Here is a 55889-nt window from a genome sequence, read left to right on the forward strand (position 1 = left end):
CGCCAGGTACTAGCGGAGCCCGGACCAAATCTCGCGGCCGCCTCGTTCGCCAGCCTCTCGGATGGCACACCTTTGATCACGGGCAAACGCATGGGCAAAGGCTGGCTCCTGCTCGTGCACACGACGGCGAATACGAGTTGGACCTCACTGCCGTTATCGGGGCTGTTCGTCGACATACTTCGGCGGACGCTGGTCTTGGCACCGGGAGCCGGCGGCATGCCGACAGGCAGCCTTCATCCAAGCGCCGTCCTCGATGGATTTGGTAATCTTCGCCCGTCGCCAGCCGGCCTTGCGCCCATATCTTCCGCCGATTTTCCAAAGGCAATCGCAGGCCCGCAGCATCCACCCGGCCTCTATGCTCCGACCTCGGTCGATGCAAGCGAGGATCAGATCGCCCGCTCGGCCCTGAACGTGCAAACAGGCGCCGTCGACTATATTGCGCTGCAACCGGAGTTGCTCGGTGGTCCATTGGAGACGTTTTCCCTGCCGTCTGAATTTGGTCTTGGCCCCTGGCTTCTCTTGCTTGCCTTCCTGCTCGGGCTGGCCGACATGGTGATCGGCTTAGCGCTACGGGGGCTGGGGCTAAGGCTTGGACGGGCGACGGCGCTGGGCATCGCGGCGTGTGTGCTACTGCTTGGCTCCCAAAGCACAAGCTTTGCGCAGTCGGATAACCAGCCACCTTCCAAGGCCATGAAGGCCACGCTCGAGACACAATTGGCCTATGTGCTGACCGGCAATCAATCAGTTGACGATATGAGCCGGGCCGGACTGGAGGGCCTGGGCCAAGTTCTGGGCATGCGGACCTCAATCGAGCCCGCCGACCCGGCGGCGATTGACCTCGCTACGGACGATCTCGCAGTCTATCCGTTCATCTACTGGCCCATGCCGCCTAGTTTTCCGGACCTGAACGATGCCGAGCGCCAGCGTATCGAGGCGTACTTGCGTCAAGGCGGCATGATCCTGTTCGACACGCAGGACGCAGGTGACCTGCTGCCTGGTCAGAACGGTGGTGGACCTGGCGAGCAAAGACTGGCCCAAGTCCTCCGCGGGCTGGATATCCCGCCGTTGATGCAAGTTCCGCCTGACCATGTTCTGACCCGATCATTCTATCTCCTGCAGGACTTCCCTGGGCGTTGGACGGGTCAGCCCGTATGGGTCGACCAGGTACCGACGTCGCTTAATGATGGCGTTTCCAGCGTCATCATCGGCGCAAATGACTGGGCGGGTGCCTGGGCCGTCGACGAGTTTGGCAACAGCCTTCTCCCGGTAGTCCCGGGTGGAGAAGAACAACGCGAGATGGCCCGACGCTTTGGCGTCAACGCCGTGATGTATGCGCTCACCGGCAACTATAAGACTGACCAGGTCCATGTCCCTGCACTCCTCGAGCGCCTTGGCCAGTAAGAAATTTTTCGATTTCGTCGGGATTTTATGGCGAGAATTTTATGGATAAATACAGCCTTACATGGACCCCTTATTTCCCCGTTAGTGTGGTCGCGGGCCTCGCCATTCTTTCCCTCATCGTTCTATTCCTCGGCTTCTACCGGCGAGCAAGAGGTTCGGTCTTTCGCGCTGTCTTCGTCATCGTGGCACTTGTATCACTCATCAATCCGTCGCTGCGCGATGAACAACGCCAGCCTTTGCCCGATGTGGCACTGGTCGTCGTCGACCGTTCGCCCAGCCAGCGTCTGGCAAAACGCGACGGGCAAGTCGACGACGCGGCCAAAGACTTGACCAGCCGCCTGAGCAAGATACCCAACCTGCAACTCCGCCAGATCGAACTTGACGGCGATGCGGACGGAACGAAGCTGAACGACCGGCTGGCCGAAGCTCTGGGCGAGATCGACAAATCGCGCATCGGTGCCGTTATTGCAGTGACCGACGGCCAGATTCACGATGCTCCGGGGGCGGGAGACGAAGGGACCTTGCAAAGACAGCGGGATCTTCTGGGGACACCTCTCCATGTCTTGCTGACGGGACGCCCGGACGAGCAGGATCGCCAACTCACCATAGAACAGGCGCCGACTTATGTGATGGTGGGACAGGACGCTTCCATCACTGTTCGCGTGACAGAGAGCCCGTCTGGGAGCGATACGGTCCCCGTCATTCTCCGCCAGGACGGCAAGCAAGTTGCCCAGATTGAGGCACGCCCAGGACAGCCGGCGACCATCCCCTTTCGCCTCGACAAAGCGGGCCCGGCGGTGCTGGAGGCGGAAGCCGCTGTGCGACCTGGAGAGCTTACCGCGCTCAACAATCGAGCCATCGCGAACGTCAATGGCGTTCGCGACCGGCTGCGGGTGCTGCTTGTATCAGGTGAGCCCTATCCCGGGTTACGGGTATGGCGGAATCTCTTGAAGGCAGACCCGGCTGTCGATCTGGTCCACTTCACGATCTTGCGCCCGCCGGAAAAACAGGACGGCACACCCATCCGCGAGTTGGCGCTGATCGCCTTCCCCTCACGCGAGCTTTTTGAGGTTAAGCTGAACGAGTTCGATCTCGTCATCTTCGATCGCTACAACCGACGCGGGCTGCTACCGCTAGCCTATCTCGACAACATTGCGAATTATGTCGAGCATGGGGGAGCGCTACTCGAGGCCACGGGTCCTGAGTTCGCCTCGCCGACCAGTCTCTTTCGCACGCCGCTCTCGCGCATTCTGCCCGGGAGGCCTTCCGGCGAAGTCTTCGAGCGCGAATTTAAGCCTCATATCAGCGAACTCGGTCAACGACATCCGGTCACACAGGGACTGGCTCCCCCTGACGGGGATCCCTCATGGGGCGACTGGTTCAGACAGGTGGACGTGGAGGCTGGAGGCGCGCAGGTCGTCATGACCGGCGTAGCGGATCGCCCGCTCTTGGCATTAGCGCGTATGGGACAGGGCCGCGTGGCCCAGCTACTGTCAGATCACGCATGGCTTTGGGCTAGAGGCTTTCAGGAGGGTGGCCCGCAGGCGGCACTCCTCCGGCGCCTCGTTCACTGGTTGATGAAGGAGCCGGAACTTGAGGAAGAAAGGCTTGAGGCCGGTGCCACGGCCGACGGGATCAGGATCACGCGTCACACGATAGGACAAGACCCGATCAAGGCCACGATAACGGCCCCGGATGGCACGGAGCGCACCGTCAGCATGCAACCCGACGCGGCGGGCGTGGCTCGTGCCAGCGTCGTCGCCGACCAGGATGGCCTTTATAAGGTGAGCGACGGAGATCACGCCGTCTACGTAGAGCCACATCCGATCGCAGCTCGAGAACTTGCGGATATTCGCGCCACGGCCGACCGCCTCGCTCCCCTGGCCACCGCTACCGGCGGTTCGGTCAACTGGCTCTACCAAGATGGGGTCCCGGACATTCGGACGATCGCCGCAGGCCGAAGAATGGAAGGCCGAGGCTGGATCGGAATCAGGCAGAATGGCGCCTACAATGTCACCGGCTCGTCGGATATCGCGCTAATCCCGCCATGGCTGGCATTACTTCTGTTGGCAGGAGCGATTGCCGGCGCCTGGTGGGCGGAGGGGCGCTCGGCATAGCCGTCCGGTCGGCGCGCCGACATTGGCCAGATCGTTTTTCTTTGTGACGCCTCTATTCGGTGCGGTCAGGCTGTCGTCGAATAGTCCGTTAGCAGGCGCCTGACACGCTCTGATACACGATCGAGATCGTCCAGCCGCTTTGCTGAGGACACAGCTTGCCCCCCCAGCGGAACGGCCAGCCCTCTGGCAATCAATGCCCGTCTAGTAGCAAGGGGCTCCGAAGACGGGCGTCGCAAGCCTTGCGCTGTCAGTCGATCGAGGAATCGCCCTACAACATGCTGTTGATGCGGCGTACCCCGGTAGCTCAGACCGCCTCCGGTCGCCTTCTTCATAAGACCAAGAACCGGTCGCACAACCTTAAGCTTATCATACCAAAGCGGCAGGTCGGCAATGGCGATCGGTTTGTTTGTGGCCGTCACGCGTGCCAGAAGGGCCCTATCATCGACGGTAACGACGAATCCATCGGCACCACTCAGTATCTCGGCCAATCGATTATCGCCGCTTTCGCTCAGATGAATGACTCTCTTGGTTCCCTTGATCGCGTCTGCCATTGCCTCGGCGGTCGAGGCGGCCGCGCTGCCTACCGCACAGAGCCAAATCGCCCCCTTGCCGCCGACCTCATTGGCTGCCGCCTTTGCAATATTGATCGCTACATCGCGAGGCATGGCAAAAGGATATCTCCCGCCGGTAACGAAGACGGCCAGAACAGGCTCTTGCGGTACCGATCCCGAATTGCCTTCAGGCTTCTCGGGCTCCAACAAAGGCGCCGCCACCTGTAGAACATTGTCTCTGATCGGAAGCTGTTCTTCCGGCAAGGCAATGATCAAATCGAATGCGCTGAAGGCACTCCCGGGACCGCCTATCTGCACGAGTCGTGTTCTGCCTTTGCTTTGGCGTTTGATCCAGCGGCCGATGGCGGCAGTCCGACGCCCGGATATCACTAGGTCCGGCCAAGGTTCCTCGATTCGGGCCGATTGTCCGACATCAAGGCCGATTCTGGATGCGCCACGAACAGCGTGGGGCAGCACGCCCAGAGGCCCAAAAACGAGATCCTTGGTCTCGAAGGGAATGGCCAACTTACGCGCGAGCGCCACCGCTTGCTCGTCCTCGCTCCGCTCGCCGGCCGTCAGCACCCAGACGCGGCTGGCAGAGCTACTCACGTGCCTTTCGACGCCCGATGGCTCAACTCCGAGATCAGGCGTGATGGCATCGAAATGCCAGCTCTTGCCGGGATGCGCTTGTGCCGCCTCGGCAATGCGCCTGCGCCACCAGACAGCGCTCCCCATCCCGTTCCCCGGGCTTGTTCGAATGGCGATATAGAGCGCCTTTGCCGCTCGACGGAAGAGCAGATCGAGAATCCACGGCGTATCGGCGGGCGGCACCACTTCAAAAAGATCAAAGACGGCGATGATGTCCGGGTGGGCGTCGGGCCAGGTTGACGGGCCCTGCTTCAGGGTTCGGCGGTTGGAAATTGCTAGACCGAACAGCGAAGCTCTCGAGTGCCCCGCGTCAGCAATCGCACGGATCTCCTCAACTGTCTGGCAGGAGAGCGCGGTGAAAAGTGCGCTCGCCTTTTCATTCGGAACGCGAGCTCGATCGATCGGGAACAGGTTGCTCGAATTGGCGCCTACTTGGCGGTCGTAGCCGGGGCTCGGTGAGTCGACGGTGAAGACCTGATAGCCTTCCCGGTCGGCCCTCCGTTCAAGGTCATGCCAGATATAGGCAAGCGGATTGGCATGATACGAGTAGGCTTCCGGGAACGGCTCCCACGGTTGCTGATGCAATGCCGTATAATGCAGGCACTTCGTCAGGCGCTCGTCATATTCCTGGTCGCGGGCATTCCAGTGCGGATCGAGTTGCCCCCAGAGGCCACCTTCTTTGCGAGGCTTGTTCAATAATTCGCCCTTGCTGCCATGCGATGCCGCCTCTCTGTTCCACAAAGGCAGCATCTTGGCGCAATCGATCAGCATGACCGAGGTATCGGTATCCGCGATCGCGAGATAGCCGTGACCCTCGAGCGACAGATCGAAAAGCAAAGCGGGATCGGCCAGATAGATCTGATCGACATCGTTGTAGATCGCTTTGCCAGAACCGCCCGCCAAGGTTGGAATTGCGTAGCGATAATTCGTGAAGCCGGTTCGCCAACCTCGACGATCGAACCCGGCTAGGTTCTTCATCAGATAGATCTCGTAGGTGCGGCCCGGATCGCGAACTTGAAGAATCGAGTAGAAAAAGACTCGCTCGGCCCGGTACTGACTTTCCTCGGTACCAAGGAAAATTCTGACCGGTGGTGCCTTTGAAGGCACGGCCCCCACCAATGGTGGCAACACGACCTTATCGGGTTCATCGCGATAAAAGGGCCAAAGGTCGAACTTTTCTTCGCTCAATTTGCTGCACCTGAGACATGGTCCAAACAGGGCCGGTTTCGAACCGGATGTGTGTATGGATTGCCGCCCTCGGCGTCAAACCACACGCTCAAGCCGAGTCGGCCGGAGATTCCGGGTCGACCCAGCCCCCGACGACGGCAATGCCGACGGCCAAAAGCACTGGCCCAAGGAAAATGCCGAGAAAGCCGAATGCGAAGGCTCCACCAACGACACCCAGAAAGCCGGGAAGGAAACCCAGACTCCCGCCACGGCTGATCAGCCATGGCCTGATCACATTGTCGAGGCCGCCGACGATCAACACACCCCAGATAAGGAGGAATATGCCCCAACCAATCTCGCCGCGCATGAATAGCCAGACGTCGATCGGCAACCAGATGACCGCTGGTCCCAACGGGAGCAGAGCGGTCACGAAGCAGATGAAGCCAAGGACGAACGCACTCGGAATGCCCGTGATCCAAAAGCCTATACCGCAAAGCGCACCTTGGATCAGCGCCGTGCCGACCACACCGAAGACAACGGACTTCATCGTGTCGCCCACCGTCTCCATCAAAGAAGAGATGCGCTCGCCAGCGATACGGGTACCAATCGCGCGCGCCTGTCCGACGACGAGTTCGCCATCTCGGTAGAAGAAGAATGCCGCGAAGACCGCAAGCGATATCTCGATCAAGCCGCCGCCTACGCTGACCGCCAGCGCGATGAGGAAATCCCGAATGGTCGAGAAATAAGGCTGGAGCAGAGTCCAAAGCTCGCTCGCATTCAAAGAAATTTCCTGCCAGGCCTCGACGATCGGTGGTCCGATGATTGGCACGCCATTCAACCAAATTGGCGCGGGCGGAATGCCGTTGGCAAAGATGGTGCGGAAAATATCAAGCAGGCGATTGACGCCGTCAACCGCGCTACTGCCGACGACGACGATCGGCAGTACGAAGGCCATCGCTAATAATAGCGTCATCAACGAAGCTGCCAGGGTACTTCGCCCGCCAAGGCGCCGCTTGACCGTTTGATAGATTGGCCACGTCGAGTAAGCCAAGATGGCACCCCAAAGAAGCGCCGAAAGGAATGGCTGCAGGACCATGAAGCAGCCGACCACGAGAAGGGCGACAGCGACGATACCGATGACGATCTCCACGCGATCGTCGATCAGTTGTCGCAAGGGGCGCCGTTGCCTGGGTGCGCTCATGGCAGAACCTTAAAGCGTTTCGCACTCCGAGATCTTAGGAGCGTGGCGCATGAAAAGTCGCCATCGTTCTGAAAGTCAGAGGTTGCCCGAAGCCGCCCGGCGAAATTCAGGCTCATTGCCAGCAAAGATATAGGCGGTCTTTGCCTCAGCGCAGCCAGCGTGCGCGAAGCGTGGTTTCCGCGGGTAGAGCCATGCGTGAGCTTCTCAGGCGCTCGATATCGGCACGACCGGCGTTTCCCTAACCCTTCCCGTGATCAGTAGACGCCGTTCAAGCCAGAATCTCTGGGTGCAACGTTAGCGGGATTGAGCCCGGTCCCCGGATGATCTGCAGTCGGGCGTTCCTCCTGAGCCTCGGCCACTTCCCCTGTCGATGTCGCCGACGCGTCCAAAGAAGGTTTGACACCGCCGGTAATCGCCACGGGCGGCCCCCACACCTGAACTGGGATGCCGCGACGCTGGACCAATTCGGCTTGCACGCGATCCCAGTCGATTTCGTCGATTACGTCGGAAGCTTTTGCCTCCAGCAATTTTCTGGCATCGGCCATGGGCGCAGTTTGGTCGGCCTTGAAGGTGTAGGTGTCTTCAAGCTGATTGAGCTGCTCGTAGGTTGGATGGACCTCGATGAACAGCCCTCCCTGTCGCCAGCCAGCCTTGATCGGCTGTTCGACCGTCGTCACCTTCGTGCCGATGGGCAAGACGTCGAACAGATGATGGGCGACAGCCGTGTAGAGACGAATACAACCACGACTGGCCAGCCGCCCTACCCCATATTCCTGATTCGTGCTGTGAATGGCATAAGCGGGCCATCCGAGATACATGGCCCGATCACCCATCGGATTGTCTGGTCCGGGCGGCATGACCGCAGGTAACTCCGGATGGGCCTTCCGCTCATCGGCAGTCAGCGTCCAGGTGGGATCCTTTTTCTTTCTGGTGATCGTCGTACTGCCGTCTGGGGTACCGTGGCTCTCCCGGCCTATGCCAATCGCATGCGTCTCGATTGGTCCATCCTTCGGAAAATAATAAAGCCGCAATTCAGACTTGTTGACGACGATACTGCCGGGTGTTCTCGCCACCTGCGGCAAAAGATGGGCTGTTGGCAATAAAATAAGCTTGTCAGGACCCGGAACCCAGGCGTCGACGCCCTGATTAACTGCCGAGACTTCGAGGATACCGACGTCATACTCTTTCGCTAGAGCGAGCAACACTGTGTCGGCCGTCGTCGTAAAATAAGTGAGGTCGCCCAGCATGTCCCCATCACGGGCGGCCGTCGGCTTTGCCTGCGGGTTATCGGCCTTCTTGCCGTTGAGGGCAGCGGTGGCTCGGTCAGCTCCAGGCGGCGCTTTGGTCGCTGCCAGCACTGATCCGTTGAAGATGTACTCAGCACCCGCAATAGTGCCGCAGATCGTCAAAAAGCTACGCCTGGTCGGCATCAGCTTGCCTTTCTTGACCAACTAGACCGTCCAGTGGGCGCTTCGATCGACCCACTCAAAATTTCATCCGCTCTCTATCGAGTGGACGGACCACCATCAATAAACATCGCGCGAACCGCTAGGTGCCAAGTTAACCGGATCGCGACGATCCATACGCTGATATCGCGTCTGCCCTGATATTTTCAGCCCCGCTTCAAGGCGAGGAAATTCACCAAGTCAATCCGCGTCGTCGGCAGACATGGAGACAGTGCAGCAACACCCATTCGTAATGGCCGACACGAGCGACGAAGCCCCTTCGAATGTCCAGCGAAAGACCCTCAACTGGCGGCCGAATCTCACGCCCATGCCCAAGATCTATAGTCGATGGCAGAAATATTTACGACACAAGGAGTGGGCAGACATGCGAGGCCGTGAATAACGAACGTCCGCTTCATTGTCAGGCAGGCGCTCGATCGACTGAACGGAACGTCCGACAAACTCTCGACGTAGGCGTCCCGACTATCGGGTGCGAGCTTGCCGGCTCCAAACATGCGCGTCGGAGGAACTAAGCCGCACGCGAACAAATCAACGCCGATGTTGCGAAAATCGCCGGCCGACCCTCTCGGGCAGACCGGCGATCCCGACCATGAGTTCGATCCACGAAATTAAGCGTCGATCAACAAATCGCCGCCTATTTCGCCACGATCAAACTTACTTGCGCAGACCAGAATTGAAGACGCGATCGACCTTCTGGTTAGCCAGTGCAGCGTCCTGGGCGGCACGCTGGGCGGTCGCCAGGGCTTCGGTGGCCTTCTGGTCGGCGGCCTGTGCCGTTGCGCGAACGCCAGCGATCTCGGACCGCACCGAGTCCTGGTCGCTGCTGCCCGAGCATGCCGCGAGCGCGAACAGCGGGGCGGCAACAGCGAAAGCGACTACCTTCTTCATGGAAATCTCCAAACTAACCTAGGTCTAAAATGATCGGCCAAGGCTCGCCTCCCACAACCGCGCCCCCCCTATCAGTGGCCAATGGGCCGAAAGGGGACCGCCGCAGTGGAAGATGCTCCCTGGCGTCGAAGACAATTATAGGTCGCGCCTCGCCCAGGTGAAGACTGAGAGGCGCGTTATGCGCGTATCTCGATCGGTGTGCCCAAACGGACACTGTCCCAAATCACGTCGATCTCCAAGTCTGTGACCGCGATGCAGCCTGTTGTCCAGTTGAACATCCAATGTACGCTGCGGTTTTCCGGCGCGATGTTCGGATCCAAGCCATGAAGCATGATGTTGCTGCCCGGCCGCTGGCCCAAGGAAGCGGCCCGCACCCAGTCATTAGCATTGGGATAGGAAATATGGATAGATTTATAGAATTCACTGTGTGAATTGAACCGGTCGAGAAAATAGAGCCCCTCCGGCGTCTTTCCATCGCCGGCGACCCGCTTTGGTCCGGTATCGTTGCGACCCAGCGCAACACGGAACTCGTTCATTACCTTGTCGCCGCTTCGGAGCGCCAAGGTTCGCGCGTGCTTGGTCACCAGGATATTATCTACGCTCAGCAGCCGGACGACCGCTGGTTGAGCCAGTGAACGCTTTGCCGCGAGGGATGTTGCACTGAGAGCGACCGCTCCGGCACCCAGACGCAGGACGTCACCGACGATCTTTCGCCTCGGTCGACACGTGTCCGCCGGGAATTCTACATCTGAAACCGACGATTCGCGCTGCCCAATGCCGTCGTCCACGACACGCCTCATGGGTGGTCCGCCTTTTTGGGGTTAAACTTCTCCAACACCGCCCTTTTTTAGCACCACGCGTTACCCAGAGCGAGAAGCCGTTTTATCCCGCCTGATATTTCCCTGGGCCGTGTGTCGCACTGATCGCAGCAACGAGGCCGGAAGCGATACGCATTGTGGACGACGGCCAAATGGCCATCTAAGCGAAGCAAAGCACCAAGGGACCCAGCAATGGAAAATGAACCAGAGGCTACCAGCATTGAACTCGAAGCCGCTGCATTCCGGCGCCTCGTGAAGCATCTTCGCGAGCGCTCGGATGTGGAGAATATAGCGCTGATGGAGTTGGCCGGCTTCTGCAGGAATTGCCTCGCGCGGTGGTATCAAGAAGCCGCCGTTGAACGCGGGCTAGAGCTTTCGAATGCTGCGGCTCGAGAGTTTGTCTACGGCATGCCGTACGAAGCGTGGAAGAACCAGTTTCAAAAGCCAGAGCCGAAACGCTAGGGCGGACGCACGAAAGCAGGAGTCCTTTGATAAGGCGCGGACATGACTGCACGACCAAAGTCACGGGCATTCGCTCCTTGACATTTCTTAGAATTATTCTAATCAAAAGCCAACATCATTGACCTGAGGGAGCCTTCGATGAAGGGCATCATAGGAAACCGGCTTATCATTTCAGCCCTCAACGAATCGCTGAAAGGCGAACTCACAGCGATCAACCAGTATTTTCTTCATGCTCGTATGCTGGATAATTGGGGCTTCCGCCGCTTCGGCAAGGCTGAGTACAAAGAGTCGATCGAGGAGATGCACCACGCCGATCGACTGATCCAACGTATCCTCCTGCTCGAAGGCCTTCCGAACCTTCAAGATCTGGGCAAACTCTACATCGGCGAGAATATTCGCGAGGTAATCGAGTGCGATTATCGCCTTGAGATCGAAGGCATCGAGATCTACCGAAGGAACATCGAATTATGTGAGAGGGAAAAGGATTTCGTGACTCGAGATCTTTTTGTCGAAATTCTCGAAGATGAAGAAGAACATCAAGATCATTACAAGACAGAACTTGATCTTATCGACAAAATTGGGATCCAGAACTACGGTCAGTTGCAGATCGGCGAGGGTGAAGATCACTAGCGATCAGCGATACGGCACGAAGAGCCTGCCCCGCCACTCGCAACACAGATGAATTCGGCGGAACTGTCTTGGCTCCGGCATCCACAAGATGCCGCGCAGCTTATCTCGCTGCGTTTTTAGGATTCGAGCCCCCTCCCTATCCCGGCATGGCCCGCATTGCTCGAGGAGCTAATGCGGAATAGGAATTTGACGACGTTCATAAAAAGAAGCCCGGCGAACCTTCAGTCCGCCGGGCTAATGGCCGCGTCCTTCATTGGCAGAAGACCCACGGCGCTCGGGCCAAACCACAAGTCCTGCCAGTCACGCAGATCCGTTTCCGACTGGACTAATGTTTTTAAAGCAATTCACGTGCCAGATTTTCAAAAATGGTACGCTGGCAAAACCAGTCATTTGCGGTAGCTTCCTGCTTACGGACGCGTCACCTGCGCAGGCGCTGAGCAAATTAGGACCGATGGCATATGAGCGCACCAATCAGCGCCCCTGAAACAGCCGACGACGTTGCGGAAACGGATGTCCTGATCGTTGGTGCGGGCCTGACCGGACTGACGCTCGCCTGCGCCCTCGGGAACAGCAAGATCAGAGCAATACTGGTCGAGCGTCGCGCGTTTTCCGAAATCCTCGAGCCGAAGGCGGACGGCCGGGTGACAGCGGTCGCGCGCAGCACGCAGACCATGCTCGATCGGCTCAACGTCTGGCGTTCTATGGCGCCCGACGCGCAGCGGATCGACGACATCGTCGTTGGCGAAACGTCATGGCCCTCGAATGTACACTATGATCATCGCGATGTGGGCGGCGAACCACTGGGATGGATCGTGCCCAACGCAATGATGCGGGCAGCCCTGGTCGCACGCCTCCGCGCATGTCCGTCCATTCAGGTACGCGAGAGCGCTGCGGTAACTGAGCTCGGCGTCGACGGTGGCAAAGCCTATGTACACTTGTCCAACGGGAAAACCATCCGATCGTCAGTTATCGCAGTATGCGAAGGCAAGTCCTCTGCTACACGCGAACTCGCTGGTATTGGCGTAACGCACTGGGATTATAAGCAAGACGGTATCGTCTGTACGTTCGTCCACGAGAGGCCTCATCTGAACAGAGCGTTCGAGAGGTTTTATTCTGATGGTCCGATTGCGACGCTCCCCATGACCGATGACGATGACGGGCGGCACCGCACTTCGATTGTCTGGGCCCTCGACCGCGGACGCGCGAAAGCCATAGCCGCCCTTGATGACGACCAGTTCGAGGTCGAGGTGATGGATCGTGTCGGCTTGCATTTGGGACGGATGCATCTTGCGAGCCGTCGTTGGCATTATCCTCTCTCGCTGGTCTGGTCCAAAGCCTACGCGGCACCTCGTCTGATGCTGGTGGGGGACTGCGCGCGCGGAATTCATCCGCTGGCCGGGCAAGGGTGGAATGTCGGCGCACGGGACGTCGCGGCAGCAGCCGAGGTCATTTTAGACAGGATGTCCCTCGGACTGGATCCTGGGGACGAGATGGCCATCGAGCGCTATGAAAGATGGCGACGCTTCGACAGCCTCGCTCTCGTGGGCATCACCGACGGACTTAACCGACTCTTCAACAATGATATTTTGCCTGTGAAGCTTGCCCGCAATCTCGGCCTCGCAGCCGTCCAGAGGACGAAGCCTCTCAAGCAGCTCTTCGTCCGGCACGCCATGGGCCTGGCTGGCGACCTTCCAGACTTGATGCGATCATAGCCACCAGGACGCCGCCACCAGCTCCCGCCGTATCGCCGAGTTTACGCTTCTGGCAAGTTCGATGCCCCGCGAGCATAGCTAGTCGCGTCAAAGCCGCTGTGAAGGGACCGCGAGCTCGCTTTCAGCTATAGGCTTGCTGAAGATAGCACATCATCCGCCAAATGCACCTTCGGGGGTCCAGGTTCGCCACCTGTCGATCGTCGGTCACCGAGCCCGACTTGCCGAGGCGGGCATTGGTCGGCAAATGGAGAGGAGAACAACAAGCGTTGACCCATCATGCCCTGCCCTGACGTCCGTCACCGACCCCTCTGGCCAGCCGTCCTGATTGGCCTGGCTTGCCTGGGAGGCTGCACCTCGCCGACGACCGACGAGGGCCTGATAGACCCGACTACGGTTGAACGGAGCAGCACCCCGAACGACTATCTGGCTTGCCTCGCGAGCGCCTGTCAGGCGGAGGTCGACGTTCCCACACAAATCTTCGTGGCTCCAGCGACCAAGCTTTTTCAGGCCTGGCGAGACGTGATAGCGGCGCAGCCGCGCACGGTCATCCGGAACGTGGATGAAAAACGCCTGCTCCTCAGTGCCGAAGAGAGCTCGCCGGTGTTCGGCCTAGTGGACGAGTTGGCACTCAAAGTCATACCGGTCAGCGAAACGACATCCACGTTTGCGCTTTACAGCCGCAGCCGCAGCGGTTTCTTTGACTTCGGCGCGAACAAGTCGCGCGTTGCCGATCTCATCGTCGACGTGCGTCGGCACCTTGGCGGGTCCGGCTGAGCGGACGAGAATCAGCGGCGCGAGGCCGCGAGCGAAGCGGGTGCGGAGCAATTTATCACCGGCATCCGCCTTCGCCGTTCCGATCAATGAGACTGCGGGCTGGACCACGCTCTCAGTCCCGCCAGAATGGCTTCACGCTTTCCGTCTCAGCGTCAGCCCGACTAATTCCCATGTCACGCAGCATGTAGTCGGACATCGCCCTCAAGGCGAGCCGCTGCCGGCGTCGTTCTGCCCAGGCATCGAAAAGAGCTATCGCGCTGGCGAGCGCCACCCCAAAATGTCGGGTATCAATCCGGACTGATCTAGCTCGACGACTCCCACCGGAAGAAGCACGCATGTGTTTTGCCCCTTGTTGATTTATAATGAATGGGTACAATCGCTCTGCGTGGCCGTAAATAGATAGATTGTCATGGTGTCAATTAATCGCAAAGCCCTTGTCGACATCGGCGGCCCGTCCTATCAGGCAATCGCGACGGCGTTAGGCGATGCGATCGCCAAGGGGGACCTGGGCCCGGACGCGAAGCTTCCGCCACAGCGCGAACTTGCATGGCAACTCGAAGTTACCGTAGGCACGATCAGTCGCGCCTACGACCTCCTGGCCCGAAGAGGACTTGTGCGAGGCGAGATCGGCAGGGGAACGTTCGTCAATGCTCGCCCGGCGGAATTCGCTCCGGCGCTTGCCCAGGCAGCCCAGACTGACGAAGTTCGTGACCTCACATCGAATACAATCGCTTACACCGGCGTTCAAAGCCGGCTGCCGGCGCTTCTGGCAGCGATCGCCCAGGACCCGGGGACATCAGGGCTGTTTTCAAGATATCCGCCGATTGTCGGCACCCTCCGCCATCGCGAACTGTCAAGCAAATGGCTGATGACGATGGGCTTGCGAACGGCGCCATCGCAACTAAGCATCATGAACGGTACGCAATCCGCCCTGGCTGCCGCCTTGTTCGCGACGACCCGCTCGGGCGCGCCCTTGATGATGGAATCACTTTCCTACACCGGCGCGATCAATGTTGCTCGAGGGTTGGGCCTGAGGCTGGAACCGTTGTCCATGGACAATCAGGGCGTGATGAGCGAATCCCTCCGAAATGTATCCCTACAATCAGGAGCGAAAATTGCGGTCATCCAACCCAACCTGCATAATCCGACGACAATTTGCATGTCGGAAGAACGACGACGCGAGATCTGCGAGGTTGCCAAGGACCTAGATCTCCTTTTGATCGAGGATGACGTTTACGGCCCGCTGGTCGAGCAGGCGCCTCCTCAGCTTGCCTCGATGGCGCCGGAGCACACGATCTACATTACGGGCGCGTCGAAATGCCTGTCCCCAGGCTTGCGCTTCGCAGTCGTTTACACGCCTGAGGCGCTGGTCGGCAAAATGGCGTCGGCTCAGGCTGAGTTGTCACTCGCCAGCCCTCCGCTCATCGCCGAATTGTTTTGTCGAGCCTTCGAAGACGGGCTGGTGTCGATCGCCTGCGCCGAACAACGCAGAGAGATGGCGGCCCGCCACGAAATAGCGTTCCGACGGCTGGCACATACGCTGCCGGATGCGTCGATGATGACTGCCGATCCATGTGGCCTGCATGTGTGGCTGCAATTGCCATCTTCCTGGACGATGAGCGAGTTTGTCCTCTCGCTTGCGCGCCAGGGCATCCTGGTCGCGCCATCGGACCGCTTCCACGTTGGGCGGGGATTGCCCCCCAAGGCAGTCCGCATCTCGATTTCCGCGCTGCGAAGCAGAGAAGCGCTCGCAACGGCGCTCGACACCATTGCCTCTCATCTGATCGAAGGAAACCAGCCCGTTACCGCATCGGTCTAGGCACGGGTCCAGATAAATCCGCTCTTACTCTCAGATGGTGTTCGGTTGGCCTGGTAGCGCAGACACGGATTTAGCGGAACTTACCCTTCATTTCCCGCGTCGCACTGAGGCAACGGGGCAATTCGATTGCACGTTGGTTCGCTCAGGCGCGACATACCCGCAGAGCGCCCAGAGCGGATCGGTAGTTGGATTGGCACGGGGGACCGGACGGGGAATTAACGGCGTGTGCCAGGATGGCCGCTGGCGTCCGACACGGCCGCCGCGCGCTCCCTGGGTCCTCCGCCTAACGCTCGATCGCCTGGTCGACGAGGCTTTTCAGAGTGGAGGCGGAAATGGCCGAATCGACTGGTACAGAGAGTTCGAGCTTGCCATCTTGATGAACGACCTGCGCCGTGCCCGTCTGGACATCGATACTCGCGATGGAACTTGGGAATGGTTCGGCGCCATGTGACGGTCGGTCGATGATAAGCTGGACCAGACGATCAATATCATCGCCAACAATCGACAAGGCCGATGCATCGTCGGGCAAGGTGTCGAAATCGACATTGATGGGCAGATCGCTATCAAGTGCCGAAGAAAGCTTGCGCTCAGCATCACGCACCCGCTTTCTGAAATTGGCCCTGTTTGCGCCGCCCCGCCCCTCGAGGGCACCTGAATAGGAGGCGGGATTGCCTAGGTCCGGATCGCTGCTGCTGATGCTTTCGATCTGGGAAAGCATGACCCAATGCGTGAGCGACCCGCCGTCCGCGCCCGCCTCGCTCACAACAACCATCGGTTGATCCTGATCGGCTATAAACGCAATGACTTGACCATCGAGACTTTTACCCGAACGCAGGCCGATTTGTATCTGGGGGGGCTGCCTGCTGGAAACGGCCTTAGCGGCGATATCTCGCAAAAGTCGAACGAGAGGAGTTTGGAGAACACTTGCGTGATCGTCGCTAGCTCGAGTGACCTGCTTGAGGTCCTGCTGCTCCTGGGCCGCCGCCGTCTCGAGGCCCATTCTTGAGAAAGCAACCAGGCAGAAGCCAATCCAGGCCATACTCGCCAGTAGTGAATCCGGGTAGCGAGCGCTGCAAAGCCGCATGAGTTCATCCAGTTAATTGCTGCCTGGTACCTTAGCCCCATAGCCCGGCACGCTGGCCTTAGAGGCTCTAATCAACTAACCATAGCGCCGCAACGCGGCTGGCCGGGAGACTTCCGTCTTTCTGCAAGCGACAAGGCTCGGAGAACGGCCCTGTCAGGCATGCGCACGGCTCGATCGGATTGGAAGGCGGACACAATTGAGCAACGTTACAGTCATTGGTGCTCAGTGGGGTGATGAGGGTAAGGGCAAGATCGTAGATTGGCTGTCGAAGCGCGCCGACGTCGTCGTCCGCTTTCAAGGCGGCCATAATGCAGGTCATACCCTGGTCATCGATGGCAAGACCTACAAGCTGTCGCTGCTTCCCTCCGGCGTCGTCCGGACAGGAAAACTCTCGATCATCGGCAATGGCGTCGTCATCGACCCATGGGCACTTCTGAAGGAGATCGAGACTGTCCGAGGCCAGGGGGTGACAGTCGGCACCGAGACCCTGAGGATCGCGGAAAATGCGGCCTTGATCCTGCCGTTACATGGCGAGCTCGATCGCGCCCGGGAGACGGCGCGCGAGCAAAGCGATGATGGTTACGGCAAGATCGGCACGACCGGCCGCGGCATTGGGCCAGCCTACGAAGACAAGGTCGCCCGTCGCGCCGTCCGTCTGTGTGATCTGGGCGATCAGGAGAATCTCCGCCTCAAGATTCACGAACTGCTCTTGCACCACAATGCACTTCGCCGGGGCCTCGGCATCGAGGAGGTGGATGGCGCTAAGTTGCTGGCAGAGCTGTTGGCCATTGCGCCGCGCATTCTGCCCTTCGCCGAACCGATCTGGCTGCGTCTATCCGAGCTCAAAAAGGCAGGTCGTCGCATCCTGTTCGAAGGTGCGCAAGGCACGATGCTCGATGTCGACCATGGCACCTACCCCTTCGTCACGTCCTCCAATACCGTGGCAGGAGGCGCCGCGACGGGCAGCGGCTTGGGCCCCGATAGTGTCGGTTATGTCCTTGGGATCTGCAAGGCCTATACGACGCGCGTCGGCTCCGGGCCGTTTCCCACCGAATTGTTTGACGAGGTCGGCAAAGGGATTGCCGAACGGGGTCATGAATTCGGCGTGGTGACAGGACGACCCAGGCGCTGCGGCTGGTTTGACGCCGTGCTTGTCCGGCAGGCCGTCAAAATCGGAGGCATAAACGGCTTGGCTCTGACGAAGCTGGACATTCTCGATGGCATGGAGTCCATCAAGGTTTGCACCGCCTATAAGCGGCGCGACGGCGCGATGCTCCAACATTTCCCGGCATCCTTGGCGGCGCAGGCGGAAATCCAGCCGGTCTACGAGGAATTCGCCGGATGGAGCGAAAGTACACGAGGCGCTCGCAGCTTCGCTGATCTGCCTGCCAATGCGATCAAATACGTCAAGCGCGTCGAGGAATTGGTCGAGTGCCCCGTGGCCCTGCTCTCCACCAGCCCGGATCGCGAGGATACCATTCTCGTTACGGATCCATTCGCCGACTGAGCAGCCTAAATCATGGAGTTGGGGCCTCCGGCGGAGATCGTGCGCCCTCTGCCGGCGGTCGATTGTCGTTGCGTCCGGTATCTAGCCCGATCGGGGTGGCGTCTAGATCTGGATCCATGGCCGAATGACTGTGGTTTGCTAAAGTAGGGTCACGGCACTACGGCTGGCAGATCGTTTCGTTTCCGGATCAAGCCGTTTGCGGCATCCGCAGTTTGGTGGACATGCTGTCGACCATCAGCCCGCAACCACGGCACGCACGCCGTCGCCGACTTTCAACCGCACGAGTTCGCGCGTTTCGAGGATTGAAACAAGCGAGACATCGGCTGAAAACCAGTTCGCGATCCAAGCAGTGAGGCCATCTGCGGTAATGGCAATGCCTTCCGGGTAGCGGCCAACCTTAACGTTCGCATGCGGCGTGAGGCTGAGGGCGTCGATGAAAGATACATTGCCCGACTGTTGATTGACGACCAGGATCAGAGCTCCATCAGGCGTCACGGCTACGCCATAGGGCATCTGGCCAACGGCAACGGTCGCGACCGGCTTCAGATCGGCAGCCTGGATGATCGAGAGCGAGGCGCTCCGCACGTTGGCGACGTAGAGCCGCAGGCCGTCCGGGGCCAGGGCAATGGCAAAAGGCGCCCTGCCCACCGCAACCGACCCTGTCACCACCATCCGCTCGATATCAATTCGACAGACTCGGTCCATCTCGCGGTCGGTCACATAGAGCTGCCCGTGAGCAGCGACCAGATCAGAGGGCGACTTACCGACGGCTACCTCGCCCTCGATCGTCAAGGCCTCGCCGTCAATGCGCACCACTGTCCCTTCGCTCCAGTTAGTCGCAAAAAGATCGCCGTCATGCACAGTCAGTCCAAACGGTTCTCCCTTGAGTCGGACTCGTTCGATGGTTCGACCGTCGCGAAGGTCGAGAACCGAGAGCGCCTGCGCCTCTGGATGACTGAGGACCAGACGATCCTCACCGAGGTGGACGGCGCGCGCCGGGCCGGGGTCGGTTGCGAAGGTTTGTCGAACTTGCCGCGTTCGCGAGTCGATGACCGAAATGGCTGCAGCATCCTGGCTGATGGCATAGAGAATGCCGGAGGAGGATGGCACTCCGCCAAGGACCGGGTGGGGAAGCAACGTTCCCAGCCCAGCTGCGAGCAAAGCCCGGCGTCGCATGGTTCAGCTTTCGGCTTTGATCTTTATCCCGTCGAGCGCGGACTGCAGAAATTCCGCCATCGCAGCCTCGGCGGCCTCATCGTCCTGACCGGGGGCTGGCTCATTGCCCGTATCGCCGCGGTAAAAACGCCCTTCCACCGACACCTTGCTGCCGCCATCGGCTGGCGCCACTACGATCGAGGCCGAATAGAAGCTGACGGGAAAACTCTCCACATCCTCGCTCTCAAGCCGCCAGCTATAGGTCATCTGTTTGGCATCGTAGTCGTCCAGGCTCTCCTCCATCTGTCCACCTCCTTTGAAGGCCTTGCCAGCCTTGAGCGTATACGTCCGATCGGCGCCCGCCTGCGGATCATTGCCCCCCTTGCTCTCGACATTCTCGGCATTCGGATTCCAGCTGATGTCACCGAAATTGGCGATCACCGCCCAGACCTTTGCCGGGTCGGCCTTGATGTCGATGGATAGATCCGCCTTGTGCGGCGTCGGTCCATGCGCCCAGGCTCGGCGGGCAAGGAGCATGGGCAGCAAAGAGACCATCGCCGTACCGGCGAACAGCGCACGCCTGTTCATAATCATCCTTTCGTAAATTGCCGGGAAACACGACTCCGCCGATGACCAGAGAGTCGGTCGAACAGCGGGAGCATCATGTAAATCAGGAGGAGAGTAAGGAGAGCCATGCCCGCCGGGATGAAGCGGATATCCTCTGCTGTCACCTCCATGTGCGATCGGGCATTGGCAGTGATCGCTGCCATCAGCATTGCCGGATCGCCCGCGCGCGCATAGGCAAGGCCGGTAAGCTTGGCCAGATCCTTGAGATAGTCTTCCTTGAGCGAGGAGAGATGCTCGGTTCCCTCGGGCTGGGCGGCGCCATAGGGCGCATTGCGGGGATTGTATCCCTCGCGCTCCTCCATGCCCGGTGGCGGTGGCCCCTCGCGGTTCTCCTGCGGGACATCCTCCATCGCGTAGAAGCCGATCTCATGCCCGTCAGCGTCATATTTGGGAATGGGCGAGAGTGCGGCACCGCCGACACCCAAAAGCAGGCCACGCACCTCGCCCTTGACGCCATCGAATACGGGCGGCCGGTCGGCCCGAACGGGCGGTGCTTCCTGACCGTCCGTGATGAAGACGAGGTCCGCCGGCATGCCATGAGCCATTGCAATCGAGCGCATCAGGCCGGATGCGATTCGGCTGTCGCCTTCCCAGGCCATGCGCCGGTCGAGGCCGGCGACGGCCGCATCGAAAGGTGCGAAACCGTCGCAAAGCTCGATCGGCTCGATGAGCAGGAAGGGCTGGCGTTCCGTGAAAATGCCAAGCCCGATGCGTGAACGGCAGGGCAAGCGCGCCGCCATCTGGCGGACCAGCCACTTGGCCTGGTCGAGGCGGCTCGCCGGCTTCCCCGCCAACGTCACGTCGCGCACGGCCATGCTGCCCGTGATGTCGACGACGACGAGAAGATCATAGCTCGGATATTCGATATTCAGGCGCGGCATGAAGAGGGCCGCAGCGAGCAGGAAGGCTGCCGAGGCCATAAGCCAGAAACGCAATCCTCTACCCGTTAACCTGCTCAAGGCAGGCCTCGCGGCTGCGCCGGTAACTCGGTCCAAAGATCACTCGATGGCGGTGCCGGCTCCTCGGCATCCTCGTTCGGCGCCAGTTTTGGAAAGTCGCGAACAAGGCGGCTGGCGACATCGAGATTTTGCTTGGCATTCCAGGCGCCCGGGTCCTGTCGCAACACGTCGCGATAGCCGTTGCGCGCCAGGACGATTTCGGCTGCGGCCTTATCGGTGTCGTCGCGCTCGATAGCAGCGAATGCGCGGCGGACACGTGCGTTCGCCATATCGAATGTGAGCTTGCTGGCCGTGGATGCATCACCCCTGCGGGCCAGTGTATCCAGGATTGGAATGGTCTCGTCGATGCGGTCACGAAAAAGCAGGAACCGGCCGCGCGCGAGAAGAACTTCGCCGCGCGCATTCAATGGCACAGCACGATCTTCCGTGCCTGCCAGGGCCTCGATTGTCCGGTTATCGTGGATCTTCGCGCCAAGCTGCCAAGCTTGAGCCAGCAGACCCAGGCCCAGCAGGACAGGCAGGATGGTAAAGAGGCTGCCTTGCAACCATCGCATCATCCACCTCCCGACAAAATCGTCCGGTCCATCGGCCGGTGGCGGGCGAACCGAACCTGGCTACCGAGCGCCGCGGTAAGGAGAAGCGTCATGATCAGAGCCAGGATCAGAGCAGGCGTCGCCAGTTCGAACCGCGGGGTCGGCTCGCTATAATGGAGTGGCGCCTGCTCGAGGCGACCGATCTCGGCCAGGGCCTGACCTACGGCGTCCGCACCGTCCGTCTCGAAGGCGCGATAGGGGATGCCCAAGCTCTTGAAGAACAGATCCAGATGTCGCTCGGGCATCGTCCGCGGATTGTCGACCGACGGGCTGTCGGGAACATCGTAGATGCCGCGGCCGCCCGCGGTACGCAGGAATAGCCAGTAGAGATGAACGGGCGCTTCGGCAAAGCCGGCCCGCAGGCGCTGCTGGACGTCCGGATCAATCACTGCCGCGCCATCGGAAACCAGGAGAATCACGCGCACGCCGTCGCTTTGTGAACGGCGGAGCATTTCGAGAGCCAGGATGAGACCGCGGCCCACGTTCGTGTAGCCAAGGCCCGGTCGATCGACCGCATCGATGGCGCCCAAGATGGCGTCCCGGTGATTGGTCAGCGGCATGACCGGTATCGGTAGGGTGGCGAACATAGCAAGGCCGAAAAGGTCATGCTCGCGACGCCGGACAAAATCGGCCAGTAACCGCGTGGCCGCACTTGCCTTCGATTCCTGATCCCTGTCCGGCCGGTCGCCGGCAAAGGTGTCGTTCATGCTGCCGCTACGATCGGCAAGGATGAGAATTTGCGCCCCCGTCCCCACCCTTTCGATCATCCGGCCGCCCACATAGGGCCCCGACAACGCAATGAGAATGGCGGCGATGGCGATGCAGGCCATCGCTTTGACGCCGATGGAAAGGAGAAGCGATGGCCGATCGGCTGGCACGACCAGCAGTGAGGAAAAGGCGTTTCGACGCCAGGGCCGCACCAGGATGGGTAGGAGCGCCAGCGGGATGAACCAGAAGAGCCATAAATGGTCGAAGCTCGGCATTATGGACGCCCCCGCTCCGCTCGGGCCAGCAGCCTTGCCAGCCTCGCGGCCTCGGCGCGGGTGACGGCTACGCCCGTACCGAAGAAAAACGACCGGGATTGGGCAAAGAAGCTGGTGATCTCGCCAGCGAATGGCCGCATCTCCGGCTTCTTTGCCAGGAAGGTCGGTAGATCGTCTGCCAGGAGCCGACAGCCGAAGGAGGCGTCGAAAGCGCGATGCAAGAGTCCCATGGCGCCCGCCCCGTCCAGGCCCCTGTCCTTAGCGATGACACGTGCGGTCCGGGCGAAGGGGCGAGCCGGCCGGTTGTGGAAAGGCCACCAAGCACGATGATAGCCTAGCCCACCCAAACTAATGAGGAAGAGGAGGCTCAGGCCTAGGAGGCGGAGTTCATCGGAGCGCAAAGCGAGAGGCTGGGCCAGGAAATCAGGCGCCAGCAGTTCGTCGGCGTCGCGGCCACCTGGCTCGATCTCGCGCAAAGAGGAGGTCACGAAAGACCAGTCGGGCACCTTCGCCTGAATTGTCTGGCTTCCGGCCTCGAATTGAAGATCGAAGCCCGGAACTTTCATGCGGCGTGTATCGAGTGGGGCGTAGAAGGTCTGATAGCGCATCGCCAGACGATAGAGCGTGGTATCCGGCCGCTCGGTCGTGGTGAGCTTGAAATCGCGCAGCTCCAGCCAATAGGTGACGCGTCCGGTTGCCGGAAGTGAGGCAGCAAGCAGATGGGTGCCTTTAGCGACCTCGATCTCGACGTCGCTCTCGAGTGTGTCGCCGATGAAGAAGCCATATTCGCGTGGCAGGGAAAGGTCGACCGAGCGAACCTGAGCCATTGCGGCATACGGTCCAGGAAATACGGCGAGCGAGCCCAAAAGCGCGATCGAGAGGACCGACGACCGCCAGACGCAGTTCATGCACGCGACCGCAAATGACGGGCGAGTGCTTCGGCATCGAAACGGTCGACGACGCGCAATAGATCGCGTCCATGACTGGCAAAGAGGCGCTGCTGGCGCAAACGCAGCTCGCCCATCGCCTGCTCCCAACGTCGCCTCAAGGCCGGCCGGAGAAACATCAGGCGACGCTTGCCGGTTTCAAGGTCGGCAAGGTCGACCAGGCCCCATCGAGGCATGGCGCCGCTCTCCGAGCCATCCTCAATTCGGAGAGCTACCAGATAATGTCGTGAGAGACCTTGCAGCAACCGGTCCAGCACCTCATCCGGCAAGAGAAAGTCGGAGAGGAGAAAGATGAGGCGTGGGCGGTTGCCGATGTGGCTCGGCAGCGCCTCAAGACTGACGACGTCGCCCCCAGTCGGTGGCACGGCGGCCAATAGCGCTTCTGCCTCGGCCGAGACGGTCCGTCGCAATGTCGCCCGCAGGCTAGGCGTCGCGGCCGACTTGCGACCATCGCACAAGGTCAAGCCAACCGGGTCACGATAGGCACGTGCCGATGCGATGAGGCACTGGACAGCGTCTCGGACGATCGCCTGGCGTGACGCGTTACCTTCAAAACCCATCGAGCCCGACATGTCGACGACGATGTTGACCGTGATGATATTTCTTGGTTCGAGTCGGCGGACAAAGAGCCGTCCGAGCGGATCTCGGGCCGAGGCTCGCAGATCGATCCGCCTACCGTCCGGATCACGTTCGAACGGCACCAGGTCACGGAAATATGCTTGGCCATCCTGCCGTCGCCCGGCATGCGCGCCGATTCGCAGGCCAGTCAGGCCGTGCGGCGGGCGATAAGCGACGAGTGCGGGAGTGGTGCGCGGACTCAAGGTACCGGTACCGCCTCAAAGAGCCGTTGACAGAGATCGGCCACGATGGCTTCGCGCCGAAGATCATAGACTGGGTCAAGAAAAATACGGTGAGCCATGACGGGCGTGAAGACCGCGCGGATATCCTCAGGAACCAGCATAATCCGCCCATCCAGCCAGGCGGCGACCTTGGCTGCGCGTATGAGGAACGACAGGCCCCGCGGGCTGCCGCCTCCCTCGACAAGGCGCTCCATGTCGACGTCCGGCAGCACTATATTTGCCGATGTCGGACGTCGAAGGCAGTCCCAGAGCGCCATGACGTAGTCTTGCAGACGCGAACTCGCATCGACCGAGACCTGGATGCGCTCTGCCACGGAACCCAGTTCGCGATAGTCGAGGATCGCCGGTCGTAACCCGGCGATTAGCCGGTCGACGTCATGGAACCGCGAGGAAAAGATCAACGCGCGCCTGGCTGCCGAATCGGTAGGCGTGGCAACGTTGATCTCCATCAAAAAGCGGTCCCGGGCTGCCGCTGGCAGCTCGAATGTTTCCTCGCGCTCGATTCGATTGCGGTCGGCGAAGATCTGGAGGTAGGGGAAATCAACGTTGCGCGCGAAGGCGGCTATGCTTTTTTCGGCCATTAGTCGCAGCAACAGCGCGTGGACCTGCGGCCGCGCGCGATTGATCTCGTTGAAAAAGAAAATTGAGAGGTCGCCGCCATGGCGGAGAATCGGCCCGGGCTCGACACGCGGCCGGCCATCCTCGCCGATATAGGTATGGTAGATAAGATCCGAAGGCATCAGATCGACCGTGCCCTCGATGCGCTCGAAAAGCCCCCCCAGCACATGGGCGACAGCGCGTAGCAGGGTGGTCTTTCCCACCCCGACATCCCCTTCGAGCAGCACATGACCACGGGCGAAGATCGCGATCGTCAAAAGGCGGATGACGGCATCCTGGCCCAAGACGGCCTTCGCAACCTCTGCCTCGAACTCGAGGGCCGCCTGCCGCCAGAAGGAAAGGACGGGATCTGTCGATCCGTCGCCACGTGTCGCCATGAGGATACTCTGCCTTGACGGCATTGGTTATTGTTTATTTCGGGAGACGAGCCCCCCGGCCCTCGCACGCAGAGGGCGGAGGTCTCGCGATTGCCGCGACGGGACATGTTCAGGCAAGCCCCGTCGCTTCGCTGGCATTGAAGAACTAGTCAGCGATCTTACTGACGTCGTTCTCCCATTTGCCGGTCTTGTTGAAGTTGGCGACGCGTTTGGCATTGCGCGCTTCCATACCGGCGATCGACTCGCTCTGCTTGTTGAGCTGGGTCGGATTATGCTTGGGATCGTATTTCGAGCCCGCGACCTTGTCGGGAAATCCGGGCTTCGGCTCCCAGCAATTACCCGGCGCTCGGCACTTCGTGCCGTCATAGGCCAGCGCGCCAGAAACCGGCAGCGCCAACGTGGCGCCGAAAGCGAAAAGTGCGGCCAGGGTAGCACGCCTCAGAGTCGTTGTTTGCATGGAAAGCCTCTCCTTTTCAGCGGATTTGCTCTGTGCTTCGTTCTATTCGAACGGTCGCGCTTCGCACTTGGCGGGATCTTCGGTCTTCTTTACCTCTGTATCCGCAGCCTCGTCGTACGGTTTGAAACTCTTCTTTTGATCGTCGGTGAGCCACGTCGCGTCAGCTACGCCGTCCTTGTAGAGATGTCGCACCCAAGCCATGACCTGAAGAATCTGGTCGAGCTCCAAGTCCGAGTGCGGACCCATCTGCGCCTGGGCCCCTCCGTAGATGATGGAAAAGAGTCCGACGTCCGTCTTGCCGGCGGGATAGGTCCAGTAATTGTCGTTCAGACCTGGACCGATCTTCCCCTCGCCAAGATGGCCGTGACAACCGGAACAAGATGTGAGGAATACGTTCTCAAAGTTCGTCAGGCAATTCTTTGGAATGGTGGTATAGGGATTGTGCCCGGTTTTAAAAAACTCCTTCACCGCCGGAGTATCGCGCCCCTCCTCGTTCGCCATGCTCCAATCCAGAGGCTCGCCGGTGACGGCGTTCTGAAACGGCAGCGTCGAACCGAACGGAGCCGACGATTCCTGGGCAACGGCAGGCAGAATCGTTCCGGCAGACAAGGCAATAGCCAAGAAAATATTATGAGCACGCAAGTCCATAAAACCTCGATCTTGTTAAGATAGATCCCGGTCGCCTGTCGCTTCGATCAGGTTTGCGGCGGAAGAGTTGGAATTCCTTCCTCGTCCAGCACCTGTTCGATGCTGTCGCGTGACTTATCGAGCGCCTGGTCCAGCGCTGCCAGAAGCGCCTGATCGTTCTTTCGCACTCCGATCGACTGGTCGAAATGCTGCGGCACCTTTTCCCCGTTGGCCTGGGTTGCGTCGTCTGGGATCATCGTCATGCGCAGAGGCACGCTCGAAGCCTTGACGTAGCGCCCGACCTCGGGAGCAAAGGCGATCGCGAGGTCCGCATTGCCGTTAGCGACTTCATTCACCATGCGCCCCGGATCGACACGGACGAATTGATTACGTGGCGACCTGAAGTCTACAAGAGAATAAAGATAGACCGCATCGTCGTCATATCGACCAATTGTCTTAAGCATGACTTCGGCGGGAGTACTGAAACCAACCGCAATCTTTGGAAGTTGACGAAGAGCTGGGTCATCCCAGCCCTTCAGATCGAGATTACGATCCTGACGGGTCACGAATACGTAGCCCGACCGGTAGTACGGCTTGGTCGTTAGCACGCGTTCATCGCCCGTATCCAGGCCCATCACGACGTCGCACTCGTTCTTGTCCAGGAGGTCGCGAACCAGGTAGATCGCCGGACGTTTGCTCCAGACGAAGACCGCCTCCTTACCCATTTCCTTGGCCAGGATCTTGGCGATCTTGTTCTCAAAACCGGATTCGTCGCCGAGCGAATACGGACTTTCGACGGTCGAAGCACAAATCCGGAGCTTGCCGGGGTCGGGAGCCACCTGAGCTTGAGACTGTGCCCGCGAGGATGCCGGCATAGCCAGGATGGCCAGGAAGCTGACGGCAGTCAGGATGGCCGACCGCCTATTGGCAAAGATGTTCATCTGCAGCCCAATTCTGAAAGACAAGGGCGGGTAGCGGGATCAGTCGGCGATCGGCTGATCCCGCGACGACCCTGCAAGCTTACTGGGTGCCGTCGGCGCGCTTTTGCTCGGGCGTATACTCGCCCAGCGCCAGATTGTCGTAGGGGCCCTTGCCATCAATCGAGAAGACCATCACGCCGCCGCCCATCTGGGTGTAATGGGCAAGGTTCTTGAAGGCGCCGACGGCACCTAGACCGGCGGTCGGATCCTGCAGATCGAAGACCAGGCCGACACCCGGCCAACCACCGACGCCGTACATGATGGCCACATACTGCACGCCCGCGCGCTCGTAGGTAATCGGATAGCCGATGACGCCAGACGGCAGTTTGAACTGCCAGACGAGGTCGCCGTTATCGGAATTTCGCGCCTTGATGAAGCCGTCGAGCGTACCATAAAATACGAGCCCGCCCTTGGTCGTCATGGTGCCGCCCCACACGGAGAAGCGCTCCATCTTCTCCCAGTTCATCTTGCCGGTGATGGCATTATAGGACTTGATCTGGCCAAGTCCCAAAGAGTTCTGCCGATCCCCCTTGGGGCCTGGATACATGTTAAGCGTGGCACCGACGAAGAACTGACCCGCACGATAGGGAAGCATGAAGGGCTCCCAATCCATGCAGATATGATTGATGCCTAGCATGAACGCCTTGCGTTCCGGGTCGTAGGAATCGTGGCCCTGGTTGTGATAGCCCATGGCCGATGGACAGATATCCGTCCCCTTGTGGTCCATGTATGTGGCGTATTCTGGATCGCGGACCGGAACGCCCTTCTTAAGATCGACATGGGTGAACACGTTCACCGTGTCGTCCATCTTGTCGGCAGAAACGAGCGAGCCGTTGGTGCGGTCCAACGTGTAGACAATGCCGTTACGGTCGGGATGCGTTAGGAGCTTCCTTTCCTTGCCGTCCTTGTCCTTCTGGTCCGAGAGCATCATGACATTGACGCCGGCGAAGTCCCATTCGTCATGGGGTGTCTTCTGATAGGCGAACTTGGCCTTACCCGTGTCGACATCGCGCCCCATGATCGACATGGTCCACTTATTGTCGCCGGGGCGCATCGTTTCATTCCACGGGGCTGGATTGCCCGTCCCGTAATAGAGCAGATTGGTGCCCGGATCATAAGCGTACCAGCCCCAATTGGTACCGCCGCCGATCTTCCAGGCGTCGCCTTCCCACGTTTCGAGACCTAGATTCTTCTGCCCATAATGCGGGTTGGCGTCGTTGAAGTCGTCAGCCAGCAAGATGTCCTTGTCGGGCCCGGTCGCATAAGCGCGCCACTTCTGCTCGCCGGTGTGCACGTCGTAAGCCGTCGCATAACCACGGACACCGAGTTCGGCACCTGAAGACCCGACAAAGACGAGATCCTTGACGACGTAGGGGGCAATCGTCAGCGTCGAGCCGACTTTGATGTCAGAATTCTCAATATCCCAGACGCGTTCACCGGTCTTGGCATTCAGCGCTACGACATGGCCATCCAACTGGGTCTTCAGGATGAGAGGCGGCGTCTTGTCGTCGCCTGGCCAGTAGGCAAGACCGCGATTGACGACGTCGCAGCAGGCCACGGCGCGGGCCGCCGGATTCTGCTTGGGTTTGTCTTCCCAGAGAATTTTCTGCGGATCATCGAGATCGAGCGCGAAGGTGGTGTTGGGATAAGGCGTGTGGACATACATAACGCCGTTCACGACCAACGGCGCCCCTTCATGCCCGTTCAAAATACCCGTCGAGAAAGACCAGGCCGGCCGCAGCCTCTTTACGGTGTCACGATTGATTTCGCTGAGCGGACTGTAATTGTCGCTGGAATAGTCCTTGCCGGGCATCACCCAATTTTCATTGGACTTGGATAGTTCGATGAGCTTGTCGTTGGCTGATGCCGGGGATGAGCCGGCCATTTGTATCGACATTCCCAAGGCCACTGCCGATGCGGTCGCTAGAAGCTTGCCCATTATCGATCCTTCTCGTTTAGCTACCCTGTGCCGCCGGCAGATCGGCCCGGCCGGGGCCCTTGCTGTCAGCTCCATCGTTCATTTCGCCTACCGGTCGTACAAAATTTGTGCACTGCAATAGGGATCTTTCTATGTCAGAAAGGAAGGTCGGTTTAGGTTTTAGATGAGTGAAGTGTACAGGAGAAAGATTGCAATAGGCCTTGCAATTATTGCTTGTCGTATACTCATATTTACACTTAGTGCTAAATTATATAGCAAAAAATGCTGCTTGATCGTGGAAAATAACTTTCCCCTGCCTTGACGCCTTGTTGGGGGCGCCCCTAGTAAACGCCACCGATACAGCAAAGCGGGGCCGACGGCGGGGTGCACCTCCGATCCGAGCCGCCATGGTCAGGGACGGGAGGGGTAAATGAATGGCTATAGGCTGTTGATATCCCGAGATAATATCGCACGAATCAAACCCCTTCAGCCCGCTCGGCACATCATGCCGAGACGTTTTTCCTTGCGCGCTCAACTCGTCCTTATCCCTACCCTGGTGCTGCTGCTGGCACTTGGCGCCGCGATCGCTGCAACGTTGAGTGCGGCACAAGATCGCATCGACGACGAGGTTCGCTCGAGCATGGAACTGGGCAAGCGATTTGCGCAGGCGGTCATCAGCCAGATCGACGACGAGGCCGAGTTCGAGGTGGGCCTTCGAACATTAGAGAGCGAGTTTGCGCAGATCCGCCATGCTCATCTGGTGGTACTTCGCAAGGGCGACATGATCCGTTCGGGCTACCTCCCGGCCATGTGGGACGAGACAAGCGACGTGCCCTTGTGGTTCTACGATCTGGTCAGCCCGCCATTACAGGCAGAGTGGTTTCCGATCGTCGTCGGCGGTCGGACGTTGGGCTACACGTTTATGATCTCGAACCCCCTGGACGAGGTAACCGAGATCTGGGAGGAGCTTTCTTTCCTCGCCGCGCTCCTGGTCGGCCTGTCGCTCCTGATCATCTTCCTGCTCTACTGGGCAGTCCGCCGGGCCTTGAAGCCGCTGGATGATCTCGCCCATGGCTTCGATGCCCTGGAGCAAGGGCAACTCGACACCGTCCTGCCGCCCATCAGACTGGCGGAACTCGAGAAGATCGGCCTGCAGTTCAATAGCCTGGCCGCTCGGCTAAAGCAGACCGCCGACGATAACCATCTGCTGATCGATCGGCTGATGTGGCTTCAGGAAGCCGAGCGGAAGGAATTAGCGCGGGAGCTCCACGATTCCTTCGGCCCCACCCTGTTTGGGATCCGCACCGACGTCGCAGCAATTCGGCGGCTGGCTAGACAGAATCCGGCACTGAGCACGCCGATCCAGGATCGGACGCAGTCGATTTCGGAGACGATCGATATCATCCAGAAGACCAATTACCGCCTCTTGGAACAACTCCGGCCGTTGATACTGGATGAGCTTGGGCTGTTCGATGCGCTGGAACAGCTCGTCGCATCCTGGCGTGAGCGCATGCCCGAGATCGACTGGCAGTTCGTCGCCTCACGCGAGCAGGTCGTAGCTCCGGAAGAGACAGCGGCCCTCCATATCTATCGCATCGTCCAGGAATCGCTTACGAACATCGCCCGTCACGCCCGAGCCAGCAGCGTCATCGTAACGATCGCCACGCTGCCACGGCCGGCACACACGCCAACCGCGCTGCCTGCGCTGCGTGTGACGATCGCCGACAACGGCATCGGCCGGCCCGAGACCTTTAAAATGGGCTTTGGCCTACTGGGCATGGCCGAACGCGTCCGACTTCTCGGTGGTCAATCCCGATTAATGACGACTGAGGGTGGCGGGACGATGATTGATCTTTCCATTCCGATTGGAAAAATTTGGAGCCGCTCGTGAGTTCGACGCCCCTGGTTCTTATCATTGATGACCACCCGATCGTCCGCGGTGGGTGCCGGCGCCTACTGCAGAGCGCCGATTACACGAACGTCATCGAGGCGGCCAGCGGGCATGATGGCCTAAAGCAGAACGAGGATCGACGCCCCGAGATCATCATCCTCGATCTTAATCTGCCCGACGTCGGGGGACTGGAACTGATCCGTAGGCTCGGCGAAGGCAATCCGGGCGTGAAGATCCTGATTTTCAGCATGTACGAGGATCCAGTCTTCGCCGCACGGGCTTTGCAGATGGGTGCGATGGGTTACGTGACGAAGAACGACGATCCCGAAGTGCTGCTGGACGCCGTTGAGCAGGTCCGAAAGGGTGTCGTTCACCTCAGTCATATCGTGGCACAGAAGCTTGCCCTGTTGAATCTACGGCCGAAGGTCAGTCCGCTGCATGACCTAAGCCCACGCGAACTCGACATCTTGGAACTGCTGGGTGCCGGCAAGAGCCTAGCCGAGATCGCCGACAGGCTAGAGCTCAGCTATCGCACGATCGCGAACATCACCTCGCAACTCCGCAACAAAGTACGCGTCTCGACCACAGGCGCCCTGGTTAAATTCGCGATCGAACACGGACCTCAGCGCCTGCTCAGAAGTGACGGGTCGAGCAGCTAGCCAAATCCCTTGCATAAGGAAGCAGCCGATGGCCAAGGCGGCATTGCCGACCACGATTGATAAAGGCGGCTTAATGCGGCGGCGCCACTGGCTTGCGCAGGCCACCTTTCTGCTAGCCTTGGCGGCCTGCGACGACGGTGAGAGCAACAAGAAGAAGAGCGGCGGCTCGGATGGCCGTCGTACCGTACGCAGCGATGCGACGAATGATGAGGCCTGGCTCGAGGCAGGATCGAAAACGCCGCCAGCGCAATGGCTGGCAACACGCGCAGGAAAGGGCAGCGCACCCGCCACGGTCCAGGAAATCGCCGAACTGCTCGATACCGCCGACCGACGCTTCCTTGAAAGTGACCGGATGATCGCCAATCGGAGCCTTCAACTCGTAGCGATGCTGCGCGAGGCCGGTATCAAGGAAGACCCGGTCGATCTGATTCAGGCATTTACAGGACTGCCCGCAGATCACGAGGGTGTTCGCAGCTACACCAAGACCTGCGAGCTTTATTTCAACCTGCGCCACGCGGGTAAGTCTCAGACGGAAGCATTGGCTGTCCTGGACAAAGAGCAATGATGGTCGCTCAGCTGACTACCAGCGCGCGACTGGGATGGTTAACCTCGACCTGCCGCACTGACTTCGGGCCGGCGACGTCAAAATGTGGTCGCGAGATGTGGGCCGCGCGTGTCGAAGGGCCGCGCGAATGATGATGAAGCCACTGGAGCGCGGTTTAATGGCCGGTGTGGGCAACCCTGCATCTCCCATCCCGTAGCCATTATCCGCCGTATCTGAACGGCCAGAGATCGCGTTTCGAGCGCTTCGTTCTGCGACAAGAGACCCCGTAGTTAGAAGATGCCTCCCCACTCATCGCCATCGTCAAGGATAGCGAGCAGGCCCCCGGGGCGGTGGAGATTTCAGGAGGCGCTCAGCCTCCTTCATCGGCCATGCGAGCCCATGCTCATAGACCGACCGTTCGGCGTGAGTGCGCTGGTGCGCCTAGGCATGACCGGCCGGCCCGACATCGCCCCCTGCCCGAACGGGAGATGGCGCGGCGGTTGGGATAGCTCTTACCACGGCGAGCATCGGCGTCGCGCTTGAGGCCTTCACCACACCTTCTGGCGTGAGCAACGAGACTGGCTGCCTGACAACGTCATGCTACCGACGTGGCCGGCGCTGGAGCAAAAGGTCCACCATCTCGGCGCTGTGCCCCGTATAGCTGGCGGGATCGCAGTGAACGGTTACTTGTTCCCGTCCACCGAGAGCTTCGACGATCTCCGGCAACTCGGCCAGGACCGCGGCCAGGTCGCGATCAGACTCCAAGGCGGTGCGGCAAGCCTCGTAGACCAGGTCGTGAGCCCGCTGCCGACCCAATCGCGGGGCAGCCGCCATCATCACGGCCTCGGCGACGATGAGGCCGTGGGTAAGATCGAGATTGGTGCGCATGCGCCTAGCATCGACAACGAGGCCACTCAGCATGAAGCGGGCATTACCCAGCGCTCCCGCAGTCAGGATGAAGGCTTCAGGGAGCACCGCCCACTCCACGTGCCACGGCCCGGTCGCGCGCTCGAAATCCTGTACCATCGCGTCGAGCATCGCCGCCACGTGCTGACGCACCAGCTTGGCGGCGGCCAAGATGAGCTCGGAGGAGATCGGATTGCGCTTTTGCGGCATGGTGCTCGAAGCGCCGCGGCCGGGTACGAACGGTTCCTGCACCTCGTTGATCTCGTTCGTCATCATCAGCATGACGTCCGTGGCGATCTTGGCCAGTGAACCCGTCACGAGGCCGAGAAAGGCTACCGCCTCGGCAAGGCTGTCGCGCGCCACGTGCCAGGCGATGACGGGCTGACCAAGCCCCATCTCCTGGCAGAAGGCTGCCTGGATCTCGAGGCCGCGCGGCGCTACCGATGCCAGCGTCCCGGCAGCGCCCGCGAAGGCACCCACCAGAACCCGCGGGCGAAGCTGGGCAAGTCGCTCGCGATGCCGATCGATCATCGACAACCAAATCGCCGCCTTGTAGCCGAACGTGACCGGCAGGGCATGTTGCAGGTGGGTTCGGCCGGCCATGACGGTGTCGCGATGCTTCTCCGCAAGAGCCGCCAAAATCGTCGCGAGCTCGCCAAGATCCTGATCGACCATGTCGAGTGCGGCACGCAGCTGGAGCACGACGGCACTGTCCATAATGTCCTGGGTGGTAGCCCCCCAGTGAACATAGCCGCCACTGTCACCGGCGGCTTCGGCCAGCTGGCGCACGAGCGGGAGGATCGGGTAGCCGACGATTTCGGTTTCGTGGCGCAGGCGTTCATGATCGATGGTGATCTCGCGCGCGGCAAGGTCGATGCGTGCGCCAGCTTCCTGCGGGATGACGCCGAGCTTCGCCTCGGCTCGGGCGAGTGCTGCCTCCACCTCCAGATAGCGGCCGATCAGAGCGGTGTCGCAGAAGATCTCGCGCATGCCGGACGTGCCGAACATGTCCCGAAAGAGCAGAGAATCGAAGACCGTGCTGGCCATGGTCGAGATCCGGTTTAAGGAAGAGGAAGGGGCGAGAAGGCTCAGGCGTCTCTCGCAAAGGCACGCGCATACTCGTCCCGCATAGCATCGCGATCGAATTCGCCACTGGCCTTGGCGACGACCAGTGTCGCCACCGCGTTACCGACTGCGTTGCATATGGAGACGGCCTGCGACGTGAGACGATTGATACCAAAGAGCAAGGGGAGTCCGGCCACCGGCAGTATTCCGGCAGCCGTGACCGTGGCCGCGAACACGATGAAGGTGCCGCCCGAGACGGTGGCAGCGCCTTTAGAGGTCACCAGCATGAGGCCTACAAGACCCAGCATCTCCGACCAGCCAAGATGCACCCCGTAGGCGTTGGCAAGGAACATAGTGCACAGCGACATGTAAACGCTCGTGCCGTCGAGGTTGAATGCGTAGCCGGTTGGCAGGACGACACCAACGCTCTGCTTCGAGCAACCGAGCCGCTGCAATTTTTCCATGAGGCTCGGAAACGCGCTCTCCGACGAGCCGGTGGCGAAGAGGAGGAAGATCTCGGCCTTGATGTAGCGCAGGAAGACGAAGAGGTTGAAGCCATAGAGCCAACATATCGTGCCCATGACCACGATGATGACGAAGGCCAGCATCAGATAGAGCACGATCAGCAGGTAACCCAGCGACAAGATCGCCGTCATGCCGTTGCTGCCGATCGCGTAGGCAATCGCGCCGAAGGCGCCTAAGGGCGCGAACTTCATGACGATGTCGGTAAACTTGAAGAAGCAGTCCGAGAGCAGGTTCAGCGCGCCCTCGACCGCTTCACGCCGGTCTTTGGGCAGCCCCATTACCGCAGCGCCGAACGCAATGGCGATGACGATAACCGGCAGGAGTGAGCCACCTGTGAACGCACCTAAAAAGTTGTCAGGGAAGATGTGGAGCAGAAAGTCGCTGATACTGAGATGCGTGTTCTGAGCATAAGCCGCGCCGGCACTGGCGTCATTCGAGACATGTCCCTGCAGATCCAGGCCGACACCGGAATAGTGCGCGACGATGAGGCTTACGAGAAGCGCGATCGATGAGACGACCTCGAAGTAGATCAGGGCCCGCAGCCCGAGCTTGCCGACCTTGCTGAGATCGCCGGCAGAGACGATGCCCAGCACCAGGTTGAAAAAGACGAGCGGTGTCACGACCGTCTTGATCAGTCGTAGAAAGATATCGCCCAGCACCTTCATCGCCACAGCCGTCTGCGGTGCCAGAAACCCCAATAGGATTCCGATCACTATACCGGCCATGATCTGGAACGGTGCACGATAATAGAAGGGCTGTTTCCGCTTTTCTGGCAGAGCTGCTGGAGCTTGCGAAGCGCTCACATGAGCCACCAAACCCTCCCACTTGTCCGTACTTTTTATGTTGTGCGAACCTCTAACTGTCAGTCTCGCCGTGGTCAAGCCGCCTCGCCCGTGTCACGCTCATCCGATAGGCGAAGCGGTCGGCCGGATGCAGGCTGTCTGTTACTTCGAACAATCGTCCGTCGGTCGCGTAATACCGACGCAGAATCCGCAGTGCCGGGCCGCCGGCTTCCGCCTCGAGCAGCGAGACGGCCTCGCGCGGTACAAGAACGGCTTGCAGCTGCTGATCGATCGATTCGGTGACGATCTCATGGTCGCGCTCGATCATGTCGCACACGGCCAGTGTCTCGTTTGCCAGCCGCTGGCGCACATCTGCCAGCTCGGGAAGAACGTAGGTGTCGGTTAGGCATATCGGCCGCTCGCGCGTCCCCGGCACGCTGCGCGTCGCCCTGATCCGCAACCAGCGCGACCCCGGCGCGATGCCAAGCCTGTCCGCCAATTCAATATCGGCGATGATCGTCTTGACCGAATGGACGATGCGGCGCGTGTCGCGAGCGTATTGGATCAGTTCCTCGATCGTTCCGATGGTCTGGCCAAATCCTGGGTGATCGCCAGGCTTCAACACCGTCGTTCCGGCACCGCGTCGTCGCTGCACGAGGCCGCGGTGCTCCAGGATGTCCAAAGCCGCGCGCACGGTCGCCCGGGAGACGCCGAACCGGCTTGCCAGATCGACTTCGCTCGGCAGCATACTCCCCGCCGGATAGCGGTCGCCGGCGATTGCCGCCGAAAGTTCGCGGGCCAGGAGTTGGTAGCGGGGCTCGGACATGCTTGACGGGACCGTTGGCGAAAGGTACGGACTTTTCGAAGAGATACGGACTTTTGGCCGTAAAACAGACAATCAGGTAGGTTCGAATGCGTCTGAAGCGTGTCCTGGTCAAGGACGTAGGCGTCACCTCGCCCGGCGCCAACGCCGTCGTTGATTTCGCGGGCCTCGACACGACGCTCGTCGCGATCGAGACGGATCTTATCCGCGACGGGCGGCCGGTCGTCGGTTACGGTTTTGGCTCGCTTGGGCGGTATGGCGTGGCCGGACTGGCTGGTCGGTTCGTGCGGCGGCTGCGGGAGGCGCCTGCCAACGAACTGCTGGACGAGGCAGGTGATCTGGACCCGGATCGCTGCTGGCGAATCATGATGCGCAACGAGAAGCCTGGGGGCCACGGCGAGCGCGCCGTGGTACTGGGCGCTATCGACATGGCGCTTTGGGATGCGCTCGCAAAGAGCCGCAGCGTACCGCTTTGGCGATTACTCGCCGATCGCTATCGCGGAGGCGAGGCCGACCGTTACGTCGCCGTCTACGCAGCAGGTGGTTACTACGCTCCGGGCAAGCGCGAGGATGCGCTTGGCGAAGAGCTGCAAACCTATCTCGACCTCGGCTATCGGGAGGTCAAGATCAAGATCGGCGGCGCCTCGCTGGATGAAGATCGGCGTCGTATCGAATACGCCATCAAGCTCCTGGGTGACGGCTCGAGATTGGCCGTCGACGCGAACGGCCGGTTCGATCTCACGACTGCGCTACGCTACGGCGAGGCGCTCGCTCCCTATGGCCTGCGGTGGTTCGAAGAGGCTGGCGATCCGCTCGACTACCGCTTGCAGGCGGTCCTCGCCGAGGCATACCCGCTCCCGCTGGCAACGGGCGAGAACATCTTCTCCTCCCAGGACGCCCGCAACCTCCTGCGCTACGGCGGAATGCGACCGGACCGCGACATCCTGCAGTTCGACTGCGGGTTGTCCTATGGGCTGCCGGACTACATCCGAACGCTGACCGCGATGCGTGAGCTTGGCTGGTCGTGGCGTCGGATTCATCCCCATGGAGGCCACCAGATGTCCTTACATCTGGCGGCCGGACTAGGTCTGGGTGGCAACGAGTCCTATCCGGGCGTGTTTCAACCGTTCGGCGGCTTTGCTGATGGCACGCTGGTCGAGGACGGCAGGGTCACGCTGCCCGACGTTCCTGGTGTCGGCCTGGAGTGCAAGAGCGCGTTGCGTCCCATCCTGCAAGATATCATCGCGTAAGTCGGTTCGCCTCGGCGATGGGGCCACGTCCACCTGAGAGCGCCTGGGATCATCGACAGGCCGGATCTTTGCTTGCCGGTCTGGGGATATCCGCACGCGCTCTGAACGCGTGTATCATTCCAACGCAGCACGCGCCCATCCTTTGACCGAAGTTGGAGCTGCGCGACGGGCTCGCCCATGGCTGTATCCACAAGCAGCGAGTGACATTCGCCTTGCCGGTAGAGATGGTCTTCACCCCACTGGCGGAGAGCGACGAGAACAAGGAATAGACTGCGGCCTTGCTCCGTTAGGACATAATCCCGGTAGGCGCTTCCGTCCGACGCCGGCTCCATGCTCAGCACACCGCGCTCGACAAGGTCTCGCAATTTCGTTCGAACGGAAGAAGGCGATTTCGGCGGCCGACGTGAAGGGGCTAAGGTTGGCGACCGTCTTGTGACGGGGCTCGCTCGGCACGAGTAGCTCAGACCGCCAGAAATCTGTCGAGCAGTTTGGACAAACGGTGATAGATCGAGCTTTTTCGCGAAACGCTGGAAAGCGCATTCTCGCGAGGTTTCTCCGTCGCAGTAGCTGGCGTCCTCAGTCTTGCAGCGGCGATTGTGCTTGCTGCCACTGACTTAGGGAAAGCGCGACTTGGTGGGGCGTCGTGGCATCCCATGATGCGTTACGCCTCGACCTCGGGCGCGGCAGGTCCCTACTCCAAAGTCTTGCCACAATATCCACTATGGATTAGCGGCAGCGTGGAAACGTAGCTTTCGTCAGACCGCTAGAGAATTGAGACGATGGGGATCGACAATTGGCCGAGCCCCAAACGGTGAAGATTGGCACTATGCCTGCGTCCCAGCCACCTAAGGCGCGGGATCGTCCTCAGTCCTGCATTCAGTGCTCAGATCGCGTGTTGCCGCTGATATTGTCTCGGCGAGCAGGCCATGGTTCGTTTAAAGGCCATGCTAAAGGCGCTTTCGGATTCATATCCGAGGGAAAAGGCGATAGACGCGACATTCTCTCGGGAGTTGCGAAGCCGATCGCCCGCGATGAGCATCCGCCATCGGGTGAGATAATCCATCGCTGTGGTTCCGACGCGCTGTTTGAACTTCTGCGCGAATGTGGTGCGGGACATGCCGGCCAACCGCCCCAATTCTTCTAACGTCCAGCGATGGGCCGGATCAGCGTGCATGGCGCGCACTGCGTCGCCGATCTGGTGGTCGGACAGGGCAAAGAACCATCCGACGCCGCCATCGGCCGATGACGTGAGATAAAGCCTTAGCGCCTGCACCAGCATGATATGGGCAAGATGCTCCACGATGAGAACGCCGCCCAGTTCTCCCTTGCCCAGCTCCGAGGCAAACTCATTCAGCGACCAGCGTAAGACCGATGCATGGCTGGAGGACTCCCGCACATGGACGATCGGCGGCAACGCCCCGAACAGCATGTCCACGTGATCCCCGGCGAAAGCGAAGCGTCCTCCGACGAGGAAGAAGTCCCCGCCGTCGTTGCACGTCGCTACTCCATCCTGGGCCGCGTCATAGATCCGGTGGGAGTCGACGGGTTCGAGCGTGAGATCGGTGGTGAGTATAAAGGGTCGGCCACGCGTCAGGAGAAAGCAATCTCCTTCCTCAAGCCGCTGTGCCTCGGGAACGCCCTCGACGGACACCCAGCAGGCGCCGCGCATAACCGCGTTAAATTTGATCCCCTCATGCGCCGGAAAGACGAGCGACCAGTCACCCCCAGCGTTAAGACCAGCGGAGATGTAGCTGCGTGGCTTCAACAGCGAGAGCACGTCGGAAAGAGGGTCCACGACGACATTCCGCACGATCTAATAAGAATAACGAACTTTATAGCGTGTATCGTGCGATACCCAAAGGTATATTTATCTCTCTGCAGGCCATTCGCCACCGTTCGAGAGGTTCAAAATGCCCGACAAACAATCTCCCCTCCTCTCTGGCTTCGGAGCGAGCACAACGGCCAAGGAGGTTCTGGCAGGTCACGATCTGAGCGGGAAGATTGCTATCGTCACGGGAGGTCATTCCGGTCTCGGCCTGGAGACGACGCGCGCACTAGCTCATGCTGGTGCATCTGTCGTCGTTGCAACCCGCCGGCCGTCTGCTGCACAAGCGGCGTTGCACGGTGTGGCGCATGTTGAGGTCGAAAAGCTCGACCTTGGGAGTCTTGACAGCGTACGGGCATTTGCCGAGCGCTTCGTGGCAACTGGCAGTCATGCCGACATAGTCATCAATAACGCCGGCATCATGGCCTGCCCGGAGACAAGGGTGGGGCCAGGATGGGAAGCGCAATTCGCGACCAATCATCTAGGCCATTACGCCCTCATCAACCTGCTTTGGCCAGCACTCCTCGGAGGGGCGCGCATCGTCGCCGTCTCGTCGGCCGGGCATCATGCTTCGGGCATTCGCTGGGACGATGTTCAATTCGTGCGCAGCTACGACAAGTGGCTGGCCTACGGACAATCAAAGACAGCCAATGCTCTGTTTGCCACGCAGCTTGATGCACTCGGGCGCGATGCCGGCGTGCGAGCATTCTCTTTGCATCCGGGCAAGATCTTCACGCCTCTCCAGCGGCATCTGGCAAAGGAGGAGATGATTGCCGCGGGTTGGCTGGACGCTCATGGCAATCCTGCAGACCCGACTTTCAAAACGACGCAGCAAGGCGCCGCCACGCAGGTTTGGGCTGCAACCTCTCCGCAGTTGGACGGGATGGGCGGCCTTTACTGCGAGGATTGCGATATCGCCCGGCTCGACACCGAACCGGAACCTTCCTTCGTCGGCGTGCGGAGCTACGCTGTTGATCCTGAGCAAGCCATTCGACTGTGGCGATTGTCCGCGGAACTGACCGGCATTGATGCGCTGGCTGCAACGGTCTGAGCGGGCCGGCAACGCCTTGCAAGCTCACCACTTGGCAGTTGGTTCAATCTGCTGATGACGAGGTGCTGTGAGAGGTTTGCTGTCCAAGACGATGCTGCTCGCCGATGACGGAAATCGGCCAGCCATCGCCGGATGCTGTAATTCTCGCTGGCGCAATTGGTCGGCGCGACACTCCGCGGGCTTCGAGACTCGGTGCATGTGGTTGAAGGCGGGCTTGAGCCAACGGGTGCGGTGAAGCAGGTACCATTTTGCATCTGACCGGCCGCCACGATCCGTTTGCGCTCCGATCGTAGCGCCTAGCTTGGCATGATCGCGCGCCATGAGCGACCATGTTGCCCGTCATCGAGTTCTATATCGGCAGTCAGCTACCCCTCCATCGCACAAACGATCGCGCAGTTCGAGCCGCCGCCGGTGCAACAAACGCGCTGCCCGGGCAAGCGATGACATGATGCAGACGCCTGCCAGGCAGACTCCTGATCGATAGAGATAGGCAGGCAAGTCGTCCACTCATCAAAATGATATGGCGCCTCGAGCAAAGCCGATTTCAGCCAAATTGATGCGGCTTAGATCTCCATTCCCGATAAGCCTCAATCCAAGTCCACCACCAATCCAGGCACTCTGACCCCTCACCCATCTCATCCACCTATCGGCTGATCGGAATCTTTATGCTGACGTTGGAGGTGTCGGTAGGCGAAAAGACGTGTCGTGGTGGTCGATCGTGCCCACACGGCCAAGCCATCCGGGGCCACGAGAGAATTAAATCTTTCAAAATGAAAGAAACGCTCTCGACGAGGCCTCAAGCCGCAGAGCGACATCTAGTCGCCCCGGTGACATAAAATTAGTCTGCAGTAAATCATCGAAAGTTACACATGGAGTAGCCCTGAGAGTGGCCGCCTGTCGACACGCCGGAGAAGTTCTCATCCTCTTCAGACTGGACCGCCGACCTCGCAAAGCAGCGGCGCGGCCTTAAAACCCTCTTTCGAGCTAACACAGGATTTTGTCGCGTCTGGCGACCGGCTCACCTGCGCCCGGGTCGTTCCGCCCTTTGTCGTGCGCATTTTATTCGTGCCTTTGATTGGAGCATCATGAAACGAAGAGAAGCTCTGCTCTCTCTTGGGGCAGCTGTAGCCGCCGCGCCCGCGGTGTCTGCCGACACGGCCAGGGCCGAGGTGGTTCGAAATTATCCTCAGGACATGGCGCTCGACCGGGCATTCCAACCTCCATCCGTGCGCGTCGGCGGCCCGCTCACCGTTTTGACGGACGATAGCGAGCGGCGAACGATCGGCGCGATTTTTGACCGGCTTATTCCAGCCGACGAATTCGGTCCGTCAGCGACCGAGGCAGGGTGCATCGAATTCCTCGATGCACAGCTTGCCGGCCCATTCGGTCAGGGGGCCGCGCTCTATCGCGAGGGCCCCAGAGCACCGGATGAGGACAAGATGGTGCAAAAGGCGCAGTTCATCGCCACACCACGCGAACGTTACGCCACAGGCCTGAAGGCGCTCGACGCTTGGGCGACAAACAAGCACGGCGCCCCGTTTGCTGATCTCGAAGCAGCACGGCAAGATGAAATACTGGCCGGGATGGAAAACGGCGACATAGAGCTCGCTCCCGAGGTCAACACCAAGGCCTTCTTCGAGTTGATGCTGCAGAATGTGCGCGAAGGCTATTTCAGCGACCCGATCTACGGCGGCAACAAGAACATGGCCGGCTGGAAAATGATCGGCTTTCCTGGCGCTCGCTACGACTACCGCCTCTATGCCGACCGTACGGGCCAAAAGCTCGACCTAGAGCCCGTCAACCTGATCCCGAAAGACTAGGCGGTTCCGCCAGCCGGAAAGATAGATATCATGGAACGAAAGCGCCCCAAGACAGATGTGGTCGTGGTCGGGCTCGGTTGGTCCGGTTCGCTGATGGCAGAGGAATTGACTAGGGCTGGACTGAACGTCGTCGCGATTGATCGCGGCGGCTGGATCGACACCTCGACGCACACCCCGCCGGCAGTAGATCCCGATGAGCTTCGCTGGGCGATCCGCAAGGAGCTGTTCTCGCCGCCCCGCGACAATACTGTCACCTTTCGCAACAGGGCCGAGCAGACAGCTGTGCCATTGCGCGATTTCGGCATCTTCGAACTCGGCGGCGGGGTCGGCGGTGCGGGATTTCACTGGGCCGGCATGGGCTGGCGATTCTCTCCTTGGGCCTTTGAAATTCGTTCAAAGACAATCGAGCGATACGGCCGGGCAAAGGCCCAAGACGACGAGATGCAGCTGCAAGACTGGGGAATTACCTACGCCGAGCTTGAGCCCTTTTACGATCGTTGGGAGCGAATCGCGGGCATTTCTGGCCAAGCAGGCAATATTCAGGGCCAGATCCAGCCCGGTGGCAACCCGTTCGAGGGGCCTCGAACCCGAGATTATCCAACGCCAAAACTCAAAACGTTGCGGATGATGGAGATCTTTAATAATGCCACTGAAAAGATGGGCCTGCATCCTTTCACCATACCCTGTGCCAATCTTTCACAGCCTTACGTAAATCCCCTCGGCGTGACGATGGGAGCCTGCAGTTATTGCGGCTTCTGCCTAGGTTTTGGTTGCGGCAATTTTTCCAAGTCGTCGCCCCAGGCCTGCATCTTTCCTGCCTTGATGCGACGCTCCAATTTCAGCGTAATCACGAAATCATGCGTCACCAAGGTCAATAAAGCCGCCGATGGCAAGACCGTGACCGGCGTTACCTTCGTCAATGAACACGGCGATACCATCGAGCAGCCAGCCGATATTGTTTGTCTTACGGCGTTCCAGGTCGACAATACCCGCATCCTTCTGAACTCGCAGATCAGCGAGGTTTATAACGCGCGAACCGGCACTGGTACGGTGGGCCGCAATTTCACCTTTCAGACCGTGTCCGGCACTGACCTCTGGTTCGAAGCGGAGACGATCAATCCGTTCATCGGTGCCGGAGCACTAGGCTCGCAGATCGACGACTACAACAGCGATAATTTCGACCACAGCAACCTCGGTTTCATCGGCGGTGCCGGGATGCTCACCTTGTCACGCGACGGGATGCCCATCGCCAAGGCAAGCGCGCTGCCGCCAGGCACGCCACGCTGGGGTTCGGGCTTCAAGAAAGGTTATGCCAAGTATTATCAAAATTACGGCGTGATCTTCAATCAGGGATGCTCGATGCCGGTCAAGGCCGCCACCCTGGATCTCGATCCGACTTATCGTGACAAGTACGGCGTCCCCCTTTTGCGGGTCACTTACGATTACGCACAAAGTGACCGGAACATGGCCAAATTCACCATGGATCGGGCGGTCGAGATCGCCCGCGAAATGGGTGCCTCCCATGTTTCGCCTTTCAATTTCGGCGATAAGCCTTTCACGGCCGGCATCGTCGCATCCGACCATGTGATCGGCGGCACGCCGATGGGAAGCGATCCGACGACCTCAACGGTCAACCCGCTCCTGCAGAGTTGGGATGCGCATAACCTCTTCGTTGTCGGGGCCTCGGTCTTCCCGATGAATGATGGCTACAACCCGACCGGCACGGTGGGGGCGCTGGCCATCCGCACTGCGCGGGCCATCCACGAGACCTATGTCAAACATCCCGGCTCGTTGGTGGAGGGCTAAGTCCATGCCCAGATGGATGAAGATCACCTCTTTCATCGTTTTCGTTGCCGCAATCGGTGCTGGAGGCTGGTCCTGGAAGAAGCTCAACACCGCACGCTCCGACGTCGCCGACGATAAGGTCGTCCTGGCGGATATAACCTCGCCCGATCCCGAAGCGGTCAAACGCGGCGAATATGTGATGCGCACCGCCGACTGCGCCGCCTGCCACACGGCCGACAAGGGGGTCTTTGCGGGCGCTTATCGAATCTCGACACCTTTCGGCGATCTGCTGAGCTCGAATATAACGCCCGACCGCGAGAGTGGGATCGGCAAGATGACCGCGCGCGACTTCTTCAATGCCGTTCGGCAAGGCCAAGGCTCAAAAGGCCTTCTTTATCCGGCCATGCCCTTCACTGCCTATGCCAAGCTTACCGATCAAGACATGCAGGATCTCTGGGCCTATATGGCGACCGTCAAACCAGTCGCCAATAAAGTCGATGAAAATGCGGGCATGCCGTTCCCTTTTAATGTTCGTCTAGTGATGGCCGGATGGGACGTCCTCTTTTTTGATAATTCCGGATTCTCTGCCGAGAATCACCTTTCGGCGTTAGAGTCACGAGGTAAATACTTGGTCGACGCCGGCGGTCACTGCTCGGCCTGTCATAGTCCCCGCAACAGCCTTGGCGCCGAAATTGACAGCGCCTATCTCCAAGGTGGACGCCTTGGCGACTGGTATGCGCCGGATCTGACCTCTAGCCCCCATGCCGGGCTAGGTGCTCGCTCGGCCGCAGAGATCACAGAGTATCTGAAGACTGGCGAGGCCGGTCCGGTTGCGACCGGACCGATGGCCGAGGCAATTGAGCATTCGCTGCAATATATGACCGACGAGGATCTGCAGGCCATAGCGACCTATTTGAAGTCGCTGCCCGCCGCGACTGACGAAAAACCACCGATGATCGCGGCGACAACGCCCGCGATGCAGCGAGGCGCCTTGCGATATGAGGTGAATTGCGCCGCCTGTCATGGCGTGGCTGGCGAAGGCATGGGCGGCATGACGGCCGCTTTTGCCGGCAATCACACGCTGCAATCCGACGATGCGACCAATCTGATCCATGTCATGCTGGTCGGCGGACGCGCGGCATCGACGCATGCGAAAATCACAGGTGCGGGGATGCCGTCTTTTGCCTGGAAGATGGATGATCGGCAGATCGCAGAGACGCTCGATTACATCCGCAATAGCTGGGGCAATAGCGCAGCACCGGTCGAAGCAGCGGAGGTCGGGCGTCTGCGCGAGAGTCTGCGTGCTCAAAGCCCTCTTCCGCAACACTGAACGGAGGAATATGCCGAGTGTGCGGGTAGCGCGTCCCGCACGCTCGAGGGCCTGGCATGTCGAAACGAATTACGATCGCGGACCTGGCGCGCGCGGCAAGCGTAAGCGTCTCCACGATCGACCGGATCATGAACCGGCGCGGCCCTGTGCAGCGCCAGACCGAAGAACATGTCCTGAGTGTCGCCGAACGCATCGGCTTCCACGCCGTCCAAGGTCTAAGGCGCCAACTGGCGGAAACCGCGCCCAAGCGCAAGTTCGGCTTTATCTTGAACCGACGAGATCGCTATCTCTATGCTCGTCTGGCATCGCTCCTGATCCATAATGTAACATCGTCACCCCGGATTCACGGCCAGGCGGTGGTCATTCATCTCGAGGACCTATCGCCCAAGGGCACCGCCGACGCCATCCTGAGGCTCGGCGAGGATTGTGACGCCCTGGCCGGCGTCTGCATCGATCATCCGATGGTCAATGCTGCCGTCGAGAAGCTTGCCAAGGCGAATGTGCCATTCTGGGCCATGCTGTCTGATCTATCGACTCCAGCCAGGGCTGGGTTTGTCGGCGCCAATGCCACCAAACTCGGCCGGAGTGCCGGCTGGTTCATGCACCGTCTGCTGCCAACAGGCGGCCGGGTCGCCGTGTTGCTCGGCTCATCGGATTATACCGCCCAATGCCTCTATGAATCGGGTTTTCGCCAATATTTGAGCCAAAAAGGCAGCAAGATCGACATTCTCGCACCTCGTGAAACAGAAGAGAACGTTGAGCAGGCCTATGCGTTGACCCGCGACATCCTGCGGATCCAACCGAATCTAAGCGGGCTCTTTATGGCAGGCGGCGGCATCGATGGGGTCATCCAAGCACTGCAAGACCAGCATCTGACCGATATGACGCTGGTCAGTACCGAGCTGTCAGAAAAAACCAGGACACATCTTCTACAGGGATCTGTGGATGTCGCGCTTAGTCATCCGGCGGAGGTTGTGGCGACGAACGTCGTCCACGTCATGGAAAATAACCGTCCTCGGGGGCTCGACGCCATGATCGTCGATGTCGAACATCAGATTATGGTGTCCGAAAGCATATAAAATAAAGAGAGACGGTTCACTCATATCTTACCTTTATATGCCATATCCAAGAGCGATAACCATAGGACGGCCCCCTCAACCCTATTGATACTTTCATGGCCCTTGGCACGGCACAAATCCGTGAGAATCCGCCCGCCATTGGGTCGATCGACAGACAGAACACCGAGAAGCACAGCCCAAATCCGTCACGCAAAGAGTGTTTGCCGCCGAATGGTTGGCAGCGTGCCTAAGAGACTGCCGTATCGCCTTCCTCTTCTGGTTCCGCCTCCAGGCATATGAGATCGCCACCACAGCGGTCACCCCGTTGAGGATGCCGTCGACGACGAGATCTTGCGAGGCGACTCATGAACGAGAGATCGCTACTGCGTTCTGGCTCTGTGTCATTTGTAGCACCTCCTGGGCGCCCTCAGGAGAACAGAAACTACCCTGCTGCCGGGACCGCCGCCGAAAGCTCAAGCGTCAACGCAAGCAGCAACTCAGCCCGAAGTTTGCCAGTCGTTATGCGAACCAGAGGCAAAGGCGAGCCTGAAATCCGCCCCCCCGATCCTCTCACGTCCGCTAGTCCGGATCGTGGTGCGGCTCCGCTGCAAGCCCCTGCTCCCTGAGGTCCAGGCTGACCAGGCCGCTAATGCCGACGCACCCGGACGGCAAATTTCCTCGTCTGTCGCGGATGAGGCTAGTCATTTCGCATGGCCCTTTCACCGGCAAACACGCAGGATATAGTCGTCTGGCCATCGCGGTCATTCAGACTTCTGCTTGGAAAGATTATGATTGATTTGGAGAAGTCGCAAAAACGGGAAATATCTACGGTAGGCTGACGAATTTTGAACGGCACTACGATAAGTAATGCGTCCCCAACATGACATTGGACTGTGATGTCGTCAAATAGCTTTCGTCCATCGTCGTCTACGACACAGGTATATTGCTGCGCATGAATTGAAGAGATACCCATCAAATGCACAGCAAAACACCATCCGAAAATAGACAACAGGGCCTTAAAACACCGTCTCATTGCCAGTCCAACCTTAAATACGAAGTCGGCACCTAGCGTAACGTCTCGCTCAGCGCCAATAGCTGCAATGGGCGCATCACCAAGCAAAACATTTGTCATCCATTCCTCGCGGTACGTAGCGCCAGCACTCACCCCTCTTTATGACACGCATCGTTGGCTCATCCGCTCAGGCTGAATTGGCGAAGACTAACATTGATCACGTATTGCCGTTCGACGGCATGGTACTTCTTATTTCGACAAAAGATCCTAAGTAACGCTCAGAAAATATGCAATACGTTAGGGGATCATTGGCGCCTGGCCCGACCGCCGGCAAATCAAGGCGAGTCCCGCGTATCTAAGGACTGTAATTTTGCATGCGGACATGCGTTATACAACACTCACCCTTCGAGGCCAGGGGTTGCCCGACCATAACGGCCGAGCCAATTACGCCCCGTCGGCCACGCCGTAGACGCCCGCATTTTTCCAACTGCGTGGCTAACGTCGAGGCCGCCCTTCCAACATTGGCTGGTCACGCGGCGGCGGCGGTGGTGGTAGTGGTCGCTTTCGACGATGACGGCGGCGTCTACGATGCCTGGGTGGCGGGGGTGGTTCATCCCGCCGTTTGTCTCGATCGGCCCACGCGGGGACGCTGACTCCCCCCTCTGATGCAATCACGCCAAAGAAGGCGATCAGAAGATCTCTTCGGTTCACGGCCACCTCGTCTGTTTGTCGGAAATGCTAGTGATTTTCACGATCCCAGTCTAATTTTACTCTCTTTGGGGTTATCAAAATGATGCTCGCATGGCGTGTCTCAACGCCGGGCGAGCAGCTAATGCCCGGGCAACATCCCTAGTGCCGATCAGCCTTGCGCCAACCTTCACGCGGAACCGATAACTAGCCTGGAGAAAGGCGGCACAGCGACAGGCGGCCACAGCATCCAATGCCCCTGCTCATGCAACGTCGTCGGCATCGGTTCCACGCGGCGCGCTGGATCTGCGACCATCCTATGACGGACGGGAACGCCGCCCTGAAAACCGCCAAAGCCCTCAAATGAGGTTACAGCTCCGGCAACCATATCAATATCTGAAATAATAAAATCTTAGAAGTCAGTTTATTTATTATTTTTTATGAATGTGTATTTTCGAAAATAAAATAAAACACAATCTACTATATAATCTAATAATCACATTTTTAATTCACGGATAAGATATAATGATACCATCATTAACTGTGAATTTACGTATTTACATTATTCGCAATACTTAGTGGCGAGAGAACGTAGGACTGATATTCTCGCATTTTGCCATCAACGGCATTGATTCGGCTGATGTACACGGCGGGATGATATAATGACAGACGAAGCAGAAATAGCACAGGCCGACGAACGTCGGGAACGCGGCCGGCATTTCGACGCCTATGAGGCTGACGACGATTTCGATGGAAAAAATCGTACTCTTGCGCGTCCGGCTGCGCACCGACAACGCGGACTGCTCAAGTCAGAAAAACGCCATGGGACGCGCAAGGAGCCAAGCGGAGCCCATGACAACGCCCAGGCGGCTATCGGCCTTAATACCGAACAGCCCTACCAGCTCGATGAAATATCACCTGAGCACTTGATTCATAATAAAAAGTTTGAATGGCGGGGCACGCCCGACGAAGATGAGTACTACGTCAACGCTATAGCCCTCTAATGCCGCCTTTTACTGACTAACGAGAAATCTCGTCGCAATCCCGTCTGCCAGCGTTGCGATTGCAACGCCTTAAATGTCGGATCCGGCGATACTCTTGCTCATACGACGTTCTCACGAAGATGAAGGGCGAATCCAGCTTCGCCTGGACGGCCCAAACCGGGGCGGAGTTGAAGGCTCGGGATAAGATAGTCTCCGCCGTTCTGACGCCGATAGGAGATTGGAGACGTCGTCGTCAACGTCTGCATCCGCTCCCGCAAGCCGTCGACGACGACGGCGAACCCCGCCTCATCGAGGCGATCTACTCTGTAGGCGACAAAGGGCGGCAGGACGTCGAAGCCCGGATAATAGAGAACGCCATGATTGATCGGGAACAGGAGATCGTCGATCGGGCCGTTGATGCCGCGGCTGGAGTAGTGTTCCCTCCAGCCGCCAGTCGTCACGATCAGCATGGCGCGCTTCCCCGTGAAGAGACCTTCGCCGAAACGGTCACCCCAGTGACTGTCGCTGTGTTCGCCCACACCGTAGGCGAAACCATAGGCGTAAACGCGATCGACCCAGCCTTTGAGGATCGCCGGCATCGAATACCACCAGAGCGGAAACTGGAGGATCAGGGCATCGGCCCATTTGAGTTTTTCCTGCTCGGCCCTGACGTCATCGGTCAGGGCCGCAGCCACAAAGGCTTCCCCGGACGCTCCAGCAACCTTTAATCGGGCGCCGGGAGCCAGAGACGGAAAGTCCGCGCGGTCGACCTCCGATTTCCAGCGCATGGCATAGAGGTCGGAAACCTGAACCTCATGGCCTTGCGCCGTGAGTTCCTGAACGGCGATATCGCGGAGCGCTCCACCCAGGGAGCGTGGCTCGGGATGAGCGAAAACAAGCAGAACTTTCATAGGGGCGCCGATCCGAGTGCGTGAAATCGGTTCCAAGGTAGGCGAAACGCAATTGCTCCGGTATATATCGGAAATGAATAGGATATTGCCGAATAATGGATAGATCGGACGTCACGCTCGAGCGGATGCGCACCTTCGTTCGCGTGGCTGAGCGCGGGAGTTTATCCGCCGTCGCCCGGGAACTCGGGGCTGGCCAATCGACCGTGACACGCCATGTACGAGAACTGGAGGAGGCCGTGGGCTCATCGCTGCTCAGCCGAACGACGCGGCGCGTCACCCTGACCGACGAAGGCAGCCGCTACTACGCGAATTGCCTCCACATTCTTCGCCTCGTTGAGGAGGCCGGCGAAGAAGTGCGCGACACGCGCGGCACTCCCGCCGGGACAATCCGCCTGTCGTGCACGGCGGCGCTCGGCGTTCGCCACATCGGTCGCCTGATCTTCGCGTTTCAGGATCGCTATCCCGATATCCGCATCGATCTTAGCCTGACCGATGAGCGGATCGACCTCGTTCGCGACGGCGTCGACATTGCGGTTCGTCTGGGGCCGCTGACCGACAGCTCGATGAAGCTCCGGGCGCTCGGTGAAAGCCGGCGAGTTCTGGTTGCCGCGCCGAGCTATCTGGCGTCTCGGGGGAGACCGACCAGCCCAAATGATTTATCTGCGCACAACGGCATTCGCATGTCGAATATTGCAGGGAGCGATGTCCTGGTTTTGCGGGGACCGGACGGCGAGCGCTGTTCCGTTGCCTTCGGCGGACGTCTGAGCGTCGATCATGGGCTTGCCGCTAGGGAAGCCTTCGTCGCCGGTCGCGGCATCGGCCCTGCCCATCTCTGGCTTGTCGAGGATCTTCTAGCGGACGGCCGGTTGGAGGTTCTGCTCCCGGACTATTCGTTCGCCACTGTTCCGCTGAACATGCTCATCGTTCCGGAACGGGCGGGCGTCGCCCGCGTCCGGCTGCTGATCAATTACCTGGTCGTAGAGATTGCTCGCATACCAGGCATTGCATCATCGGGCTGAGACAAGCCGATCCAAGCCAAGTCGCTGCGGTAATCGGCGGCGTTTGAGTAGCCATCGCGCAGAATATCGCGCCCTAGCGTGTAATCGGCGACGTTTGGCGGAGGGGATGGGATTCGAACCCACGATAGGGCTTTAAGGCCCTATAACGGTTTAGCAAACCGCCGCCTTCAGCCTCTCGGCCACCCCTCCGGCGAAGGGGTTTCTAGAGGCAGACCAGATCGTTCGTCAATCATTCCTGCCCACGACGCAAAAATGAACCGCCATGATCAGTGCTCGGCCCTGCCGGCCCATGCCCCAGCAACCCACATCCGTCGAGATGCGCGCGGGCTGAGCGGAGACGGCATCTAGGCCTTTCGCGTGACGATCAGTCCGATCGAGGTGCAGTCATACTCAGCCAGGCGAACGCGCAAATGCGGCTCATGGCTGAACGGTGGCAGGTCGACGTGACCATCGAGGAGGCCGTCGCCACGATTCCAGTCGATCGGCGCTACATGGTGGCCTTGAGTTTCAAGGCGGCTTGCCAGCGCCTCGATGTCCCGCTTCCGGAAGAGAGAAAGCGGCGGCGTTTCCAGGGTGTCTTCGTTGGACGACAGATTGAACTCGGTCGTATGCACTGCGATCCCGCCGGGACGGAGCGTCCGCAGCGAGTTCTCGACAAAATCGGCACCGGCAGCAAGTGAGCCTAGATGTTCGAAACAACAGGCAGACCAGCAAAAGTCGAAACTGCCGTCCAGATCACGCGGGATGTCGTTCATGTCGGCCTCGCGGACCTGGACGAGCCGCTCGAGTTCTTCGTCCGGGCAGATTTTTGGCCGGCGAAGCTGCAGGAGGGATGATGCATGCTGGTTGGTCTCGGTCCAACCGCTCTCGACCGCCTGCGCCGCTGCCTGATCGGTCGCCACGACCGAGCAGCCGTGCGCAGCGAACAAGGCGGGCAACGGCTCTGTACCGACGCCAAAACCCAGACCTCGATTTCCAGGCACGAGATAGCCGCGTTCGTGCAGCGCCTGGATGATGAAGTAGAACTCCCAATGCTTGCGATGCAGGACGAGCGGCAGGTCGATGGCCGCTATCCAATACCGGTGAGCATCGCGCGCGAAGTCGGATTGTGTGCATAGACCCGACGTGAGTGGAATGGCCGTCGGTGGCGAAGCGGGCACCCCGGGCCTGCCCATCACGTCGGCATAACGGAGCGAATTGATGTCGACACCCATCGTCGAAGGGGCAGGCTCATGCGCGTCCGCCGTCGGTGATACTGTCCGCACCGCCAGTGCTTCCTGGATCGCCAGCACTTCCTGCGCCGCGAGCGCCGCCTGGATCGCACCCAACTGCTTCCGGACTCCCTTCACGCCGATGAATTTTTGTAATTTCTGGCGAATGGCCATCTGCACTATTCCCCGCTTGATCGACGACACTTCATAGAGACTTTAGTAGCTGGAGAATGTCCATTATTCGCCGGGCACTTTTTTAATATTTGGTGCCCCTTCCTGGCAGGCGAGGTCGACGGCGCTCCCAAGCGTCTTGCGGTTGTGAGATGGGCGGGACCGCCGAGGTGACGGAGCATGCCGCCGCTCAGATCCGACCACATTTATCTCGCGCGAGGCCCTCGACGCGGTCCCGCATGTCGATCGAACAGAGCGAATTGCCATGCGAGGCAGGCTCGCCCCCGGGGCGCTCAAACCTGGCCCGGCACCGCTCATGACCTCTCCTGGAGCATCGAGCGCGTCCGGACGCGATATTGGCGGCCAAGACGGGCGGCGACGATCTCGCAGTCGCTCGAATCGAGCGGAAGACGAAGCGATGCTCACTCCTGGTCAGGCGTTTCCCGGAATGGGTCCGACGAAGGGTCCAGGACACGTCGCTCAAGGCTGCGGAGGATATCCAGGGTCGCTTCCAATTGCTCGGTCGTGATGCCCTCCATGATCCGGTCGCGAAAGGCGTTGACCGCGGCGTTGATGCGCTCGGCCAGTTGCTCGCCCTCAATCGTCAAAGCGAGTCGCTTTGCGCGCCGGTCGAGCGGATCCTCCTCACGCGTGATCAAGCCTGACCTGACAAGCTGGTCCAGGTGGCGGACAAGCGATGAGGCGTCTAATCCGAGTTCCTCGGCCAAGTTCTGCACCCGCAGGGAACTCCCTGCCCTATGCAACAAGACAAGGGGCCAGGCCTGAGCGTGTGACAGGTTGAAGTCTCGAAGCAGCTCGTTCGCACGCCGCCGCCAGACGCGGCCAAGGCTGGCATTGACAACAAAGAACTCGAGATTGACAGCACTCCGCGACGGCATGGCACGTTCAGGCCTCGTTCCTGCTGATGGATCAACGGAGCGTCGATGGAATGGACGCGGGCAAGTGTCAATAATTACCTTGCATGCCATCTATCCGCATGCAATCCATCCGGCCAGATGAACAACGTGCACGTCTAAGAACCGAGCGACCGTCATGCGACTACCGAGCTGGAGCGATTGGTTCTTCTCACTCAAGGCTTACTTTGCGGCGGTGCTCGCACTCTATATCGGCCTCGCCATGGGCCTGCCGCGTCCCTATTGGGCCATGACGACGGTCTATGTGGCGATGCATCCCTTGGCGGGAGCCACGACTTCCAAGGCTGTCTTTCGCTTTTCCGGTACGTTGATAGGCGCCATCGCCGCTCTGGCGATCGTGCCGAATTTTGTAGGTTCACCGGAGCTGATGACGCTCGCGCTGGCGACCTGGACCGGGCTTTGCCTGTTCATCTCCCTTCAGGACCGCACGCCTCGTAGCTACATCTTCATGCTGGCGGGATATTCGGCCGCCATCATCGGCCTCCCCTCGGTGCAAGACCCCCACGTGATCTGGGACACGGCATCATGGCGCGTCGAGGAAATCTTTCTCGGCATCGGCTGCGCCTCCGTGGTCTCGATGCTGGTATTCCCACGCCCGGTCAGTAGCGCCGTCGGCAGCCTGATCGGCCGGTGGCTCGACAATGCCGGCACCTGGTGCCGTGACGTCTTGAATGGCCGGCAGGCCGACGACGAGACCTTTGCAAGCCGCCGTCAACTGGCAGCGGATGCGGTCGAGATTGACATGCTGGCCACGCATTTGGGCTATGATCGTAGCGTCGGACCGACTTTGGTGCGGCAAATCCAGGCGCTGCGCACGCGCATGCTCGTCCTTATGCCGCTCCTGAGCTCGCTTGGCGACCGGCTGGCAAGCGAGGCCGGCGAAGACGCCACCTTGCGAAGCCTTCGGGAGGAAATTATCGCCTGGGTAGAGGCCGGGCCGGACCTGCCGCAAGCAGCGACGGACCGGCTCCTTATGAAAATCCGGGCCGCCGCCGCAGCGCCCCGTGACGGCGGGTGGTCGGACGTCATGCGCATCGGGCTCACCGAACGTTATCGGGACCTGGTTGAGTTGGGCGCGGATCTGCGAATGCTTCGCAGCCAAATCATGACGGGGAACATCAGGTCGAGCCAGAAGATGCGCTTCAATCCCGAGCGCGGCGTGGCAAATGCCCGGCATCGGGACCCCTTGATGGCGCTCTGGTCCGCGATTGCGACCGCTTCGGCCGTGGGCCTGATCTGTTTTTTCTGGATCGCAACCGGATGGCCGGAGGGCGCCAGTGCCGCCATGATGGCTGCCGTGGGCTGCAGCATTTTCGCGACGCTGGACAACCCTGCCCCCATGATTCTGACCTTTTCGCGCTTGACCTTGATGGCCGCCGTGATCGCACTCTTCTACACGGGCTTCATTCTCCCGCGCGTCGAGAACTTCGAGATCCTGGTCTTAGCCATAGCGCCGCCTCTCCTCATTTTCGGCGCTCTGGCTGCACGCCCGGCGACCTTTCTCGTGGGTCTGGCCGGGGCAGCCAACCTGCCATCCTTGATGGCGCTCCAGAATAATCTTCCCCCCGATTTCGTCAGTTCGCTGAACAGCTCCATGGCGACCTTCCTGGGCCTCCTTACAGCGGCGATCGTCACTCAAATCGGCCGTTCGGTGGGAGCTGGCTGGGGGACGCAACGCTTGCTGCGCAAGGTATGGCTTGCAACTGCGATCGCAGCGGAGCAGCGGCGCCCGATCGATCGCGCCCGCTTCCTGGGTCTTATGCTGGACCGCATAGGCATGCTGGCGCCCAGGCTCTCTTCGGTCGCCCAGGCCAGAGATCTTGCTCGCATAGATCCGATGCGGGAGATCCGCGTCGGACTGAATGTCATCGATATCTGCCGGGCCCGCGGGCGACTGCAACGGGGTGCCAGACAGGCGATCGATGCCGTGCTCGTGCACATTGCCGCCTATTACCGTGCTTGCGCGAGACAACGACGCCAACTCGATCCCCCGAAGGATCTTCTTGCCGCGTTGGATCAAGCCCTACCCTATGTCAGCGCGATAACGAGTGAGGAGACCAGGCAGGACGTGCTCATGGGGCTCTCGGGCATCCGCTGCGCATTCTTTCGGGACAAATCATATGAGCCACCCGTGCTCGACAGCCTCGTGGCCTGAAGGCATCCCGTCCGCCTGCAATGTCGTCCTGACGATGCCGGCTGCAACCCGCGCGTTGTAAGTTCTCAATCGACTGGTTTGGCTAGGTTGAGGAAGAGTTCGACGAGTTCGGCTTCGTCGACGTTCAAGGCGGCCTGGGCGAAGG

General features: G+C 59.8%; 48 protein-coding genes, 1 tRNA gene and 2 pseudogenes (1 of these 51 cut by a window edge). 22 read left to right on the top strand and 29 right to left on the bottom strand.

From position 1 onward, the window contains the following. Both CFB17_RS07785 and CFB17_RS07790 read left to right on the top strand, forming a co-directional pair. A protein-coding gene (locus tag CFB17_RS07785; RefSeq protein WP_088560835.1) for a DUF4159 domain-containing protein crosses the window boundary here: on the top strand, positions 1–1401 show its 3' portion. It extends 1356 nt beyond the left edge of the window; 1401 of the gene's 2757 nt are visible here — the last part of the coding sequence; its start codon lies off the left edge, out of view; it ends in the stop codon at positions 1399–1401. 41 nt (positions 1402–1442) lie between these two features. After that, entirely contained in the window at positions 1443–3518 is a 2076-nt protein-coding gene (locus CFB17_RS07790) for a hypothetical protein (RefSeq protein WP_088560836.1), read from the top strand. A gap of 65 nt (positions 3519–3583) precedes the next feature. On the opposite strand, the gene CFB17_RS07795 is transcribed toward CFB17_RS07790, so the two are convergent. The 5 genes from CFB17_RS07795 to CFB17_RS07815 form a co-directional block, all read right to left on the bottom strand. Then, the gene (locus CFB17_RS07795; protein WP_088560837.1) at positions 3584–5905 is read right to left on the bottom strand and encodes an ELM1/GtrOC1 family putative glycosyltransferase; all 2322 of its coding nucleotides are present in this window, start codon (positions 5903–5905) and stop codon (positions 3584–3586) included. 88 nt (positions 5906–5993) lie between these two features. Then, entirely contained in the window at positions 5994–7085 is a 1092-nt protein-coding gene (locus CFB17_RS07800) for an AI-2E family transporter (protein WP_088560838.1), read from the bottom strand. 254 nt (positions 7086–7339) lie between these two features. After that, positions 7340–8536 carry a L,D-transpeptidase family protein gene (locus CFB17_RS07805; RefSeq protein ID WP_088560839.1) on the bottom strand — a complete coding sequence of 399 codons (1197 nt, stop codon included), beginning with the start codon at positions 8534–8536 and terminating at the stop codon, positions 7340–7342. Positions 8537–9205: 669 nt separating this feature from the next. Beyond that, positions 9206–9439, bottom strand: coding sequence for an alanine-zipper protein (locus tag CFB17_RS07810; protein ID WP_133063863.1), 234 nt, complete (start codon positions 9437–9439; stop codon positions 9206–9208). 176 nt (positions 9440–9615) lie between these two features. Further along, on the bottom strand, positions 9616–10239 hold the full coding sequence (locus CFB17_RS07815) for a L,D-transpeptidase family protein (protein WP_088560841.1): 624 nt from the start codon (positions 10237–10239) through the stop codon (positions 9616–9618). Between the two features lie 210 nt (positions 10240–10449). On the opposite strand from CFB17_RS07815, the gene CFB17_RS07820 reads away from it, so the two are divergent. The 4 genes from CFB17_RS07820 to CFB17_RS19770 all read left to right on the top strand — a co-directional run bounded on the left by CFB17_RS07820 (position 10450) and on the right by CFB17_RS19770 (position 13835). Continuing rightward, complete coding sequence (locus tag CFB17_RS07820) at positions 10450–10719, top strand: DUF1244 domain-containing protein (protein WP_088560842.1); 270 nt, start codon at positions 10450–10452, stop codon at positions 10717–10719. A gap of 147 nt (positions 10720–10866) precedes the next feature. Beyond that, positions 10867–11349 (top strand): bacterioferritin, encoded by a 483-nt coding sequence (gene bfr, locus CFB17_RS07825; RefSeq protein WP_088560959.1) that lies wholly within the window; start codon positions 10867–10869, stop codon positions 11347–11349. Positions 11350–11807: 458 nt separating this feature from the next. Next, positions 11808–13061: a UbiH/UbiF/VisC/COQ6 family ubiquinone biosynthesis hydroxylase gene (locus CFB17_RS07830; protein ID WP_088560843.1), complete on the top strand. Its 1254-nt coding sequence runs from the start codon at positions 11808–11810 to the stop codon at positions 13059–13061. A gap of 276 nt (positions 13062–13337) precedes the next feature. Further along, positions 13338–13835 (top strand): DUF1499 domain-containing protein, encoded by a 498-nt coding sequence (locus tag CFB17_RS19770; RefSeq protein ID WP_088560844.1) that lies wholly within the window; start codon positions 13338–13340, stop codon positions 13833–13835. Positions 13836–13947: 112 nt separating this feature from the next. Here CFB17_RS19770 and CFB17_RS07840 read toward each other — a convergent pair whose 3' ends face one another. Then, the gene (locus CFB17_RS07840) at positions 13948–14172 is read right to left on the bottom strand and encodes a DUF1127 domain-containing protein (protein WP_088560845.1); all 225 of its coding nucleotides are present in this window, start codon (positions 14170–14172) and stop codon (positions 13948–13950) included. Between the two features lie 72 nt (positions 14173–14244). Between CFB17_RS07840 and CFB17_RS07845 the strand changes: the two genes are divergently transcribed. Then, entirely contained in the window at positions 14245–15654 is a 1410-nt protein-coding gene (locus tag CFB17_RS07845; RefSeq protein WP_088560846.1) for an aminotransferase-like domain-containing protein, read from the top strand. Positions 15655–15937: 283 nt separating this feature from the next. Here the strand turns inward: CFB17_RS07845 and CFB17_RS18985 are convergent, their stop codons facing one another. Continuing rightward, positions 15938–16738: a hypothetical protein gene (locus tag CFB17_RS18985; RefSeq protein WP_165769490.1), complete on the bottom strand. Its 801-nt coding sequence runs from the start codon at positions 16736–16738 to the stop codon at positions 15938–15940. A 196-nt stretch (positions 16739–16934) separates the two neighbouring features. Here CFB17_RS18985 and CFB17_RS07860 point away from each other — a divergent pair, with 196 nt between their 5' ends. Next, on the top strand, positions 16935–18245 hold the full coding sequence (locus tag CFB17_RS07860) for an adenylosuccinate synthase (RefSeq protein WP_088560851.1): 1311 nt from the start codon (positions 16935–16937) through the stop codon (positions 18243–18245). 234 nt (positions 18246–18479) lie between these two features. On the opposite strand, the gene CFB17_RS07865 is transcribed toward CFB17_RS07860, so the two are convergent. The 12 genes from CFB17_RS07865 to CFB17_RS07920 form a co-directional block, all read right to left on the bottom strand. After that, positions 18480–19382 carry a YncE family protein gene (locus CFB17_RS07865; RefSeq protein ID WP_165769491.1) on the bottom strand — a complete coding sequence of 301 codons (903 nt, stop codon included), beginning with the start codon at positions 19380–19382 and terminating at the stop codon, positions 18480–18482. A gap of 42 nt (positions 19383–19424) precedes the next feature. Next, a complete protein-coding gene (locus CFB17_RS07870; RefSeq protein ID WP_088560855.1) occupies positions 19425–19988 on the bottom strand; it encodes an SRPBCC family protein in 564 nt (187 codons plus the stop codon). A gap of 2 nt (positions 19989–19990) precedes the next feature. Beyond that, positions 19991–20962 carry a vWA domain-containing protein gene (locus tag CFB17_RS07875; protein WP_243389793.1) on the bottom strand — a complete coding sequence of 324 codons (972 nt, stop codon included), beginning with the start codon at positions 20960–20962 and terminating at the stop codon, positions 19991–19993. A gap of 20 nt (positions 20963–20982) precedes the next feature. Continuing rightward, entirely contained in the window at positions 20983–21540 is a 558-nt protein-coding gene (locus CFB17_RS07880) for a hypothetical protein (RefSeq protein ID WP_133063865.1), read from the bottom strand. Beyond that, positions 21540–22562 carry a vWA domain-containing protein gene (locus CFB17_RS07885; RefSeq protein WP_088560861.1) on the bottom strand — a complete coding sequence of 341 codons (1023 nt, stop codon included), beginning with the start codon at positions 22560–22562 and terminating at the stop codon, positions 21540–21542. The genes CFB17_RS07880 and CFB17_RS07885 overlap by 1 nt, the downstream gene beginning before the upstream one ends. Further along, positions 22562–23470 (bottom strand): nonribosomal peptide synthetase MxaA, encoded by a 909-nt coding sequence (locus CFB17_RS07890; protein WP_088560863.1) that lies wholly within the window; start codon positions 23468–23470, stop codon positions 22562–22564. Before CFB17_RS07890 ends, CFB17_RS07885 begins: the two co-directional genes overlap by 1 nt. Further along, positions 23467–24330: a DUF58 domain-containing protein gene (locus tag CFB17_RS07895; RefSeq protein ID WP_088560864.1), complete on the bottom strand. Its 864-nt coding sequence runs from the start codon at positions 24328–24330 to the stop codon at positions 23467–23469. The genes CFB17_RS07890 and CFB17_RS07895 overlap by 4 nt, the downstream gene beginning before the upstream one ends. Continuing rightward, complete coding sequence (locus CFB17_RS07900) at positions 24327–25364, bottom strand: AAA family ATPase (RefSeq protein ID WP_088560865.1); 1038 nt, start codon at positions 25362–25364, stop codon at positions 24327–24329. Before CFB17_RS07900 ends, CFB17_RS07895 begins: the two co-directional genes overlap by 4 nt. A 145-nt stretch (positions 25365–25509) precedes the next feature. Then, positions 25510–25821, bottom strand: a complete 312-nt coding sequence (locus CFB17_RS07905; RefSeq protein WP_088560867.1) for a methanol dehydrogenase [cytochrome c] subunit — start codon at positions 25819–25821, stop codon at positions 25510–25512. Between the two features lie 42 nt (positions 25822–25863). Then, positions 25864–26469 carry a cytochrome c(L), periplasmic gene (gene moxG, locus CFB17_RS07910; RefSeq protein ID WP_088560869.1) on the bottom strand — a complete coding sequence of 202 codons (606 nt, stop codon included), beginning with the start codon at positions 26467–26469 and terminating at the stop codon, positions 25864–25866. Between the two features lie 47 nt (positions 26470–26516). Beyond that, a complete protein-coding gene (moxJ, locus tag CFB17_RS07915; RefSeq protein WP_088560872.1) occupies positions 26517–27389 on the bottom strand; it encodes a methanol oxidation system protein MoxJ in 873 nt (290 codons plus the stop codon). Between the two features lie 79 nt (positions 27390–27468). After that, positions 27469–29325, bottom strand: coding sequence for a methanol/ethanol family PQQ-dependent dehydrogenase (locus tag CFB17_RS07920; protein WP_322112133.1), 1857 nt, complete (start codon positions 29323–29325; stop codon positions 27469–27471). Here CFB17_RS07920 and CFB17_RS19600 point away from each other — a divergent pair. From CFB17_RS19600 to CFB17_RS07935, 4 genes are all read left to right on the top strand, one after another. After that, on the top strand, positions 29231–29488 hold the full coding sequence (locus CFB17_RS19600) for a hypothetical protein (RefSeq protein WP_243389795.1): 258 nt from the start codon (positions 29231–29233) through the stop codon (positions 29486–29488). The two genes, CFB17_RS07920 and CFB17_RS19600, sit on opposite strands and share 95 nt — an antisense overlap. Before the next feature lie 363 nt (positions 29489–29851). Further along, positions 29852–31237 carry a histidine kinase gene (locus CFB17_RS07925; RefSeq protein ID WP_165769492.1) on the top strand — a complete coding sequence of 462 codons (1386 nt, stop codon included), beginning with the start codon at positions 29852–29854 and terminating at the stop codon, positions 31235–31237. After that, positions 31234–31896 (top strand): response regulator, encoded by a 663-nt coding sequence (locus tag CFB17_RS07930; RefSeq protein ID WP_088560961.1) that lies wholly within the window; start codon positions 31234–31236, stop codon positions 31894–31896. The genes CFB17_RS07925 and CFB17_RS07930 overlap by 4 nt, the downstream gene beginning before the upstream one ends. Before the next feature lie 28 nt (positions 31897–31924). Beyond that, positions 31925–32461 carry a hypothetical protein gene (locus CFB17_RS07935; RefSeq protein ID WP_088560878.1) on the top strand — a complete coding sequence of 179 codons (537 nt, stop codon included), beginning with the start codon at positions 31925–31927 and terminating at the stop codon, positions 32459–32461. A 579-nt stretch (positions 32462–33040) separates the two neighbouring features. Here CFB17_RS07935 and CFB17_RS07940 read toward each other — a convergent pair. The 3 genes from CFB17_RS07940 to CFB17_RS07950 form a co-directional block, all read right to left on the bottom strand. Continuing rightward, positions 33041–34393 (bottom strand): class-II fumarase/aspartase family protein, encoded by a 1353-nt coding sequence (locus CFB17_RS07940; protein WP_088560880.1) that lies wholly within the window; start codon positions 34391–34393, stop codon positions 33041–33043. 41 nt (positions 34394–34434) lie between these two features. Continuing rightward, the gene (locus tag CFB17_RS07945) at positions 34435–35712 is read right to left on the bottom strand and encodes a cation:dicarboxylate symporter family transporter (protein WP_407642392.1); all 1278 of its coding nucleotides are present in this window, start codon (positions 35710–35712) and stop codon (positions 34435–34437) included. 79 nt (positions 35713–35791) lie between these two features. Next, entirely contained in the window at positions 35792–36544 is a 753-nt protein-coding gene (locus tag CFB17_RS07950) for a GntR family transcriptional regulator (protein WP_088560882.1), read from the bottom strand. 86 nt (positions 36545–36630) lie between these two features. Here CFB17_RS07950 and CFB17_RS07955 point away from each other — a divergent pair, with 86 nt between their 5' ends. Further along, positions 36631–37791 (top strand): mandelate racemase/muconate lactonizing enzyme family protein, encoded by a 1161-nt coding sequence (locus CFB17_RS07955; protein WP_088560884.1) that lies wholly within the window; start codon positions 36631–36633, stop codon positions 37789–37791. A gap of 95 nt (positions 37792–37886) precedes the next feature. On the opposite strand, the pseudogene CFB17_RS19930 reads toward CFB17_RS07955, so the two are convergent. Both CFB17_RS19930 and CFB17_RS07965 read right to left on the bottom strand, forming a co-directional pair. Beyond that, positions 37887–38162: pseudogene (locus tag CFB17_RS19930) on the bottom strand (winged helix-turn-helix transcriptional regulator); the annotation flags it as partial. 512 nt (positions 38163–38674) lie between these two features. Further along, on the bottom strand, positions 38675–39586 hold the full coding sequence (locus CFB17_RS07965) for an AraC family transcriptional regulator (RefSeq protein WP_088560886.1): 912 nt from the start codon (positions 39584–39586) through the stop codon (positions 38675–38677). A 115-nt stretch (positions 39587–39701) separates the two neighbouring features. Between CFB17_RS07965 and CFB17_RS07970 the strand changes: the two genes are divergently transcribed. From CFB17_RS07970 to CFB17_RS07990, 6 genes and pseudogenes are all read left to right on the top strand, one after another. Further along, on the top strand, positions 39702–40667 hold the full coding sequence (locus CFB17_RS07970) for an SDR family NAD(P)-dependent oxidoreductase (RefSeq protein WP_088560887.1): 966 nt from the start codon (positions 39702–39704) through the stop codon (positions 40665–40667). A 1085-nt stretch (positions 40668–41752) separates the two neighbouring features. Continuing rightward, complete coding sequence (locus tag CFB17_RS07975) at positions 41753–42487, top strand: gluconate 2-dehydrogenase subunit 3 family protein (RefSeq protein ID WP_088560889.1); 735 nt, start codon at positions 41753–41755, stop codon at positions 42485–42487. Positions 42488–42517: 30 nt separating this feature from the next. After that, the gene (locus CFB17_RS07980) at positions 42518–44293 is read left to right on the top strand and encodes a GMC family oxidoreductase (RefSeq protein WP_088560891.1); all 1776 of its coding nucleotides are present in this window, start codon (positions 42518–42520) and stop codon (positions 44291–44293) included. Positions 44294–44309: 16 nt separating this feature from the next. Continuing rightward, entirely contained in the window at positions 44310–45602 is a 1293-nt protein-coding gene (locus CFB17_RS07985; RefSeq protein WP_279311720.1) for a cytochrome c, read from the top strand. Between the two features lie 56 nt (positions 45603–45658). Beyond that, positions 45659–45793: pseudogene (locus tag CFB17_RS20045) on the top strand (LacI family DNA-binding transcriptional regulator); the annotation flags it as partial. A gap of 165 nt (positions 45794–45958) precedes the next feature. Further along, complete coding sequence (locus CFB17_RS07990; protein ID WP_243389797.1) at positions 45959–46681, top strand: substrate-binding domain-containing protein; 723 nt, start codon at positions 45959–45961, stop codon at positions 46679–46681. 676 nt (positions 46682–47357) lie between these two features. On the opposite strand, the gene CFB17_RS18990 is transcribed toward CFB17_RS07990, so the two are convergent. Next, positions 47358–47792, bottom strand: a complete 435-nt coding sequence (locus CFB17_RS18990; RefSeq protein ID WP_133063866.1) for a hypothetical protein — start codon at positions 47790–47792, stop codon at positions 47358–47360. A 1229-nt stretch (positions 47793–49021) separates the two neighbouring features. Between CFB17_RS18990 and CFB17_RS07995 the strand changes: the two genes are divergently transcribed. After that, entirely contained in the window at positions 49022–49363 is a 342-nt protein-coding gene (locus CFB17_RS07995; protein ID WP_088560897.1) for a hypothetical protein, read from the top strand. Between the two features lie 98 nt (positions 49364–49461). Here CFB17_RS07995 and CFB17_RS08000 read toward each other — a convergent pair whose 3' ends face one another. Further along, a complete protein-coding gene (locus CFB17_RS08000; RefSeq protein ID WP_088560899.1) occupies positions 49462–50253 on the bottom strand; it encodes an NAD(P)H-dependent oxidoreductase in 792 nt (263 codons plus the stop codon). A 95-nt stretch (positions 50254–50348) separates the two neighbouring features. On the opposite strand from CFB17_RS08000, the gene CFB17_RS08005 reads away from it, so the two are divergent. Beyond that, on the top strand, positions 50349–51272 hold the full coding sequence (locus CFB17_RS08005; protein ID WP_088560900.1) for a LysR family transcriptional regulator: 924 nt from the start codon (positions 50349–50351) through the stop codon (positions 51270–51272). Positions 51273–51367: 95 nt separating this feature from the next. On the opposite strand, the gene CFB17_RS08010 is transcribed toward CFB17_RS08005, so the two are convergent. The 3 genes from CFB17_RS08010 to CFB17_RS08020 form a co-directional block, all read right to left on the bottom strand. Beyond that, positions 51368–51461: transfer RNA gene (locus CFB17_RS08010), tRNA-Ser, on the bottom strand. A gap of 155 nt (positions 51462–51616) precedes the next feature. Further along, entirely contained in the window at positions 51617–52657 is a 1041-nt protein-coding gene (locus tag CFB17_RS08015; protein WP_088560902.1) for an SAM-dependent methyltransferase, read from the bottom strand. 419 nt (positions 52658–53076) lie between these two features. Continuing rightward, a complete protein-coding gene (locus CFB17_RS08020; RefSeq protein WP_088560905.1) occupies positions 53077–53643 on the bottom strand; it encodes a MarR family winged helix-turn-helix transcriptional regulator in 567 nt (188 codons plus the stop codon). Between the two features lie 64 nt (positions 53644–53707). Between CFB17_RS08020 and CFB17_RS08025 the strand changes: the two genes are divergently transcribed. Further along, entirely contained in the window at positions 53708–55744 is a 2037-nt protein-coding gene (locus tag CFB17_RS08025; RefSeq protein WP_088560907.1) for an FUSC family protein, read from the top strand. The last annotated feature ends 145 nt before the right edge of the window (positions 55745–55889 follow it).

Source organism: Arboricoccus pini, from assembly GCF_900187945.1.
GTDB classification, from domain to species: Bacteria; Pseudomonadota; Alphaproteobacteria; order Geminicoccales; family Geminicoccaceae; genus Arboricoccus; species Arboricoccus pini.

Coding starts and splice junctions, on each gene's coding strand:
- CFB17_RS07790 (WP_088560836.1), top strand. CDS start 1,443: ATGGATAAATACAGCCTTACATGGACCCCTTATTTCCCCGTTAGTGTG.
- CFB17_RS07800 (WP_088560838.1), bottom strand. CDS start 7,085: ATGAGCGCACCCAGGCAACGGCGCCCCTTGCGACAACTGATCGACGAT.
- CFB17_RS07810 (WP_133063863.1), bottom strand. CDS start 9,439: ATGAAGAAGGTAGTCGCTTTCGCTGTTGCCGCCCCGCTGTTCGCGCTC.
- CFB17_RS07815 (WP_088560841.1), bottom strand. CDS start 10,239: ATGAGGCGTGTCGTGGACGACGGCATTGGGCAGCGCGAATCGTCGGTT.
- CFB17_RS07820 (WP_088560842.1), top strand. CDS start 10,450: ATGGAAAATGAACCAGAGGCTACCAGCATTGAACTCGAAGCCGCTGCA.
- CFB17_RS07830 (WP_088560843.1), top strand. CDS start 11,808: ATGAGCGCACCAATCAGCGCCCCTGAAACAGCCGACGACGTTGCGGAA.
- CFB17_RS19770 (WP_088560844.1), top strand. CDS start 13,338: ATGCCCTGCCCTGACGTCCGTCACCGACCCCTCTGGCCAGCCGTCCTG.
- CFB17_RS07840 (WP_088560845.1), bottom strand. CDS start 14,172: ATGCGTGCTTCTTCCGGTGGGAGTCGTCGAGCTAGATCAGTCCGGATT.
- CFB17_RS07845 (WP_088560846.1), top strand. CDS start 14,245: ATGGTGTCAATTAATCGCAAAGCCCTTGTCGACATCGGCGGCCCGTCC.
- CFB17_RS18985 (WP_165769490.1), bottom strand. CDS start 16,738: ATGCGGCTTTGCAGCGCTCGCTACCCGGATTCACTACTGGCGAGTATG.
- CFB17_RS07870 (WP_088560855.1), bottom strand. CDS start 19,988: ATGAACAGGCGTGCGCTGTTCGCCGGTACGGCGATGGTCTCTTTGCTG.
- CFB17_RS07880 (WP_133063865.1), bottom strand. CDS start 21,540: ATGCGATGGTTGCAAGGCAGCCTCTTTACCATCCTGCCTGTCCTGCTG.
- CFB17_RS07885 (WP_088560861.1), bottom strand. CDS start 22,562: ATGCCGAGCTTCGACCATTTATGGCTCTTCTGGTTCATCCCGCTGGCG.
- CFB17_RS07890 (WP_088560863.1), bottom strand. CDS start 23,470: ATGAACTGCGTCTGGCGGTCGTCGGTCCTCTCGATCGCGCTTTTGGGC.
- CFB17_RS07900 (WP_088560865.1), bottom strand. CDS start 25,364: ATGGCGACACGTGGCGACGGATCGACAGATCCCGTCCTTTCCTTCTGG.
- CFB17_RS07905 (WP_088560867.1), bottom strand. CDS start 25,821: ATGCAAACAACGACTCTGAGGCGTGCTACCCTGGCCGCACTTTTCGCT.
- moxG (WP_088560869.1), bottom strand. CDS start 26,469: ATGGACTTGCGTGCTCATAATATTTTCTTGGCTATTGCCTTGTCTGCC.
- moxJ (WP_088560872.1), bottom strand. CDS start 27,389: ATGAACATCTTTGCCAATAGGCGGTCGGCCATCCTGACTGCCGTCAGC.
- CFB17_RS07920 (WP_322112133.1), bottom strand. CDS start 29,325: ATGTCGATACAAATGGCCGGCTCATCCCCGGCATCAGCCAACGACAAG.
- CFB17_RS07925 (WP_165769492.1), top strand. CDS start 29,852: ATGCCGAGACGTTTTTCCTTGCGCGCTCAACTCGTCCTTATCCCTACC.
- CFB17_RS07935 (WP_088560878.1), top strand. CDS start 31,925: ATGGCCAAGGCGGCATTGCCGACCACGATTGATAAAGGCGGCTTAATG.
- CFB17_RS07940 (WP_088560880.1), bottom strand. CDS start 34,393: ATGGCCAGCACGGTCTTCGATTCTCTGCTCTTTCGGGACATGTTCGGC.
- CFB17_RS07950 (WP_088560882.1), bottom strand. CDS start 36,544: ATGTCCGAGCCCCGCTACCAACTCCTGGCCCGCGAACTTTCGGCGGCA.
- CFB17_RS07955 (WP_088560884.1), top strand. CDS start 36,631: ATGCGTCTGAAGCGTGTCCTGGTCAAGGACGTAGGCGTCACCTCGCCC.
- CFB17_RS07970 (WP_088560887.1), top strand. CDS start 39,702: ATGCCCGACAAACAATCTCCCCTCCTCTCTGGCTTCGGAGCGAGCACA.
- CFB17_RS07975 (WP_088560889.1), top strand. CDS start 41,753: ATGAAACGAAGAGAAGCTCTGCTCTCTCTTGGGGCAGCTGTAGCCGCC.
- CFB17_RS07980 (WP_088560891.1), top strand. CDS start 42,518: ATGGAACGAAAGCGCCCCAAGACAGATGTGGTCGTGGTCGGGCTCGGT.
- CFB17_RS07985 (WP_279311720.1), top strand. CDS start 44,310: ATGAAGATCACCTCTTTCATCGTTTTCGTTGCCGCAATCGGTGCTGGA.
- CFB17_RS18990 (WP_133063866.1), bottom strand. CDS start 47,792: ATGACAAATGTTTTGCTTGGTGATGCGCCCATTGCAGCTATTGGCGCT.
- CFB17_RS07995 (WP_088560897.1), top strand. CDS start 49,022: ATGACAGACGAAGCAGAAATAGCACAGGCCGACGAACGTCGGGAACGC.
- CFB17_RS08000 (WP_088560899.1), bottom strand. CDS start 50,253: ATGAAAGTTCTGCTTGTTTTCGCTCATCCCGAGCCACGCTCCCTGGGT.
- CFB17_RS08005 (WP_088560900.1), top strand. CDS start 50,349: ATGGATAGATCGGACGTCACGCTCGAGCGGATGCGCACCTTCGTTCGC.
- CFB17_RS08015 (WP_088560902.1), bottom strand. CDS start 52,657: ATGGCCATTCGCCAGAAATTACAAAAATTCATCGGCGTGAAGGGAGTC.
- CFB17_RS08020 (WP_088560905.1), bottom strand. CDS start 53,643: ATGGCATGCAAGGTAATTATTGACACTTGCCCGCGTCCATTCCATCGA.
- CFB17_RS08025 (WP_088560907.1), top strand. CDS start 53,708: ATGCGACTACCGAGCTGGAGCGATTGGTTCTTCTCACTCAAGGCTTAC.